Source organism: Spirosoma sp. SC4-14, from assembly GCF_037201965.1.
Lineage (GTDB): Bacteria > Bacteroidota > Bacteroidia > Cytophagales > Spirosomataceae > Spirosoma.
Map to the genome: position 1 here is coordinate 230,686 of NZ_CP147519.1, position 57,671 is coordinate 288,356.

Below are 57,671 nucleotides of genomic sequence, written 5' to 3' on the forward strand. Positions count from 1 at the left end.
AACCAAAATTGACGAATGAGCAAAGCCCATGAATCAGCATGAAAGCATAAAACAGTGAATCATCGTATAAAGGGTAGTTTTGCCGTTTCGTACAAAAACCGTCACTTGGGCGTTCGTTCGCTAGAGCCAGGGCGTGTGAGCGGAAAATCGATCAACGCTTTCCAGTCAAAAACTACCGGCGGCATCGTTCCATCAGAAAAATCATACTCGCCAGCCAAATTGATGTGATGCCAGGTATGGGTGGACGACTTCAGGATCGTTTTTAAGAGTTCGTCTCGCTCGATCGGTTTGCACTGACGAAGCTTCTCCGACAGGTACAACAGATTGTAGAAATTGATTGCGTTCATAATCAGCATGCGGCAACCGCTGGCAATATCCCGCTCTTGCTGGGTTGGCCAGTCAAACGAACCATTGTTGCCCAGCGTGACGGCGAGGCTGAACTTGTTACTGTGTTCGACCTTGCTTAACATGCCTTCAATACTGGCTCGTAGCTGAACATCATCCACTACGCGCAGAATCAGATCTGTTTTGTAAAGCCGTCCCAAGTCACGTAAGGCTTTGTGGAGCGGATGTTGCCGGGCGTATGAGTTGAGCCGTTTTAGTAAGGTGGAAGGCCGCACATACCCCAGTTTTTGCGAACAAATGAAGCGGAGTACATCGTCCCAGTAGGCCACCAGATGCTCGTAATCAATGCGCCAGGAAGGAATGATTTTATACCCCTTGGCCTTGTAGAGACTCACCGCATCCAGACTGTAGAGTTGTTGCCGATGCGGCTGCACAAAACGCGGTCGGAAGTCAATGCCCAGCAGGCCCATCACAGCAAAGTTGATTTCCGAAAAGCCGTGCATATCCGTCGCATGCGCATCGGTTTGAATCACTTGATTATGTAACACTACATCCAGTACGTAGCCCGACTCACGCTCGGCCGCGTTGATAACAACCGTATAGATAAGCTGGCCAGCTTCGTCCAAGCCTGAGTATACGCAAACCCCTTCGCCATTGCCGAAATATTTGTAGGAGGCCGAAGCGCGCAAAGAAGGTACGGATACATCATACTTCTGGCCGTCGCTACCCGTCAAAATGAAGCCTTCTTTTCGGCGGAATAAATCCGTTAAGGGCAGGGCATTGCTGTGACTAACAATACAATCGTTTGCTTCCAGCACCATCTGGGGCGAAAAGTACTGAGTGGCTACTGTTTCCAGCGTATGAACCGAGATGTCTTTGGAGATTAGGGCCATTTTACGGATGCCGATGTTTTCCCCATAGCCAATAATGGCCGCCAGCAGTAAGCGAATGTCGGGCCGGGTGGGTTTCTGACCAAAACCCAGTGTACGTCGTCAAGTAAAAGTGGACAAATAGGGTGAAAAGGGGCAGAGACAATTCAGTAAATTGTTTCACCTAAATCACCTTAGTTATGTCCAATTCAGCCAAAAAATCTCCCCCTAGCCGCTCTAAAACGGCTCCATCAACTTCAGCATCCTCTGAGCGCAAACCAGCCCTATCCATTATTAAAGACATTCAGCGTCAAACTCGACGACAATACACCGCGGAAGAAAAAATCCGCATTGTCTTGGAAGGCCTACAGGGTGAGCAGTCGGTAGCCGAAATCTGCCGACGAGAAGGCCTCAACACCAATATCTATTATCGGTGGAGCAAAGAGTTTTTGGAAGCAGGCAAAAAACGCCTTGCCGGTGATACCACTCGGGAAGCCACCGCCCCCGAAGTGCAATCCATCAAGTCCGAGAATGGTGCTCTCAAACAGTTGGTAGCCGAACTGAGCTTGGAGAATCGGCTGTTAAAAAAAAGCCTCAAAGCAGACGATTAATCCCTATCACCATATGACTCAGTCCGAAAAGATGGAGATTATAACTCTAGTTGAACAGTCCCCGCTTAGCGTGAAAGCTACTTTGCGCGAATTGGGCATCCATCGGTCAACCTTCTACGAATGGTATAAACGCTATTTAAGCAATGGCTTTGATGGGTTGGCTGATCAGCCTTATCGACGTACCAGTGCTTGGAATCAACTTCCTTCCGTTGAGAAAAGCCGGATTGTTGAACTAGCGTTCGAGCGCCCTGACCTCTCGTGCCGGGAATTAGCCTGTCATATCGTTGATAATGAGGGCTGGTTTGTCTCGGAGTCTACAGTCTACCGTATCCTGAAAAGTCAGGGCTTGATCACGACACCCGCTTATCGGTTGATGGAAGCTGCTGACCACTTTTACAATCCAACTACGGCTCCCAATCAACTCTGGCAGACTGACTTTACGTATTTCAAGATCAAGCACTGGGGCTGGTATTATCTCTCGACCGTACTCGATGATTACTCTCGCTATATACTGGCTTGGGAGTTGTGTCCGGGTATGCAAGCGGTCGATGTGGAGCGAACGGTGCAAGCCGCTCTGCGAGCCAGCAGCCTAACTACTGGCCAGCGGCCTCGTATTCTGTCGGACAATGGTTCAGCGTACGTGTCTCGGTATCTGAAGGAGTATTTAAAAGGGGAAGGCATTGATCATGTTCGCAGCGCCCCGTTTCATCCCATGACCCAGGGTAAAATCGAACGCTATCACCGGTCGATGAAAAACGTGCTGCTCTTGGAGCACTATTACAGTCCTGATCAACTGAGTCAGCGCTTAACCGAGTGGGTGGAGTATTATAATCATCAGCGCTACCATGAATCACTAGACAATGTACGGCCAGTGGATGCTTATTGGGGCCACCAAGAGCAGATATTGGCCGAGCGGAAAAAAACTAAGCAACTAACTTTGTCCCAAAGGCGGAAAAGTCATATTTTTCAGCGTGTACAAAGCAGTTAAAACCGTCTCTTCTCTTTTCACCCGCATCTGTCCACTTTTGGCTGACGACGTACAGATTATGGAGGTACTACGGCGCTTACAACTCTAATACCTATCCTTAAAATCAATTGGAGGTTTTCCTGAACGATTTCCAGCGTGACCCGTCCTGAAATCATCCGATTGTGCAAGCACCATTGAATATCAAGGACGAATCAATAAATGGCAGGTATCGTTACTATTGTGCTGGCTTACTAATTGTCAAATTTAATCCGCTCCTTATGACATTAAATAACTTCAGTCATTTAATGTGGTCAGACGAATGAAATTTACAGAATAGGAAATTTTAGACTCATCGCCATTGTGTGGGTACGTGAACCTTGTGTTCGCGGCCGTAACTCAATTCGCGGGGTCAGTACTTAGCCTGCTCAGCAACGGGTACTGTAAACAACTCATCGACTGTCGAACAAAATAAGGTTTGCCACCGTTTGAAGTACTTTGAAGTACGCTGACTCCAAGAAGGGCGTCAGGTTTTTCTCGACGTGCTATTAAATTATATTCAAAGCGGGCCAAGCAAGGTTGAATAGCAGCTGCGCCCCCAGGTCCACAATTTGCAGAAAGTGGGTGGCCACCCTCACCCGCGCTACCAGCATACCGATCGTCCCTGTATCTTCATCGAAGAAGACCTGATCGTAAAAGGCATCGATCAGCCGGTCAAGATCGGCGCGGTTGGTGATATTAGCTATGAAAAAAATGTGTATTTCCTGGAATAACTAAACTGGTATGTGGTATGGTCTAACGCCGTTCCTTTGTGTAGTTACTTCGGTGAAGAGGACGCAGCCGTGGTTGGCGAGTCAAGGGCCTGTTCCTGTTGCGAACGTCCGGAAACGGGGCGGGGCACTTTCTCCGAGGACGATTTCAGAACAGCTTTCACTTCGGCCATATTGACAACCGGCAGAAACTTAGCAAACAGTAAAAACAGGGTAAAAAATAGCCCCATCGTGAACAGAAAGTCGCTGATGTCGAACAGGGTAGGGTGAAACATGGCCCAGCTGGAAGGCAGGTAGTCGCGGTGGAGCGAGGTAACAATAATTACGAATCGCTCGAACCACATACCGATGTTAACCACCACCGCCAGCACAAACGACCAGATGACACTCCGCCGAATTGTACGGGACCAAAACAACTGGGGCGTAATGACATTGCAGGTCATCATCGTGGCGTAGGCCCACCAGTAGGGGCCAGTGGCCCGGTTAAGGAACGCGAACCGTTCAAACTCATTGACCGAATACCAGGCAATGAACAATTCAGTTAAATAAGCTACCCCTACGATGGAGCCGGTAAGCACAATGATTTGGTTCATCGAATCGATGTGCTCTACGGTGATGTAATCTTCCAGTCGAAAGACCACCCGCGTGACCAGCATCAGGTTTTGTACCATCGCGAAGCCCGAAAAAATGGCCCCGGCCACGAAGTAAGGCGGAAAGATGGTGGTATGCCAGCCGGGAATGAGTGAGGTAGCAAAGTCCATACTGACAATTGAATGCACAGACAGCACCAGGGGGGTAGCAACCCCGGCTAAAATCAGGCTCATATATTCGTAACGAGCCCACGTTTTAGCCGAGCCGTTCCAGCCCAGCGCCAGCGCACCATAGATGTAGCGCGAGATGCGATTACGTGCCCGGTCACGGATGGTCGCCAGGTCTGGTACCAGCCCCATGTACCAGAATACCAGGGAGACCGTGAAATAGGTACTGATGGCAAATACGTCCCAGACTAAGGGCGATTTAAAATTGACCCAGAGCGACCCCAACGTGTTAGGAAGCGGTAAGGCCCAATAAGCCAGCCAGGGCCGCCCCATATGCAGCATAATGAACATGGCGGCACAGATGACAGCAAAGATGGTCATCGCTTCAGCGGACCTGTTTACGGATGTACGCCATTTTTGGCGAAACAGCAGCAGCACAGCCGAAATTAAGGTACCGGCGTGTCCGATGCCCACCCACCAGACAAAATTGGTGATGTCCCAGGCCCAGCCAATAGTTTTATTGAGCCCCCATACGCCCAGGCCCTGCCACCAGGTCCAAAATACACAGGCCGTACCATATACTAAAACCGTGAGCGCTAGACCAAACCCGATTTTCCATTCCCGGGTGGGCCAGGCTTCGACCTGACGGCAAATGTCTTCAGTAACATCGGCATACGTTTTGCCTCCCGTCACCAAGGGCGCTCTGACTGATGCGGTAACAGAACCATGCCGGGTAGGAGATTGCGTTTCCATAATGGTGGTTGAGTAGAGGGTAAAATTTGGTATAGTCCCCCTTTATTAGGGGCACCGCAATGATACGTAGCTAGCTTGTTTTACAGATGAAGGCATCTAATAGGATGCATTAAATAATTCTAAAGCCGTGTATTTGGCTATGTAGGATTTGTTGCCAGACAGGTTGTAGATCGATATGCGTATTCTAATTGTTGAGGATGAGATTAAACTGGCACTTTCGCTCAGGCGTGGTCTGGAAGAATGTGGCTTTACGGCTTCGGTGGCGCTAGATGGAACCGCTGCCCAACGGGTGCTGGCGTTGGGCGACGTGACGCTGATGCTGCTCGACATTGGCCTGCCGGATGTGGATGGGCTCACCCTGTGCCGACAGATGCGGAGCCACTACCCCCAGGTTCCCGTTATTATACTGACGGCCCTGGGGTCGTTAGACGATAAGCTGGCCGGCTTCGACGTGGGAGCCTCTGACTATATCGTTAAACCGTTTGAGTTCGGGGAGTTGCTGGCCCGAATTCGGGTGTGGCAAAAGCGTGCTGCATTATCGGGAGGAGACGAGACCCCCAACCTGCTAACCATCGCCGATCTGGTATTGAATGTCGCCGAAAGGCGGGTAAGCCGGGCAGGCCAACTGATTAACCTAGCCCCTCGGGAACTGGCATTGCTAGCCTATTTTTTACGTCATCCGGGTGTGATCATCAGTCGGCAACAAATCGCCGAGCACGTCTGGGACATCCCCGTTGACTCCGGCACCAACCTCATTGATGTGTATATCAATTCGCTGCGTAAAAAAATCGACCGCGATTTCCCCACTAAGTTGATCCATACGCGGAAAGGCATCGGGTATATGCTCAACGTAAGCCAGGAGGCTTGATGCGTCAATGGAAATTCGAACTCGCCTTGCGCTCACGTTTATCGCCTTTGTGCTGCCGGTGTTTCTCCTGCTACTCGGTACCTTTTATGTTTATTTCGACCAGTCTAAACACGACGATTTTCTGATCAAACTCCGCAACCGGGGTATCACGATGGCGCAGCTCCTGATGAAGAAACGCGTCATTCAGGAGCCGCTGCTTCGTCAGATCGATGAAAACACACACACCGCTTATTCGGATCGGCGGGTTGTCATATTTGACAATAAAAACCGACTAATGTACGATAGTGGCGAAATAGACAACCGGACCGAAACCCACTCACCCATCTCCATTAACGCCCATTTGCTGAGCCAGATTGGTCCAGGACGGGAAGTACGCCTGGCCAATGGCCGACGAAGTGGCCTGGGTCTGCTGGTAGAGCAACCAGGGCAGCGGCTCAAGGTAATTAGCTACGCCATTGATGATTATGGCGTGCGTACGATGAATGAGGCCTTGGCTGTTATGGGGTTTACCTTCGGCGTAACGGTGTTGCTAATGGTCGGACTAAGCCGCTTATTTGCCAGCCGAGCGGTCAGCCCCATTGTCGACATGATTCAGCAGATCAATCAGATCACACCTTCGAACGTAGACACCCGCTTGACCACGTCGAGTCATACCGATGAACTGGCGCAACTGGCGCGAACCTTCAATCAGATGCTCGACCGGTTATCCGCCTTTGAATTACAGCGTAGCTTTATTGCTAATGCGTCACATGAATTACGGACTCCCTTGTCGGTACTGACCAACCAAATCGAGGTGGCGCTAATGAAGCCCCGCCCAGCCGCCGAATACGAACAGCTATTGACCTCGCTGCGGGAGGATATCAGCCAGCTCAATACCCTTTCGAATGGGTTACTTGAGCTGGCGCAATTAGAAAATCGGCAAGTGAACGAAGGTGGAGCAGTCGTGGCCCTTGATGACGTATTATACGAAGCCGTAGGGCTGATGATCCGGAAGCAGCCCACTTACCGCATCACGCTGGGCGCATCCACCGCACCAGCGGACCGGCCGGGCGAATCCACGCTGGGCGAATCCACGCCGGGTGTCACATCGGATGAGGCCTTACCCGACGTGACGTTGAATGGGGACCCGTCGTTGTTGAAATCGGCCTTTATCAACTTGATCGATAATGGGTGTAAATTCTCGGCCAGTCATCATGTCCAGCTCACGGTCGTCGTCTGTGATACATCAGTTGAGGTAGTCGTTTCGGATCAGGGCATGGGGATTGCCGCAGACGAACTGGATTATATCTTTCAGCCCTTTTATCGGGCCACGAACGCCCGCGCCATCAAAGGCAGCGGTATCGGCCTTTCGATGACCCGTCGGATCATCCAACTCCACGGTGGCTCTCTGACGGTCAACTCGCAACTGGGGCGAGGAACGGCTTGTACGGTGTCTTTACCTCATCGACAACCCTCGGATAATAAGATTACGTAGCGTGGTGTCGAAGGCGGCAGCGATAGCTGGTTACGATCGGAACGATTTTTAGGATACCCCCCGCTACAAGGCCTACGTTGTTCTATTTTCGATCTTTTCAAACCTATCGGTTCCCCATTGGTACAAAACAAGAAGAACAATCTAAAAGAGGTTAAGCCCTACGTTGCCTATACCCGTTTAGTAAACATTATTAAGCTAGTCTGTATCGTTGTTAAGCGTACGGATCTAATGGAGCCAGATTCAGACTTGCCGACCTAGTCAGTTAATTTGATTTTTCGCTAGTAGTTATGCCCTCACCTGAACCTGACCGGCCTTTACTCGGCTACTAAGTTACGCATGATCTAGTCTAGTATCCAGTTAAAGGGAGCAGGTAGAATAGGGTAGCCTACACTAGATACACGAATAGGCCTGATAGTATCAAGAGTCCGTCCAGATAGGCATAATACCAATAATCAGATATCCAATTCGGAATAGACTGAACGCTTCCAGCTAATAGCAACATGGGCGTACCTATACCCATTATAGATCGAAATGTCATTCCAAGTAGATACAGCATCACCAGTGACACCGTGAAGCAGCCCGCCAGACCATAAAACATATAAAGTGCCCGCTGGTGGGTCATCATCGACACGAGAGTCAGCCATCTCGAATGCCTATCGTCATCTCGATCCCGGTAATCGAACCAAAAGCATAGACAATAAATGAATATAAATCTGTTTAGCGCCCACAGGCTCATCGTAGCTGTCCAGGCAGCAGTAGCCACAAAAAGTGGTAACACCGCCGTCACGTAGGTCCAGACAAAAGCCAGGTAGGCTGTTTTGAGAATAGCAATCTGGCGCAGATATCGAAACGGGCGCTGGTCAATTTTAGGTGCCGTATAGAGAAAGGTAGCTACGATAAGAGGCATTAAATAGCATAGATAGGGTATCAATTGACTCAACAAAGCCAGCAAGAGCACGGAGGAACCAATAAATATCCCTAGTAGGGTAGGCTTATGACGCCTATTCCATTGGTTGCGCTCACGCTGATTTACCGCTGTGGGCGTCAGATACCAGTGCAGGGCATAGCTGCTTAAGGTCCCTAGGAAAATAAAGAGCAGGAAACGAGCAGGAAGTTTGAGGTGAAACAAACGGGCCGTCATCCAACACATCACCACCGCACCTAGGGCTATACAAGTATTACTGAACAGAAAAAACTGAAGAAAGGCAATAGAAAGTTTACGCGCTTGCTTGGGCATTATTTTTTGTTGACGATCAGTGAACATTAAACGGGCGTTTTCACCGCTTCTAGTTACGTTTAGAGGAGCGTATCGATACGTATTAATACCAGGAAACCAGTTTGATCATTCGGTTCCGCTCAACGGACCTGATTTTCAAGATGTCGGCTTCCCTTTCTTAGAATAGGCAAATCGTTTGCTTAGGGACTTTCTGACCGAAATATGTTTTTCTCGGTGCGTATATTCACGCAAACCCGTCTGATAGGCTGAAAACAAATTGGTGTAATCGAGAATACGAATAGTCGACTCGTCGGCCGACACAACCATCAGCATATCGACCTGTTTACGCGTCATTAGATCAATGGCGTCCTTCAACGAACTGGTAGGCGAAATAGACGGATACTGCTTAGCGGCCATCACGACATGCAGTGGAGCGGTTTGATCGGGGTAAGTGATGAGGGCTGACAAACTCACGATGCCACGGAAGTGGTGATCGGTATCCAGTACGACAAACCGCTGGCTTTTGGTGGCGGCTTGCCGAAGGTATTGATAGACCTCAGGCACGGTACTTGTATCGGCTAAGAAAACCTCACTCCGGGTAGCCACTTCCCCGACGGTCCATTGCTCCAACCAATCCGACTCGTACGATTCTGGGGTTTTAGTACCCCGGCGGGCAATCTTCTCGGTCATGATGGTATTTTCCATCAATAAAAATGAGATACTGTATGAACCGGCGCAAGCGGCCAGCAGGGGCAGCAGGCTGTTGGTCTGATGGGTTGTTTCTAAGGCAAAAACAATGGAGGTCAACACCGCCCGGCTGGCCCCGGCAAACAGGGCCGACATACCGACCAGAGCGGCCAGGGGCAGGTTGATCGCAAGGCCAGGAAACACTCCTTCAATGGCATGACCAGCCAGTGCTCCGATGGCTCCACCAATGGTCAATAGCGGAGCCAAGGTACCGCCGGATGTGCCGCTACCCAGGGAGATGGACCACGAGAGGAGTTTAAACAGACACAACGACAGAATAAGCGACAGGGGCATTGTCCCCGACAGAATATCGGTGATGTTCCGGTAGCCTACCCCCAGGGTTTTAGGAGCAACGTAACCAATAAGGCCCACTGCCAGTCCCCCCAGCGCGGGCCACCACATCCAGTGAAGGGGTAGTTTTTCAAAACCATCTTCAATAAAATACACCAGCCTGGTTATAACGACCGATAGTACGCCAATCAGCAGGCCAATTGCACTGTAGGCCAGCAAAGCGGCATTGCTGGCTTCGGGAATGGTTTCGGATAGGGCAAAAACCGGATCGGTGCCAAAAAGCAGATGGTGACCGGCGGCCCCCGTAATACAGGCCAGCGCAACGGGAATGATCGAGCGGGCCGAGAACTCGAACAATAGCAGCTCGATAGCCAGGAAAATAGCGGCTAAGGGTGTACCAAAAATAGTGGCCATCCCGGCCGTAGCCCCAGCAGCCAGCAACGTTTTTCGCTCGCTATCGCTGATGGTAAGAATCTGGCCGATGGTGGAGCCAAGGGCTCCACCCGTCGCAATGATGGGACCTTCAGCACCAAAAGGTCCCCCTGTTCCAATTGAGATGGCCGCTGAGATGGGTTTCAAAAAGGCGATAATGGGTTTAATCCGGCTTTTATTGACCAGAATCTGCTCCATGGCTTCCGGAATGCCGTGACCCCTGATGGCTTTGGAGCCATAAAAAGCCATCAGGCCCACTAGTATTCCGCCCACCGCTGGTAAGGCAATGACCCACAGGCCTAGTGTCGCATTGACCGGACTGCTCTCGGCCAATGACCACCGCCCAAAGAAAGAAAGGTTGGTCACTAAATTGATAAGGCCAACCAGTAGGCGGGCAATCAGCGCTACACCAGCCGCCAGCCCTACGGCCAGCATGGCTATATATAGAATGCGCTTTTTTGAGCTGGTTCGCTTCGGTTTTAGCGGTTCCTCATTAAGAAACTGTCTCAATGATGTAGAAATGGGGATGGGTTCCAGCCTGATAGGGTGGTGATGCATATGGGGAAACGAATAATATGATTTATATCATAGTTAATTCATTATTGTATAAAATGGTTTGCCGATATTTGTGATTTGAATAATACTATAAGTAAACCTATGCTGAAGCTGATAGCACGGAGGCAATACCGGATCGTTCGGTATGTGGTGTATCGTCAGACGCTGATCGAACCCGCCGATCACTTCTGGACATTCGTCGGGACCTTTACGGCCATTGCTTCGTTGGGGTTACTTAACCAGTCGCATCTAATTCAGCAGGACAGTGTGTTTCTGATTGGATCATTCGGAGCCTCCTGCGTGTTGATCTTTGGGGCCACTCAAAGTCCCTTGGCTCAGCCCAGAAACCTAGTTGGGGGGCATTTGCTGGCTTCGGTTATTGGGGTGAGTATCTACAAGCTGCTGCCCGACCAGCTATGGCTGGCAGCAGCACTGGCCGTTTCGCTGTCCATTGTGGGTATGCAAATCACCAGAACCATGCATCCACCGGCGGGTGCGACGGCTCTGATTGCCAACATTGGCTCCGATAAAATAAAAGCGCTGGGCTTTTACTACGTACTGACCCCCGTGTTGACGGGGGTATCGATTTTACTCGTTATGGCACTGATCGTTAATAATATCCCTTCGAACCGGTCTTACCCTAGCCAGCCGATCCGACTGACAAGACGCCTGGGCAGGTGGCATAAGCCCCTAAAATACTTGCGCCACCGGGCAGCTTCCCGAAAACGGGCACGCGCCCAAGTCATTCCATGAAAATTACTAAAACCTCCTGTGATTTAAGCAGTTGCCTACTCTGCAAAAACAGTGTGGCGGGCTGGCTTCCCCTGATCGATGCGAATCGACAGATGCTGTCCTTCAAAAAAAAAGAGGTGATTTTTTCGGAGGGGAGCCTGGTAGCAGGGGTCTATTTCGTCTATAAGGGCACCGTCAAAATCCACAAGGCATGGAGCCCCCAAAAAGAACTGATCCTGAGCTTCGCCCGGAAAGGTGACATGATTGGCTATCGGGCACTGGGCAACGACCAGATTCTGCCTATCACCGCCACCGCGTTAGACGACGTTACCCTATGCTTTGTCGCGTTACCTTTTTTTGAACTTTCCCTCCAGTCCAGTCATCCACTTACCTACGCGCTGATGAGGTTTTACGCCAATGCCTTGCAGGAAGCCGAAAAACGGATGCGTAATCTGGCCCTGATGGACGTAAAAGGCCGGGTGGCCGAAACGCTGCTAATGCTGCACCATAAATTTGGAGCGGACGAAATGGGGCAGATCGCGATGAACCTAACCCGTCAGGTGATGGCGGCCTACGCGGGCACGACCTACGAAACATTTTTTCGTATGCTCAACGAGCTAAAAGCCGAAGGGTTGATTCAGCAGACCGACGAGAGCCTGATTCTGCTGGATGCCGAGAAACTGGCGACCCTGACCCATACCGATCCCTAATCCCGGACGATGCCCGTCGGGCCACAATACGTTATGATGAAAAAACAGGCATTTCATACCTACCAGCTTCAGGAGTATCCCGATAATTCGACGGCGAAGGGTGGGTTTTACATGATCCGGCTCCGGGACCTCATCCGGCAAATCAAAACGATTGACCAGCCCCATGCGCATTCGTTTCACCTGCTGCTGTACCTATGGAAAGGGTCAGGTACGCACACAATTGATGGTCAGACGTACTGCGTTACACCCCCACAACTATACTTCCTGACGCCGGGTCAGGTTCACGGCTGGTCACTAACCGATGATACGGAAGGGTATCTACTTTTCTTCGAGGCAGCTTTTTTCCAGGCTCGCTACCCGAAACGGCTGTTTGATTATACCTTTTTTCGGGCCGACCGAACCACCTCCCTACTAACACTTTCGGCTGATGCCCGTAGGGTACCCACCCTTTTCGACTGGGCCTATCAGGCATTTATCCTTCCCCATACCCAGCACACGGAGGTATTTGCTTCGCTGCTTCATTTGCTGCTCGAACAGGTCAGCGATCTCTACGATCAGGCAAATCCCGCCTGTCAACTAAACAGGAGCAGCCTGGTGAATCGGTTTGTCGAATTGCTCGACACGCAGTTTATTCACCAGAAAACCTGCGCCAGCTACGCCGGGCAGTTAGGCATTAGCCCCAATTATCTCAACCACTGCTGCCGCCAACAGATGGGCAAAACCGCCAGTCAACTCATCTACGACCGCCTACTGGCAGAAATCGGCCGGCTGCTGCTCAATACCGATCTGCCCATTAAAGCAGTTAGTTACGCCGTTGGTTTTTCGGATTCGGCTTATTTCTCCCGGTTCGTTCACAAGCATACGGGGCAAACCCCGCAACAAATCAGGCAGCAAGCCAATAATCGTTGATTTGTCCTGATTGGGGCTGGCTTTGTCTATTGATGGCCCAGGGGGATACTGGTAATTTTGTTCCTATCCAACGCATAATAACGCGCCGACAGGTAAACGCACCGACAGGTACTGGTTGCCAGTGTCGCTGCCCGCCAATTTTCCCAATTGTCATGCATGAAACCGTGATTCCATTTCCCAGTACGCATCCCAACGAGCCGCAATCAGTCTGGTTCCGTTATGTGTTCAGTACCGACCACAAAGTGATTGCCAAACAGTATCTAATTACAGGGATTGTCTGGTCAATCATCGGGGTAGCCCTGTCGGTCATGTTCCGGCTTCAGCTGGGTTTTCCGGGCATGAAACTGAATTTTCTGCGCCCCGTACTAGGCACCTGGATTACTGAATCGGGTAAAATTGATCCTGATTTTTACCTGGCCTTAGTCACGATGCACGGCACGATCATGGTCTTTTTTGTGCTGACAGCAGGACTAAGTGGCACGTTTTCCAACTTCCTGATTCCCCTCCAGATTGGCGCCCGCGATATGGCATCGGGTTTTCTGAATATGCTTTCGTACTGGTTCTTTTTCGTTTCCAGCGTGATCATGTTTTCCTCGCTGTTTATCCAGACGGGCCCTGCTGCTGGGGGCTGGGTCGTTTATCCGCCCCTGAGTGCCCTGCCGCAGGCACACAAAGGCTCCGAACTGGGCATGACACTTTGGCTCATCAGCATGGCCCTGTTCATTGTTTCTCAGCTACTGGGTGGCATCAACTACATCACAACGGTTATCAATCTACGAACCCGTGGCATGTCGTTCAGTAAGCTGCCACTCACCATCTGGGGCTTTTTATTAACGGCGGTATTGGGCCTGATTTCATTCCCCGTACTGTTTGCGGCGGTACTGCTGCTGATTTTCGACCGGAGTTTTGGCACTAGTTTTTACCTGTCCGAAATTTATATCAAGGGAGAAGCGCTGCCCAACGTAGGGGGGAGCCCCATTTTATTTCAGCATTTGTTCTGGTTCCTGGGGCACCCGGAAGTGTACATCGTTATCCTGCCCGCCTTTGGTATTATTTCGGAAGTCATGGCCACGAACGCCCGTAAACCTATTTTTGGTTACCGGGCCATGATTGCCTCCCTGATGGGCATCGCTTTCCTGTCGTTTGTGGTTTGGGCGCACCACATGTTTGTATCGGGGATGAACCCCTTTCTGGGATCAGTTTTCATGTTTTTAACGCTGATTATTGCGGTTCCTTCGGCCGTTAAGTCCTTTAATTATATCACTACTTTATGGCGTGGCAATCTCCATTTTACCCCGGCTATGCTGTTTGCCATTGGGTTCGTTTCCGTATTTATTTCGGGCGGGCTAACGGGTATTATCATGGGGAGTTCGGCTCTGGACATCCAGTTGCACGACACCTACTTTATCGTGGCACACTTTCACTTGGTGATGGGAGCCGCGTCGGCGTTTGGCTTACTGGCTGGTATTTATCACTGGTTTCCGAAGATGTTCGGGCGTATGATGAACGAACGGCTGGGGTATATCCACTTCTGGCTGACCTTCATTGGGGTTTACCTAATCTTTTTCCCGATGCACTACCTGGGCATTGCCGGTTTCCCCCGTCGATATTATTCCTTTACCAGTTACGATTTCATGAAGTCTACCTTCGTTGACATGAATAGTTTCATTACCATAGCGGCTGTTGTGACGTTTACGGCTCAGTGGATTTTTGTCTGGAATTTCTTCTACAGTATGGTCAAAGGCCGCAAAGCCACGCAGAATCCTTGGCGGTCAACTACCCTGGAGTGGACCGCACCTATCCATCCGGGTCATGGCAACTGGCCGGGCGAGATTCCGGCGGTCTATCGCTGGTCGTACGATTACAGCAAGCCGGGAGCCAGAGAAGATTTTATTCCCCAGAACGTGCCCTATTCGCAAACGCCTGAATCCAACCTGCCCCACGAAAACGAGCAGATTGCTTTTGAAAAAGAAATCAATGCCCAAAACCTGAACGACCCGTTTAAGCAACCGACCTAATCTTGTCATTCGTAAACTTGTTTCGGTGATGAAACTCATTTCAGGCCCCACGTTGGTGACGATCCCTCTTGAGAACGTTAAGCTCTATGCCGACTGGTGGATCCCTCAGCAGGCCGATGGACTTATTATTTTTTCAAATGGGAGTAGTTGTAGCCGGTTTAATTTGTGCAACCGGTTGCTGATGCAGCAATTTCATGAGCAGGGACTAGGTACGCTGCTAGTGGATTTATTGACTATTGAAGAAGATGAGGACTACAGTAATCGGTCGAATGTTGACTTACTAGCCACCCGCCTGGTGCAGGTAACCGACTGGTGTCGACGTCACCTGGATTTGCAGGAATTACCAATTGGCTATTTAGGAAATAACACGGCAGCCAGTAGTGCGTTGAAAGCAGCTACTCAACACTCCAATTCAGTACGAACGGTTGTCTCACGCGGGAGTAGACCTGACCGGATTCTAAGCCATCTAGCTAATGTACCGGTCCCTGTTTTACTGGTGGTAAGCCGTTTGGAAGGGTCATTTATTCGTAAAAATCAAAACGCTTACGATGAAAAGTACCTTAACCGAAACGTAACCATTGTTCGATTGGATTCACCTGATATAGCAGAGCGAGCTAGTATTCCTGAACAGGCCAGGCTGATGATTAACTGGTTCCGTACCCATTTATATAGCTGAACATTTAGATGCCCAACTGCCGGACCACAATGCGCGTGTTGGCCAGTTCATCACTAACGGCTACTCCACAGGACAGGCTTCGTATACCGTCGATTTCGACGACGCAGGTGCCGCAACTACCCATGCCACTGCACAAGCCAAACCCGACCACTGGGAGATAAGCTGAAATAAGGCTCATCAGTGAGTGGTATTTATTTCTATGTGTCTGTACCGGCCATTCTTCGCCCCGGTAGACCAGTGTAAATATGATCGTGTTTTTTCCCTGATTCATCAATGTATAGACGGGCATTCGTGTTGCTGGTGAACCGGCTTCCTATTGGTCTAACAAACAACTAACCTAAAATGCTTGAAAACCCTGCTTATTACCGTGTCGATCAGCACAGTAGCCACTAGTTCTTTGTTGGGCCAAAAGGTAACCTATTAATTATCGAGCCATATCCTGGATGTCTCCAAAGGAATGCCCGCCAGTGGGGTTTCGATCAAGCTGGAAAAACGCAATGGCCAAACGAACGCCTGGTTGCTGGTCGACGAAAAAGAAATCAATACCAACGGGCGCATCGCCGATTCCTTGCTGGTCCATACCTCGAATCCCGGTACCTACCAGCTACCCTACCGGGTGGAACCTTACTTTAAAAATAAAGAGGAGAGCTTTTATCCGTTCATCGAGGTGGTGTTTCAGTTGACAGGTACCAGTCATTACCACGTACCCATTACCCTGTCGGCCTACGGCTACTCGACGTATCGGGGCAATTGACTTTTTTACTAAACAGCATAAAAGGCATTGGGCGATTCAAACACCTTCTCAAGCGGCCTTTGGTTGTCACATTATAAAAACAATCAGGATGCTGACGATAAGCGTCATAAGCTATTCCTTTCCTGGAATAGCCTGGTTCAACACAGACACGCTGGCGCAGACAACTGACACATACCTGAGTGCTCAGGCGAGCGACCCGGTAAAGATGGGCTGGATGCAGGGATTTCCGCCCCCAAAGACAAGGGCTCAACGCAGCTGACGGGTCTTTTTCACGTTTCCGGCACTTCGTTACGGCGTGGTTTATATGTGCAAGTTTCTACCCACCGTTAACGTATCGGCAAGTCTGGGCGCGCCGTTCGCCCTGCCGGTTGCGCTCGACCCGGCCATTGACGCGGTAACGTTTCGGCCCCGGAACGCCGACCAGCCTATGAGCTGGGCCGCTTCGCTGAAAAAAAACTATTCCGACGGCATCCTGATTCTGCACCGGGGCCGGGTGTTGTACGGACGGTACTTTGCCACTCTGATCCCCACCAACCAGCAAGCCATGATGTCGCTGACCAAATCGATTACCGGATACCGGCCAGCGGGGCATGTATCCCCAACTTTAAGGTCAGGTACCACAGAACCAACCCCAGTAGTAGATAAAGCCCCTGTATCCGTACGCCCAGCCAATTGAACACACTGGTAATGAAGGTTTTCCTGACGGCCCTTGCCATTGTGGATGACCTCGGTGCGGTTCTGGTCATTGGCTTCTTTTACATCCCAGCTATCGATAGCCATTACCTGCTTAGCGCGGGTGGCCAAGGGCTGACATTAAGTGGTATCCGCTCACTCAGAAGCATAAAACAATGGTCAGGGCCAAGGCCATGTCGGTCGCCATGGGAATACACCAGCCGCCAGCGGTAAGCAAATGCCGGTTGACTAGCCAGAATAGCCTCGCCGGTAGCAGCATGCCTCCCAGCGCAGCCACCAAGAACAACATGGCCTGCCTGATGCCAGCTCGCCTACCAGTACCTCCTGAAACAGCTAATACGCAGTCCCATACCTTGGGGAAATAACGCGCTATGCCAACGTTGCCATTGGCCAGGGCCAACGCTGATACACGGCTAATCAGCAGCAAAATACCACTGGCGGCTTCGAGTCTGAAAAACTCGGCGAAGGGTTGGATTAGGGGCCTGGACAGGTTTTTCAATAGGCGGCTTCGACTCATCATGATTTTAGTGTGCCCGACTGCATGGCCGGATCTGTCGGTATCTCCGGCAGGACAGTCCTGGACCACAGTCAGCTACCTGGCTAAGTTCCTAAAGCACTGGTTGTTGGGTTAATTACCCGTTGCTCCATAGCGCGCATTCATCCCTATTGGAAACGGTGCCAGACCAGGCTCAATCCAATCATCAGTACCAAACCTATTTGTAAGGCCGTCAAGACGTAAATATAATTGGTTTGGGCTCTCGATTCGCCCAGCAGTTCTTCACCGACGCTCAGCTGTAGACTCGCCAGTTCATCAAGCGTTTGGGCCACCTGGCCAAAAGCCGTGCTACCACTACCGGCAAAGAGCGCCTTCCGGGATGCTGGTAAATCAACTAAATTGGTTGTTAGCTCGCCTTCCAGCTGATTATAAACGGTAAGCTGTTGCCGGAGCTGCCTGAGCCGGTCGGCTTCTTTTCTCGTTAATTTGGTTCGTTCAAACTCGGTCAGTAAGGAGTCCGTCCGCCGGTTGAACCGGTCGAGCGTTGAGGCTATCAATTCCGGGTTTGGTTTTTGAGTAGCCAACACGTGTGTTTCCAGCAACAGCCGTTTTCGGTAGACTGTTGCGGTCAGATTGACCAGCATGCCCGTGGGCAGCAGTCGATCTTTGTAGATCGATGAGGATGCCTCCTGTATATCCTGGATACGGCGACGACTTAGGAAAACACTGGTCAAAATCAGTCCCAGCAAAGCAATCACCAGCAGGATGGAGCGTACCGATGAACGAGTATGGGGTAAATGTGTCATACTGTAAGTGGTTTAATCAATGCACTACCCGTTGGTTACACTGAGTCCTTCGGGTGTTAGACTGGTTACAGACCGAAGATCATGTGACAATGAATGATTCCTGTCCAATACTATGCACCGGCCCGCCAGGGACACTGCGTTTTTTATGAATGTAGCAGCATGCTTTTACTTGTTCCCCTACCAAGTTAATTTGTAGAGCTAACTCACTTGCTCCCTGCTTTCGATACCGTCTTCATCTGGATTAGGTCAACCCCAAAAGCGAACGCCATGGCAAAATAGATATACCCTTTGGGGATTTCGACGTGCAGCCCTTCGGCCACTAACGACATGCCGATAATGAGCAGAAAACACAGGGCCAGAATCTTGAACGACGGGTGCCGGGTTATGAATTCACTGATGGGTTTAGCCGCCACCAGCATGATCCCCACCGACACCACGATGGCCGTGTACATCACCCATAGCTGGTTGACCATGCCCACGGCCGTGATGATTGAATCCAATGAAAAAACCAGATCCAGAACCAGGACCTGAATCAACAGGTCGCGGAACGAGTTTTTGGTTGTATCAGGGGCATGGGCATCGTCGCCGAGTTCAGCGTAGTGGTAAATTTCAGCCGTGCTCTTGTAGATCAGAAACAGGCCCCCGCCCAGCAGAATCAGACCTTTCCCGCTCATGTCGATGCTGGCTACGGTAAACAGCGTCGTGTTAAGCTGCATGATCCAGGCCAGCAGGGTCAGCAGTCCCAGTCGCAAAAACATCGCCAGGCCCAGGCCCCAGTACCGGAACCGATTCCGCTGGGCGAGGGGCAGTTTACCGGCCAGAATCGAAATGAATATAACGTTGTCGATGCCCAGAATGGTCTCCAGCGCTATCAGGGTCAATAGGGGAATCAAATGGTTGATACCGTCCATAAGGCGAATGGAAACAGAATTAGATGAGTGGTAGCATTGACCCTAGTCCGGACGTCTATACCGAACCAGGACGAAGGTACGTTTCTGCTCATATTCGTTGCAATTCCCGCCAGAACTGCCGAATAAAGGCCCGTTCTTCCCGCGAGATTCCCTCATGGGCCCGCGCCACCCGCAGCAGAATACGGACAAACCGTTTCTTGGTTTCCTGGCTAATTTCAACCCGCTTGTCGGCCAGTCGGCGCAGGCCAAAGGCGCTGGCTTCCTCGGCGGGTTCACCCACATTATCCCGCAGGAACATCGCGCAGATGGCCAGATCACTGTAGGGACCCTCAGCTAACAGGTCACAGGCTAGCTTCGTCTCATCCTGGTGAAGCTGACCGTCCAGTTTACACAGCGCATAAACGATACTGCCTAATCCCATGGCTACATCCGGTGAATACATATCAGTTAAGTTTATAGGTTGTTGTCAGAACGGGTTTATGGCTGATGAGGATGCTTCTTCAGGCGAACGCCTGAGCGGCCAGGTGATGAAACACGCGCTCGTCCAGGCGGTACCGGTCGTTGAGCGTCAGGCTGCTGCGGGCCGTAAATAAGGCATAATTAACGGCGTTGTAGAGCAGCCAGCAGGAGGGAGGGGAGTTCAACAGGCGCTCCTCCAGCCGCAGGCGCTCACGGGCCTGCTTAATCAATTGAACCGGCACAGGCAGTTCACGAAGAACATGCTCGTGAATACCGGCCATATCCGTCTGCTGAAACTGGTCATATACGGTCGCCGTCAGCGTAACGCCGGTCGTCAGGTGATCGAGAAGCAACTCATGCAATTGCTGCTGAAACAGGGGAATGGTCAGCGCACTTTGATGGAGTTTACGAATATCCGGCGTAGACCGTTGCGGGCGGGCGGGAGCTGACGGCGTTTTGGCGGACGGTGTTTTTTGGGGACCCTTTGCCCAGTGGCCCAGCCAGGTCTGATAGGCAGCCAGATCGGCAAAGGAGTCCGCCCAGCCCAGCAGGCCATTCTGGCAAACGTTCCGGTACACACTGCTGCCCAGGTGGGTCGACGGGTCCAGCAGGGCCGTCAGCGACTGACCCTGAATGCTGAATGGCGTCTTGCCATTATAGCTGTTGGTAATGGTCAGACTCCGCTGCAGTTGCTCGGTTCCGACCGACAGCGATGCGGGCAGAATAATGCTGATGCTGAACTCACCCGTGTTGGTATGTTTAATCAGGAGCTGGTAATCCGGGATCAGCTCGTCGACGACTTCCTGAATGGCCCGGTTAGGAATAATGGTGTAGTCGGCACTCTGAATGCCAAATAAGGTTTTTCGCCCCCCCGCCAGTTGGCCCACAATCAGTTTCTGACGGTCGGTGGCTATAATGTCATAGTCAGGCAACAGATCGCTGAGCAGCAGCGGCTCTACGGGAAAACAAATATCCTCCCAGCTAGTCGATAGTTCCGGTTGTGCACTAATATAGGTCATATATTTGCATTTGTATTTTTACAGTTGTAAATTTACAGCAAGAAAACAAGAAATCAAAATACGAATGTCATGGAAAGGCTCATACGACGAGTTCCCCACGTCAACAAACTGCTGGTCGTCAGTTTACTGGCCGGCCTTGGGGTCGCCATACGTTATACGTACGGGTTATTTAAGCCAGGTCAGAAGGCATCAATACCGCTTAGGCAGCGTAGCGATTACCTGACCGAGTGGCTGGGCATCTAATCAAATTAGACGAACCCAGTCTGGCATTGGCCAACGGACAACTGTCGGTAAGGGGACTAAGCCCTTTTTTGCGCCCGACAACACTATGTTCAGTAAGTACGACTAATCAAGAAAAACTATGCAAACCCATCCAATTGAACCGTTGAAGGGGCAGATGCCCACTTATCGCTGGCTGCCGGTAATTTATCTGCTCTTCTTTGGCGGGGTGTTGCTGATCTGTCTGTGGGCGGAGGTGAACCGGCGGCAACAGCTACCTACCGTGCAGCCTACCTGCTTTGGCGTTGGGCACAACCTGCCCATCCAGTCCGCCCCTAAACGAACTTGGTTCGGGGCTATTAAAAAGCCTGTGTTTAGGCTCCGTGATCACATCCCGGCAGAAAAACTAACCTTGTATGGATAAGCCGCTGTTCCGGCCAGCTATCTATAACCCCTTAACTCGTTAACACTATGTCCTGGTTTGAGTATAGTCAACTGGTGCTAAAAAAAGTAAGCTTTGATAAAGCACTCTTCCGCAAGGAACTCCGCAAGTTACTCCACTATCTGTCGGTTGGGGAACGCATTCAACTGCTGCAATGGTGTCGGCGGCAAAAGCCCTGGCATCAACCTGAAGCCGCGCTTGTGTCGGGGTAAAAACGCGGGCCATACCAGTACCCAGTCGACCCATCGCTGGCCGTGAATAAACTGTAGTGTAATTTTTCTCCCTGAATCCCATGAAATGGTCGTTCGCCCTCCAACAAAAACTCAAAGTGGCCGGGCTGTTGCTGAGCCTGATGCTGGTCATTTTATATACGGCAACCAGCCTGAAAAATGACGTGCAGGACATGGAACAAACGGTGGTCGCCCTCTACGCCGACCGGTTGCAGCCGGCCATCGAATTGGTTCATATCAACGAAAGTATCCACGCCAAACGACTGCTGATCGAACATCAGTTCGTCAATGGAGTGCCTGTTTCACCCGCGGCACTAGCTGGGCAACTGGGGCACTATAACCAGCGAATAAACGAGCGGATCAGGCAATACAAAAAAACAAAACTGACGGCCAGCGAGACACGCTGGCTGAATGCATTCCACAAGAAATTCAAGCAGGGGCAAGACCTGGAGAAGTCTATACAGGCCTTGCTAATTGTCGAACAGCCGTCCCAAGCCCGTCAGGTTTTTTATGGCCCAGGGGCACTGGTCTTCAAACACAGTGTTCAGGCACTCCATGAACTGGCTCAGATCCAAGCCGAGACAGGCCAACAATCGGTGAAGGACGCACATCGGATGGCCGCAGGCGGATCGCTGAACGTGACCCTGTTAACAGCCCTTTCACTCCTGGTGGGTCTGGTGATTCTGGGCCTAATTCACAACGCGCGGTTAGTAGGCCAGTCCGCCCCGCCGTTTCATCTCAACTAAGGAATTGCTTTTTAGTGGCTTTGGGGCTGAGCAAAGCATCTCTAGAGGAGCATATTAACCGTATTTACCATCAAAAACCAACGAATGATGACAAATAGAATCATTAGTAAGCTGGACTATCAGCGCCTGAAAAAACGGATCGAGCAAGCTAAAATCAATGCCCGGGTATCCCCTACGCAGCTCATGAAACTGGTGCGGGGTGTGGACGGCGCAACCCTATTGGACCCGGTGAAGATACCCTCGGATGTGGTCACCATGAATTCGGTAGTAAGTCTGGAATATATAGATATGGATAAGCATCTGGATATTTGCTTAGTGTACCCCGAAGAGGCGGATGGCGCACACAACCGAATTTCCATTTTTGCCCCCTTGGCCACGGCCCTGCTGGGCTGTCAGCGGGGAACGGTGGCCAATCTGACTACCCCATTTGGTTCCATAAACATTCGAATCAACCAGATTCTCTATCAGCCCGAAGCCGCTGGTGACTTCTCACGCTAATCATCAGCCCGATTAAGGTAGCCATTCATTCGTTTTAGTACGCCCGATTTTTGGAAAACAGCCCGGTATGGTTCAAGCAAGCTATGTGATTTTAAACGAAGTAGATGAAGAGACTAGCCTGGAACAAATCGGTAATCTGATTGGGGACATCCGGTTACAGGCTGATTTGACCCAGCAGGAGCTGGCTCAAAAGCTAGGCGTGGGCGTTTCTACCGTGCATAAATACGAAACAAACGGTCAGAAAATACCCCTGCACACACTCGCTAAAATTGCCCACCTATGCCAAGTCGATTTAATTGTAGGCTTTCAGACAAAGCCCTAGTGAGAGTTCATCTGCCCCCTTTTCTCATGATGGTGTCGGTTAACGCTCAGGCTACGACCTGTAGCCTGAGAAATTTGGTGGGCTTTTGTGTGGTGCCACCGGGATCAATCCCTACCGGATGAATCAAAAAGGTTCCATTCATCCACCGATGGTCAAATTAGTCAGCTCTGTGCTAGGTAAAAATACCGACTTTACGTTCCACATGGTTTACGAAGTAGGACAGCGGGTTAATCACTCAGGAAGCGATTATAAGCCAAATTTATGCGAATTGATACCTACTCAAAAGCTTGACAAGTCGCCTAAAGGGCAGTATACACGCTTTTCTTGAGAAAAGTGTGTCGTGAATCGACGGTGGATGCAGCCTATATTGGCTCGATGAATAGCCCCCGAGAAGGGTAGGTTTTACGAAGAAGACATACAGTCATTGGGTTTATCAATAAAGGGAGAGAATCGATATGAAAACTATTTTGTTAGCCACCAATTTGCGGGAGCAAACTACGGCAGTATTCGATTGGGCACGCCTGTTTGCTCACCAGTATTCTTCATCGTTCCTCTTATTGCATGTACAACAGACTCCGATAAACGTGATGAGCCAGTCGTCGGATTCGGACCCCGTAGACCTAAACACATCGATGGATGTGGTGGTCGAAGCGGCCTATCCAGCCAAACTCCGCCAACTAGCTACCCAATTTGGGCGGGAAGGCATTGGCTGCCGGGTTCTTTTGCGGCAGGGTAATGCAACCGAGGTCATACTGGCCACGGCCCAACAACAAGCCGTTGACTTGATCCTGATGGGGCATGATCCCCTGGCTAGTATCTATCAGCAATTGTTGACGGGCAGTGTCGCCCTCAGCATTGCCCGGCGGTCACGGTGTCCAGTCCTGATCGCACCCACTGATGATCTGGAGATGGTATCAGGACGGGTTTATCCGCGAACGATTGTCTACACCACATCGTTGGCGTTTGATCAGCCGAAGCCCTTCATTCAGGTTGTTGAGATGGCCCATCGGTTTGAGTCCAGGCTACGTCTACTTCATATACAGACGGATAATCAATCCAATAAAACCAGTGCCGATAAACGAATCGCTCATTTTCAGCAGCTTATGGGTGATAACCCAGTTGAAGTGGATCGGGTTAATGCCCCGACCGTAGTTAGCGGAATCGACTGGTATCTTTCCACAAATCCGGCCGATTTACTGGTGATGACCACCCATGAACGCGATTTTATATCGGGACTGCTGAACCCTAGTCTGACAGGCCGAATGATTAGTCGATCGACAATCCCTATCCTGGTTTATCACCTAAAAGCTGACGCTTAATGCGTTCCCTCAAAACAAACTCGTTAGCCATTTCCTTGACAGCTGTTGCTGATCGCCAGGCTGCCGATTAAACGTTCCTTTGGTTTTCGATGACTTGCCGGAAAAAGAGTTAAACGTCCTTTTACTTCCTGAGAGATTTTAATCCCCAGCAGGGTTACTTTTCAAGTAGAACATCCAAATGACTTTCCCGTACTGGCTTTTTTTTCTAGTATTCCTGATAGGCGTTGGGACGGTAGCGAAACGAATTGCACACTCATCGCTGACCGAATGGCTACTCATTGCCTTTATACTCTTCGTTGGATGCATCATCCCAACCGGTTTTAGTTTATCAGCATGGGATCTTACCGCTAACACCATCAGTTGGATAGTCGGAACATCTGTCGGACTAGCCATACACTTTCTTTTTTGGACAATTCTTTTACCAAAAGGGGAGACTTACTCATTGAGAACCCTACTTTCCAGTCGATTCACGCTAGTTTATCAATGGAGTCAAAACTTACCTATTTACCTGAAGTCTATTCTTAACTCAAGTTGCGAGATAATGTAACCCTGCCAGTCTGGGGTGCGTTTTAGAGTCTCTGAGGTTCTAAAATTACTATCCCCATGACTGACAAAGCCATAGCAATCTACTGCTTTTTGGATGACTTCTTTCAAAAAAGCGGCTATAAAACCGACCCCCATTGCAAAGTCAATGACGCCCAAATCGCAACCACAGCGCTAATGGCTGCTCTATTCTTCTATGGCAATCATGCTTCGGCTATGAAATACATGCACGAACATCAAGGCTTTAGCCCTCTCCATAAGTCGAATTTCAATCGTCGACTCCATAGCTTGCAGGCACGCTTAATAGCCGTCTTCCGAGCGGTCGGAGCTACCCTTAAAGAACTTAACACGACTAGCCGCTACATTATTGATTCGTTTCCCGTAGCCGTATGCCGAAATTGTCGTATTGGTGCCTGTAGGCTACTGACTAACAAGGTGTCTTAACCTGATATAGGTTGTCAATTTTGGGTGAAAATTGACAACCTATATCAGGTTAAGACATAGTGCATCCACCTAAAATCACCCGATTGCATATGCACCATTGAAAATCAAGAAAAACTTGGAATAGGTAGCTTACTCTTGTTTCGGTTGTTTAAGGTTGAGGGATATAATCTTACGGTGTTGTTTGCCCCAGGTAATCATGTCTATAACCAATCCCTCTAATGATGAACTGTAGGGAGTAAGTTGATAGGTGATGTATACCGGAATACTGTCTTTGACGGATCTTTCTACCAGTTTATTCATTTCCAGTTCTTTCAATTCCTTTGAAAGCATACGGCTGGTTATATCTGGAATCGCTCTTAAAATGTCACTATACCGATTGGCACCATTAAAGATAGCGGCAATGATCGGTAGCTTCCATTTACCGCTGAGCACATATAAAGTGTCCTGAAGAAACCTAATGTCAAAATCACACTTTTCAGCGATCGAATTATTCATAGACGCGTCTTTTGTTTGTATACTTTAGTATAGTACATACAAAAGTATACTGATTCTCGAATAGCTTTGCCGATCAATATGCTTTACTGCTGCCTCTGTGCAGAACATTCAATAATTTGACCTATGTACGCTATTATTTATCGGCACTATGGGCCACCTGAGGTGATGGAACTGGCAGATATAGCAAAGCCGACTATTCGGCCTGACGAAGTTCTGGTTGCCGTGAAGGCCGCAGGGCTCAACCAGATGGACCTGAAGCTGGCGGCCGGGCAGTTTAAACTATTAACCGGCAGTAAATTTCCCAAGCAAACCGGGGCTGATTTTTCGGGTGAAATTGTGGAAGTTGGTGAAAAAGTAAATCAGTTTAAGATTGGTGATGAGGTATTTGCCTACATCGTCAGTATGAAAGGACTCAGTGGAACCGTTGCCGAATACTTCGCGGTCAAAGCAGCGGCAGTTGCCCGAAAGCCAGCTTCGATTCAGCATGAAGTGGCCGCTGCATTGCCCTGTGTTTACCAAACGGCCTTGCAGGGTCTGCGCAATCAGGGAAACCTGAAAGCGGGTGGTCATGTACTGATTTATGGGGCTTCAGGCGGTGTTGGGTCGGCTGCTATTCAACTGGCTAAACATATGAAGGCTCATGTTACTACGGTAAGCAGTTCAAAAAATAAAGAATACTGCCTGAAGCAGGGAGCCGATAGTGCGTTCGCCTATGATGAAGGTAATGTATGGGATCGGCTACCCACCGATTTTGATATTATCTTCCAGGTCTATGAAACAAAGGATTCCCTGTTCAAAACAGCTAGCAAACATCTGAAAGTCGGTGGGATATTTTTAGTTTCCCCAACTGTAAAACACATCCTGGCTAATCTGTTCGCGATTTTGCGCGGCACCTACAAAGTAGTAACGGTCAACGGGAATGCCGAGGACTTAACGTTACTAGGGCAGTTAGCCAGCCAAAAGCTGATTCAGCCGGATATTAAGGTTTTTGGCCTTCACGACTATAAGAAGGCCTTTCAACTGATGGCAGGTTTTAAAGGTAAGGGGAAAACAGTCATAAGAGTGAACGAATAGGTAACCTGTTCACAAAACCGTTTCAGCGTAATTCGGGTGTATTCAATGGGATTTTTGAAGAGGCCCCACCGCTGACTTTCAAGCGGGGCTTTGCTAAATACTGCCCGTTCACGGCACTGAAACGAATACCTTCACTACCAGGACTGTATTCGTGTTCGATACTTAGGCCTTTGCGCTCGTACTTTGTGTTCCGAACCATGTTGCTTCGGTAATGGACATAGGTCCGGTATTCATCATGAACTATAGATGCCAGCATAACTTTTCGGAAGGCCTCGAACGAGGGATATTCATCCGACGAGGCTACTTCACAAATAAACCCATTGCCTTTGTTCTGCAAATCCCGCCGGGCAAGGTCGATGGCTGGCCCCCGGTAATTGTAAAAAGACAGAATTGTGTATCCCTCTTTTTCCTCGACCGTAACAGGAGGCTGTCCCCCCATCGTCTCACCAATCAGAGGAATATAAGCCATATATACGTTTCCGTCTTTCACGAATACGGGTTCGGCGCGGGATGACACGCCGGTTTTTTGAGCCAATTTCTCATCACCAATCCAGACTTCATCTAACGGGTTCGGGCCAGTCATCCAGTCCGAATGAGGAATGAAAACACAGGTTCGTAAACTGGTCAGACCTTTGTTTAGGAACGGTTTGGGTTTGTAGATGACCATCACCGTGTTCTTTTCCTGAATGGCCATCCGGCGCCCCATTTCATCGAATACAACCCCATAATCGCCGTATCCGTGCGAAGGTGTTTTTAACGTAAACTGGTCATTTACCACGAGCCGGGAAAAAACCGTGGCCGTGTTTCGCTGGGGCTGACCGACGGTTTTTCGGGGATACACCAGCAGAAAATTCTCCGTTTGCGCCCCCGAATGGAAGGGTATGAGCGACGAACTAAGTGCGTATTTCGGGGTCATATAGGTTTCGATACGGGTTTGCCAGGAGCCATATTCGGTAACGCCATCATCTTCATTAGCGGTGCGGGTTTGCATCGTCAGACCATGCATTGCCAAGTCCAGTTCGTCAGATCCGGGACTGCCATCGGCTGTGGCGATGAACGAATAGAGATACTTCCGGTTGACCAGCTCATCGACAAGGTACTGCGGGCAGTGGTACGTAATACCGTAGCAAGCCGCATTTCGACATTTTATCCACTCTTCTGAGGAGCCGAAGTAGTCGTCGAGATACTGAAACGGGACCAGTTGCGGAATAACACTTTCGAGCATACTATAGGTCAGACCGGCCCCCCGCATATCCCAGGCATAAGCGCGGGAGTAAGGGGCCGCCATCTTATGGGCAGGGAGGTAATAATGCCCCAATACATCGAACCAGAAGCGTTCTTCGACCTGAAGAGCCAGCGTTTTCAGCTTCGCATTGGCGGTGAATTCAGCCAGCATGGCCATGGGTTCGATTTGCAGAAAACAATAGGCCTGCGAACTGTATTCCGAGTTGACACCACTTCGTTCAAGCTGTGCTTTGAAACGCAACAGCCGCTCATACGCCTTTTGGATGTATTCTTTTTTGCCCGAAATCTCCCCATATAGCGCACAACCAGCAGTTGCCATCGCCGGGAAGTTATCGTTCGTACCCACAAAATCCCAGCTTGGTTTCAGGTACTCGGGGGCAATCCGGTCGAGGATGAGCCGGATATTCTGACGACTTTTTTCAGTCAGCAAGGCTTTGTAACGAAGCAGAATAAAGGTAGCGCGGTGCCATTCGAGATCATTGGCATTGCTTAAATACGCATTCGCCTGACTAATGGCTTTGGTATCTCCCGATGCGAGCAGGGCGTGACTCAGGGCCAATGGTTCCAGCGATCGGTTAGGCTTCAGATCGGGGTCGCCCTGCCACTGCCCATCGACCGAGAAATGGGTTAATCTGGAACGAATAAATGCCGCCAGTTGCCTGTTGGTTCGCGCTTTGTCCGACTTTGCCATAGGCGGATGCGCAGGGCAGGTGCCCAGGGCAAAATGGTACAGGACCAACACAACTATAGACCAATAAGCAGGAGAGAACTTCATGATTGAACGTTGTTGCGTGGGTTTACCGGCTCAGCGAAATCACGTTGCCAGCCCGTTGTAGAGTCAGGCGGGTACGGCCGTCGGGGCCTTTGGTACAGGTATACTTATCGACCTGCCCGTTCCAACTTACAGTTAGCCTGGTTTTATCTGTATTCCAGCTCGTTTGGGGTAAGTCAGCTTCCGTCCGAAAAGGAAATAATAATACCTTAAAATCCGGTGCTTTACAGGTCGTGGAAACCCGCAGTCGGGGGTTGGTGACAACAGTCCGGCTTTGGCCCGCCAGTTGATAATTGGCTGCGAAATCTTCCAGCACTGCGTTGACCGATTTATCGGTGGTGATGGCATCGACGAAGCGGACCAGCAGCTTTCGATCTCCGTTTTTCTCGCCCAGAATAATTGACGTCTGGCCGTTTTCCGTTTGCTGGCTGACGAGCGTTACGTCCGTGGGAACCTGCATGAGCCAGGAATAGATGTGTGGCTGGTTGTCTTTCTGGATATCATCCATGATCAGGGCGTAATCATGGAGTCCACGAACCAGACCAGCCGTTCGGAAAGCGCGTTGTACGGGATTGTGCGGCAACCGAACCACCCACGAATCTTCGTCCCACTGGCGCGGGTTTCCATCGAGATAATCCTTATAAAAACCAACGACTGCTGGCGAGGGGTCATACTCAACCAGATTCTTGTAGGGAGCCATTTTGCGGACGTTATTTTTCGCCCAGACGTATGATTTATTGTCGAGCCGGGTGTCGGTCGAGTCCCACATACCGATTTCCTTTTCCCATCGCCAGTCGAACGCATATTTGGCATCGCAGGCCGAAAAGGTCGCTTCGGGAGTGTCTATCATGCCCAGCCATTTACCGGGCGGGTTGAAATAGCCCTGCCCAAGGCTGTCGATGATGACACAGCTATGGTCTTCGGTATTATGGGGGCGGCTGGTTTCCCAGGCCCAGGTACGGCCTAGCCCTGATAATACAAAACGGCCATGATCGGCATGGTCGTGCGAGGCCATGACAATATCGGGGTGGCACTCAAAATTCAGGTAAAGCGCATCGGGTGTCCAGTTGCTGCGGGTCATCATGACGCCACGGTTTTCGTCGGCATAGGTTTTCGGTAGATTAAACGTTTTACCCGCCTGATAATCGACCAGTTTGCCGTCAGTATTTTTGTCTGGATCTGCCGGACAGAGCAGGAGCACATCCATAAAGTAATCGTGCCGAAAATTGTTCTGACTTACTTCCGGTATGTTCTGATACACGAAATCCAGCTTTTTGTCGTTAGGGAAGAAATACTTCACCACCATCGTCGCTTCGGTTGCCGGAGCGAAATTTGCCAGATCGCCATCGCTGTACCATGTTTTGCCATAGGGTTGCAGCGCATTGAGCATCCAGGCATCGAACTGCTGCCGGAAATTGGCGTGTGTGAACAGGTTATCGCCCCGATTCGCCATCGCCAGCATGGTTTTCGTGGTGTGCGTAAACCCGCCGGTATGGTAGCCCACCGCTTCGTGTGCCATGCCGCTGGGGTTGATTGAATAGGTAATGAAATCGCGCACAACCTCTACCGACCGCTTGTAGATTCGCGGGTCATAGCCGTCTTCGCCTTCAATGGCCAGGGAGTAGAGGGGAAAATACATCGAAATGCCCATATAGTTCCAGTTTCGCCAGTGGGCAGGCAGTTCCATGCCAAGCGTTGTGCGGCCTTTGGTAATCTTCGACAGAACCTTACGGACCTGGCGGGCATCGTCGGTCGAGAGAAAATTATAGGCCCAGTCATAGGCATAGGCCAGATGCGGGTGTTCTCCCACGACGTTCCGAACGGAGCGCCACCAGCTGCTGCCATAGCGTGTTTCAGCTTCCTGGTCAATTTTAGGTTCGAGGTACCGGCTGTAGCTGGCAATGACACGGCCCAGTGCTTTGCCTTCGGTCCCGTTATTGTCGATCAGGCAGACAAACGCCTTGAGCATCAGGCTGGTGGTGAATGCATCGCGGTGGTGCCAGGTAGTAGCGGGTAGTTTCTTCGGATTGAGTGAGCCTGCATTCCCCGGCACAATCCGGTCTTTATTGGATTCGTCCCGGTAGAAGGTTCGGAACGTGTTAATATCGCCTTTTTCGAGGGCCACAAACAGGGTGTTTTCCCAAGTGCCCGGTTTGTCGATGCCAGCCGCCAGTTGCTCCCGCACATAACCCAGCATCTGCCGGCCGGCATCGCTCCCGGCCAGTTGTTTTTTGATACGTGGAATATCCTGCGGAGCAAAGAAAATACGCGGATGAATACCCGGAGCCGGTACATGATAGAGCCGCTCACGGGCGAAACCCGTGGTGTCGTAGGTGATTTTGACCGGCGGAGAGGGTTTCCGGCGGGGTAGTTTGCCGTTCAGAATCTGCTCGGCGGTATATTCAGTGTCGTAGGTCAGTTTCCGGATGGGCGTTTGTGCCATAACGGAAGTTGTCAGGGTGAGCAGGCAAAAAAAGAGTTGTTTCATGGTCAGTTTGGCTGGCAGGTAGACCCGCTGTGATCTATCCGATCCAGTGGTATACCGGGTAGGTGGTTATAGTTGGTCGATTTTTTCTGTATCGGTACGGAAGGGCACGGCGGGCAGCCCGTCCCTGTTATAAAAGTCAATGTTGGCCGGGCTTGCTTCAAATGCATACCTGACCGCAACGGGGTGATCTATTTTTCCCGAATACACAATCACCCGGTCTCCTTTCAACCGGGCTGTGGCCCGATAAAACACCTTATCAGCTCCGGCGATTACGAACCCGCTGAGGGTGTCCGATCCATTTTTGTTCATCAGCCCCCGGCCAACGTTGGTGAAATCCAGAATAACCTTGTCACCCTGAATGGTCATCGACTTAAACGCTGGTCCCTGAGTCAGCAGTTTTGGTTCGCCGTACAGCCAGTTTCGGGCAACCAGGGCTAACCGGTGCCCCACATCCCGTTTGTTGGTTGGGTGAATATCAACAGGATTACCGATGTCGATGGTGGTGATGCAGGCTACTCTGGGCAGCAGGGCCGCCACTTTCGTCTGTTGTTCGCGTACGATGGCCCAGGCACCCGGCCGTGGTTGATCCGGCTTACCGTAGTTAGGTAGCTGAATAACCAGAAAAGGCGCGTTTTTCTGATCGAATGATGCCCGCCAGGAGGTGATCAACCCCGACAGCATCCGGTCATAGTCCCAACACTGAAGCGGGCTGGCATTCTGCTCTCCCTGATACCACAAAAATCCGGCGACCCCATACCTAAACAGTGGGGCAACCATAGCATTGTAGGCCAGGGTAGGGTATTTGCGCTCAATGTCTAACGGCTCAGTATGGCCCAGGGCGTTGGATGGGGTCATTTCTGTTCCCTGCCGGTAGAGCCAGGGGCCTTCAATGGTGAGAGTATCTGTTGGCGTGGTGAATTTCGGCAGGTAAATACCCGTAAAACCGACCTGACCCGATTCGCTGTAACAGCCAATAACGAGTTCGTTCCTGCCAGCGTGCAGCACCCCTTTCGGTATGTCATAGTTGCGCTGGTAACCACCAATCAGCGTAAAACCTACCTGCCGACCATTTATAAAGGTGACTTCGGTTTCGCGCAACCGGTCGGTTTGCAGGGCAATCGGCCCTTTGTCAAGCAATTTAGCTGGTATGTCAACCTCTTTTTTTAGCCACAATACCCCCTTTTTAACCGGAATCTGCTGACTTTGAAACGTTGCCGGTACCTGAACAGGCTGCCAGTCGCTACCCGCAAAGAAGGAATCCTGCACCAGATTGTGTTCGGATGTCAGGTGACCCATTGTTTGCCAGAACCCAAGCTCGTAGGTCTGGTTGATCTGCTGTCTGCGCTTTTTTTCATCGGCCAGGTATGTCGGATGAAGTGTATCGACCTGGGCTTTGGCGGTTGGGAACGACTGAATATCGGGCGCACCCATCCAGGCCAGAATATCGGACCCTCCCCAGGTACTGACAATGATACCGATGGGTACGTTTGTTTTCTGATTGATTTCTTTGGCAAAAAAATAAGCCACTGCCGAGAACTCACCGGCGGTTTGTGGTGAGCAGACCACCCATTGGCCGCCGGTCAGGTCTTTCAGCGGTTGTTCGGCTCCCTTTTTCGGAACGTCGAATTGCCTGATCTGTGGGAAATCGGCAGCGGGAATTTCTGTTTTGGCATTGGCCGCCGAACGCAGCCTGAATTCCATGTTGGATTGACCACCGCAAAACCAAACATCACCTACGTACACATCGTCGAGTTGAACCAGCGCTGTCTTTCCGGTAACCCTGACCACATACGGCCCACCAGCCGACATGGCGGGTAGGGTAACTGCCCACGAACTGTCGGCCTGGGTGCTTGCCACTACGCTGTGGCCGTTGACGGCGACTGTGACCGGTTCGCCTGGACGAGCCCACCCCCAAACCTTTAGGGGCCGCTCACGCTGGAGTACCATGTGGCTTGCAAAGACCCTTGCCAGCCGCAGTTGTGCCCGGCAGGTTGCTGACCTCCCCAGGCAGGTGAGCAGCAGACATACAAAAAGTGTTTTTTTCATCGGGTCTATTTTGTAAATGTGACGATCTTCGATTCGCCGGGCTTCAGGGTGACTTTACGGCTGCCATACAGGGCATTTTCGCCGAGCATACCGATTGTTTTACCGCCTTCTTCCAGTACCGAAACCTCCGCCTGCACCGGCGTGGGGTTTGTGAGTTGGAGTGTTAGCTGCTTCTTCGTATCGGCTTTTGTGAGTACCTGAACATTGTCGAATGCCACGAAATAGCTTTTGTCGGGCTGCACATACAGCCCCGGAATTTCGATGGTCGTGAGCATCAGTGAGGTTTCGGCCCAGGTTGTCATGGGGAAAACTTCGCCGATGCGGTCGAGGCCTTCCCAGTCGGTCAGGTTCACGCGCTCGTTCATAAAACCGGGTGGCTGTTGGCCCAGAAGCCGGGTGGGGTGCGAGAGGTATTGCGGCATGTTATGGGCAATGTCGCGCAGGAGCGTGGTGTAGAGGGTGTCGCCGGTGTAGCGGTAGAGTTTCAGCAGGCCGAGCCCCGAAAAGGTACACATGGCTGGTGCCCCGTGTTTGTTCTGGGTGTTGGCATAGACCGCGCCCGCCGAGCGAATGCCCATCTTGCCAAATAACGAAGTCGTGGGAAAGTTGAAGTCGTAGGAAACCACCCAGGAGGCAAACTGCCGGGCCGCCCGCTGACCTGCATCGAGCCACCGTTTATCGCCCGTTGCTTCGTAGAGCGTAACGTATGATTCGACCAGTGAATACGCTGATTCGGAGTCGAAATTTTGCAGGGCATCGCCCGGGCCACCACAGGCGATGCCTTTCCGGGTGAAATTTTCGTCGTAATAATCAGCCGCCTGTCTGGCTACGTCGAGGTAGTGTGGTTGCTGGTAGTACTGTGCTGCCAACGCGAGAGCCGCCGGAATGATGGCTCCGCTCGATGATCCGCCCACCCGAATCTCGCCCGTTTGCGAATCGACAAACTGCCCGAACTGGTGGTTTTTGACCCACAGTTTCACCAATGCCTCACAAACGGTCCGGTTGCCTTCTTTCCAGGCGGCTTTGACCTGAATGCCCATCTTTTCCATGAGCATAAACTGCTTGATGATGTAATAGACGGCATCGCCACTCTTCCGAATCAGGTGCCAGTTGCCGGTATGCGGTTTTCGGATGTCGCCCCCATACCAGACGGTGCCGTCTTTGCCCATGTCCCAGTAAAACCCCGACGGACTAATGCCGTTGGGAAACAGCCAGTCGAAGTTGCGCAGGACGTGCTGCCGAGTTTGCGCGTTCCCGGCAAACAGCAGGGGATACGTACTGATCATGCCACCAGTCCAGCCGATTTGCCAGTCCTGCAGAAAATTTTCGCGCAGCCCGACTGCGTAATAGCCAGACGAGGGGACGAAGTTTTTTTCATTGAATTTCTGTTCCAGCGTACGCATACATTCAGCATAGGTGAGCGTGTTGTTCAGCCGGGTAGGTTCCGACAAATCCGACCGGATAGTCGTTAGTTTATCGAACACGGTCTGAATGTCTGGCGCATCGAACCCATAGAGCCGAAACGTTATGCTGACTTCATCGCCTTTGTCGAAATCCTTTGGCTGGTCCCAGGTGGCATGGCGGGCATCGCAGTTCATGTAGTTATACAACTCCCGTACAATGGGGGAGGTGATGGAGATCGTTGCCTTCTGCCGGTCGCGGCTTTCGGCAATGTTGATCCCATAATCGCCGAGGCTATTACCCTGTTGGGTCAGCATCCAGAGGCCTTTTTGGGCTGAGTCGGAGCGGAACCCTACCGCAGGCGTAGACAAACTACCGCTGCGCTCCTGAATACGCGAGAACCCACCAGATTCGCTCAATTTGGGTACGTCGGTCAGGATGATCGGCTTATCGGGGCCAATGTCCTGAACCTCATACAGCTTGGGCGAGTACCGGAGCCGTCGCCAGGCATATCGGTTGCCGTTGTAGGCGGCAGCGGGCAACAACACATAATTTTTTTCCGACCAGCCCGACACGTCGACATCGACCGAAACACTGGCCTGCCTGAGTTGACCGCCCGTGCATCGAAACGTAACAGTCAGGTCGGCTGCGCCGGGTTTGCCGCTCAACCAGTTCATTCGGGTTGAAATCTGCCAGTCAGCATCCAGCAGACGAGCCGCTTGTTTGTCGGCCGTCAGTGCAACGCGGGTTTGGTTCGTCAACAGGTTGTATTGCTGGTTATCATACTGGCTTATACGGCCGTAGATGGCTACTTTTTGCTGGTTTAGCCAGCGAATAACCTCGTTATTCACCTGAGCTTTCGCCCCAGTGAATAGGAATAGAAATACTACAGGAATGACGGTTTTCAGTTGAGCGACTGGCATCTATTTCTGGTTTTGACCAAACCTGACTAAAGCTGTCTGGAAAGGTCTGTTAGCTATCCGTGTGGTTTTTCTGTTGCAGATACGAAAGCAATCGTTTTATCATCCGGGGCGCACCCATAAAAAGCGGGCTTCGCTGGTGAAAATCCGTCGGTACAATGTCAAGTATGGATTGAGTACCGTCCGAAATTTTGCAACCGGCCTGCTCGGCAATGAATGCGAGCGGGTAGCATTCGTAGAGCAAACGGAGTTTGCCGTCGGGATTTTTACGCGTGGCCGGGTAGAGATAAATGCCGCCTTGCAGCAGGTTCCGGTGAAAATCAGCCACCAGCGAACCAATGTAGCGGGCGCTATATTGCCGCTGCCGACAGTCGGCCACATACTGCTGAATGGGCGGGGCATACTCGTTCAGATTACCTTCATTGCAGGAATAAATCACGCCATCTTCAGGGCTTTTGATGTCGGGGTGAGACAGAATAAACTCGCCCAGGGAGTAGTCATACGTAAATCCATTGACCCCGCTGCCAGTGGTGTATACCAGAATGGTGGATGAGCCATACAGAATGTAGCCTGCGGCAACCTGCTCCTGCCCTCCCTGAAGAAAATCCTCTCTGGCAGCCAGGGTGCCTATGGGCGTCACACGCCGGTAGATGGAGAAAATAGTGCCGATCGATACGTTGACATCAATGTTGGAGGAACCATCCAGCGGGTCAATCGCGACGACGTATTTTCCTTGGTTATTGCCCGTGTAGATGATTTCTTCCTCTTCTTCCGAGATCAGTGCACAGGCTTCTCCGCCGTTTTTGAGGGCGCGTGTAAAGCGAATATTGGCGATTACATCCAATTTCTGCTGACTTTCGCCCTGCACATTCTGTAGGCCCATGTTGCCCGTCAGGTCAATTAATCCGGCGCGGTTCACTTCGCGGTGAATGATTTTACTGGCCAGGGCAATGTCGCGCAGCAATTGGGATAGCTCGCCGGTGGCATAGGCGAAAGCTGTTTGGCGGGTCATGATATACCGGTCGAGCGTTACGCCAACAGGTAAGGCCAGAGTGTGATGATTCGTTGTATCCATGATTGCCTACAGGTCGTTTATGGATGGCTTTATCGCTTTTGCTGCATCAGCAATGAAGAGGCCACGCAGCGAGTCGAAGAAAATATCGTGGGGTTGATCGAGTCTGAAAACCACCTGTCCATTTTTCCGCAATTCGGTCAGGCCGGTAGCCGCCAGTTTTTGCAAGCCACCCGATTTGGTGGCCAGAATAGCCGCCAGGCCCCGGTACGTTCCCTGATATGTATCGCCCTGAAACGTTGCCGAGAACGTTGCGTCACTGCCCGATGTGAGGGAGGCATAATCCGTGAATGTGTAAGAGCCATCTTCGTTCAGCGCACCATTTGGTAAGCCGTTTTTACTGATTCCCAGTTGAGCAATCGCATCGACCGAGAAGTGGTTAACGATGGCTTTGTCGGCAATTTTTTTCCAGCGGGCTGTCAGGTCATTACCGTCGAAGTCATGGGTTGCCGGACCTTCTGTCATGAGCTTACCCCCTTTTTCGATGTATTTTTCCAGAAACTGGAGTGTGCTTTTTTTGGCATATTCCGGGTATAACAACACGACGGCATCGAAGGTGTGTCCCTGCAGAACCGGCTTGCCATCGGCCCCGATTTGTAGGCGACCGTCGGCAATTATATCGGTCGGCACCAGTGCGTTTCGGTAGCCTGCGTTCCAGAGCTGTTTGGCTTTTTCTTCGATACCCAACTTGCCGTTGATGTCCATCAGGTTGCGCTGACTGGCATCAGGATACCAGTTCGACAGGGCCTCCATGCCGAAAACAACGAGCAACCGCACCTGCGGAAACGACGGATTGAACCGGTTGAGTAGTCGGGCCGCATTTTCGACCGGATTGATTTTGGTAAGGGCTACCGGTTTTTCGACGCTGACGCCCCAGTTCTGCACATCGTTGATAGCGTGATAATGCGTTCGGATGCCATACCGTAGATCCGTGAGGGCTTTTTCGGCAATGTTGTCGACGCTTTTGTCATAATACATGTTGTAGAGCACGTTTTCCGGGTAGCTCATGCCAATACCCAGTTGCGTTGGTGTTGGCGAATGCTCATCCGTGTGGCCGTAATCCCGTTTGACATTCCACCAGTTCAGGCCGGTTTGCCAGATTTCGTCGCCATCGAGCGAGTTATGGTGCGTGTCGTGCAGGCCGATAAACGTGTTCTTTCCGAAAATGGCTTTCCCCTGGTTGTAGATGGTTCGCTCCACACCCATCGTGCCGGCACGCATGGTCGCCATGTATGCATTGATGGCTTTCATCCGAACATCAGGCTTGCCGGTGGGGGCGTAGCGCATATCGAAGAGCGTGCGTTCGAGGTCATGGCCGTAGGTTCTTTTGAAGGCAGCGGCCATCGCCAGTGAATAAGGCCGCTCCCGGAAAACGTCGCCGTTTTTAAGCTCCCAGGTGGTCGATACCCGCAGGTTGGTGTATTCGTCCAGGCCAACGCCATCAAAAGGAATGTCGGCATAGGCCTTCAGAATGGCTGTCAGATCGGCAATGGCCTGTGTTCTGTGATTGCTGGTATAGTTGTAGTAGTGTTGGGACAGGATGTAGGCCGTATAGCCCTGCAAGGCCTTATCCCCGTGGATCACAACAGAAACCGTTTCCTTGGATTCGGTGGGCGTACATTGGCGGGTTATGTCTGTCAGCGTTGCAGGATCATAGAAGCCGTCGGCTGTTTTTTTGAAAGCATACACGCGAAATAACTCACTCCTGAGCAACTGTTTTTTGTCGCGAACGTGTTTAGCCGTGGTCGTGTACGTGCCCCCGCCGGTGGCATCCAGAACAACTTCCCCTTCCTGCATGATCCGTTCGGTGTTTTCGAGGGCTACCGTTCTCCGTTTGTCCCACAGTTGCAGGCCAATTTGCAGGCCCTTATTATGGGCATAGGCAACCACATCCTGAAAGATGGGGTGCATGGCCGGGGCATCGTAAAAATTGACACCGTTGCGGGCTGTCAGAAAAATGAGGGTGTATTTGCTGAACTGGCTGAGGCTATCAATCTTCTCCCGATACCGCTTTGGTTCAAGCATGTCTTTGGAAAAGAACCAGTAGGCTACTTCCGGATGCGTGACGTTCTGGAATGATGATACGTAGGTAATAGCCGGTTTTTTCGGTGGCCGAAACGCCCCGAGACCAGGTATCAGCAAGGCTAGAAAAAGAACGTAATGTTTCATAAACGAGCAGGTTGTCGGTTCGGCCAGGTAAGCCCGGCTAAACTTATGGGTGTATCAGGTACGTTTGCAGGGGGCACGATTTCAACTGGCGTATCCCTTTGGCTACGCAGGCCGCGTTCAGCTTTGCCCCCGGTTCGAGTGTATGTGTATTATCTTTTAAGCCGAAATACTGAGCTTTGACTTTTTCTTCACCCTGCTCCTCGTAGGCATCGGCAATAAGGCCGTTCAGATCAATGAAATACGCCCCGGTGCGGGTGGCTACTTCGGCGGCCCACTTTCCATAGTCGGTTGTATTGCGGACTACTTTCCCGTCTTTCCAGATATTTCGCGGAGTGGGCGAACACACAATCGGAATGGCTCCCTTGCTTTTAACCTCGGCGATAAGCTTAGTCATGTACCAGCCGTAGGTGTGTACGACTTCGTCCTGTTTGGTAACGGGATTAAAAATGGCCTGGGTTTCGTCGCCAATGCCCTTTATGGAGCCACGGGCACGGGCTGTGTCGAGCACCGGACTGGCATCGTTGTGGCCGAACTGTAACAACACATAATCGCCGGGCTTAAGCGAGGCCATTACACCGTCGGGACCATTCCAGAGGCCATTTTTCAGCAGGTCTTTGTTCCACACACCATTGGTCAGGTAGGTACGGCTACTGGTGCCGCCTACCGCCCGATTCTCGATCATGATTCGGGCGGGATCGAACCACTCGCCGAGGTATTTACCCCAGCCCCAGAGTCCATTGTTGCCTGACCCATGCGCAACTGTCGAATCGCCGACGAGGTAGAGTGTTGGTTTTTCGAGTACCCTGATCCAGGCCGACAGGATCAATAGCAGCGTGGTGCCGAGCAGGAAAAAACGGATTTTCATAGTCATAGAGTTAATTACGATGCCTGAGAATTCAATTATTGAGCACGCGTGAGGGTAACCACCTGATTCGGCCTGGTCTCAATGTCATATTGTATCGTTTCGGGCAGGGGCTGGCTGTTGAGAGCAGCTTTTTCCGAGATAATGGGTTTGGCTACGGTATCGACCTGATAGAATGGGTTTGGATTGTCTCCCTGAGCCGTTTTTAACCGGACAGATGGGTCAGGTTTTAACGCCTGCGAAACCCGAATCCGACAGGTGCCCCCCAGCTTCGAGCGGATTTCGACCCGGCTTACTTTGCCGTCTTTCCAGTCAAGATTGACAAGCTCAAAACCACCCCGTGCGCGTAATCCTGAAACGTGGCCCGTTGACCAGGCATCGGGCAGGGCAGGCAGCAGCGTCAGCGTACCGTCGTGGCTTTGCATGAGCATTTCGGCAATACCGGCTGTGCAACCAAAATTACCGTCGATCTGAAAAGGGGGGTGGGCATCGAACAGATTCGGATAGGTGCCGCCCCCTTTCCTTTGTTTGCCCTCGGTATAAACGGGCGACAACTGATCGGTGATGAGTTTGTAGGCGTGCTGCCCATCCAGAAACCGGGCCCAGAAGTTCACTTTCCAGCCCATGCTCCAGCCCGTCGATACGTCACCGCGCTGGACCAGGGTTGTGCGGGCGGCCGTGAAGAGTTCGGGCGTTCTGTAGGGTGAAATCTGCCGGGCCGGGTACAGGCCAAACAGGTGCGACACATGCCGGTGGGTATCGGTAGGGTCGTCGAGATCCTGCATCCACTCCTGCAGCTGACCATACTGACCAATTTGCATAGGGGGTAGCCGGTTGCGGGTCGTTTGTAGCCTCGTTATCAGTTCTTTATCAACGTTCAGTGCCTGAGCCGCCCGGATGGTATTGGAAAACAGATCGAACAGCAATTGATTATCCATCGTCACGCCAGCCGCTATCGACGCTTTGATCCCTTTCGGATGGTTCTCGGGCGACATGGATGGCGATACAACCAGCCACTTGTGCGTAGGTTCTTCGATCAGGAAGTCAAGATAAAATTGAGCCGCTCCCTTCAGAGCCGGATAAACGGATTGCAGATACGATTTGTCGACACTATACAGGTATTTTTCCCAGAGATGTTGCGAAAGCCAGGCACCGCCCATGGGCCACATGCCCGAGTAAATACCGTCGACTGGCCCCGTAATCCGCCAGATGTCGGTGTTATGGTGAGCCAGCCACCCCCCCGAGCCATACATCACTTTAGCCGTTTCCTGCCCCGTCACCGACAGCTCTTTTATGAGTTGAATGAGCGGCTCGTGCATTTCCGGCAGGTTTGTCACCTCGGCAGGCCAGTAATTCATTTCGGTGTTGATGTTGATCGTGTATTTGCTATCCCAGGAGGGGTTCATGCGATCGTTCCAGATACCCTGTAAATTAGCCGGTTGCCCACCTGGCTGCGATGATGAGATGAGCAGATAGCGACCAAACTGAAAATACAGCGTAACCAGCTGTGGGTCTTTTCCGGTGGCAAAATTGGCCAGTCGAACGTCGGTAGGCTGGGTAGCGGCCTCCGTTGTGCCGAGGTCGAGGGCAACCCGGTTGAAATAGCGTTGGTAAACGGCGGTATGTTTCTCCCGAAGGGCATCAACCGATTGACCGGCAACGGCTTGTAGATTAGCCCTGACACGCTGGTCCGGGGCAGCACTGATGTCGTGGTAGTTGACGAAATTGGTCGCTATCGACACGTAGAGCGTAGCGGCATTGGCCCCCGAAATCGTGATGGCGTTGGTCGTGGTCGTTACCTTGCCGCCTTCATTTTTGAGGACAACCACACTTTCAAAATTTACTTTCCCCGGCACCTTCTCATGGGTGCTGGTCGTACCCGTCAGTATCAGTTCGCTGGCCTGCGTTTTGGTTTCTGAGGGCTGGTGCTGGCTCGTTTGCGAAGCGGTGAACGAAACCTGACCGGGTTTATTGGCCGTGATTCGGATGACAAGCACATTGGCCGCCAGCGAGGCAAACGCTTCGCGGGTAAAGGTTACACCATCAACCGTATAGGTTGTTTTCGTGATCGCTTTATGGAGGTCCAGTTCCCGGTAGTAATTGCTGACCGCAGCCGAATCGTGGCCGGGGAAGGTCAGATTGAGCTGTCCGACGGGCTGAAATTTCATGCCATAGTTTTTCTTCGACTGGATTGTTTGGGCTGCCACCCGGCTGGCCGAGTCGTTTTGGCCCTCAAAAATGAGTTGCCTGATCTGAGGCAACGCAGCCAGTGCGTCGGGATTGTCGTTGCGGTTGGGACTACCACTCCAGACCGTTCCCTCGTTAAGCTGAAAAATCTCTTTTTCAGGATTTCCGTACACCATGGCGGCTACATGACCATTGCCAATGGGCAGGGCGGCTTCCCAGACTTTACCGGCGGGTTTGTTATACCAGAGCTTCAGATCAGTAGCTTTCTGTGCAAAGGCTGGAGCAAGCAACCCAACGAACCCAATAATCAGTAATCGTTTCATTGTTGACATCGTACAGTATGATTATTCACCACTACTATTTTTGTTATTTCGTGATACTATTCTGCACTGCTTGCTCCTCTTTCTTTTGGGATTCCAGCTCAGACAAGGTCCAGGCCTGACTGCGCCCTGCGTGGCTGGTTCTGAGTTTTCTGATTTCGTCGGGTTTGACAGCGGGCGAGAGTCGGGAACTGCCGCCAAATTCGTATCGGATGTAGCTGAGAACAGAAGCGATCCATTCGTCGCTGTTTTCGGCCATTGACGGCATCACGCTGGGGTAGTCTTTCCCATCGACCGGCCCCGACAGGCCGTGTAGCAGAATGCGGATTGCCATGTTCTTGTTGTCGAACTGCAACCGTTTTGAGGCCATCAAAGGCGGGGCTGGCATGGTACCCCCTCCCACAGACAGTCCTTTTCCCTCGGGACCGTGGCAACTGGAACACAGCGATTTAAAGGTCATCGCGCCGTCTAAAATCAACGCCCGGTCTGCGGCTGCCAGCACACCTAACCGACGGCCAAACTTTCGAACATCTTCATTTTTGTCGAGAGCGGCTTTGGTGGCTGCCATCATCTCATTCGTTGCGTTATCGGCTATTATTTCGTTGAGCAGCGGAGCCGCTCTGCTGGATTTGCTGGCATAGACCGACAGCAACAACTGAACCCGTACATCGAAGCTCTCGTCAGCTTTGAGCATGCCTATTTGAGTAATCATCAGCTCGTCGTTGCGCTTCACATAGGGTTCACTAAGCCAGACTGCCGTTTTTCTGACCTGCGCGTTTTTATCGCGTAATGCCTGACCGATCAGGTCTTTGTCGATGGCACCAAGGCCTTCCAGGGTCCAGAGTGCGTGAATCCGGGCCAAATGTGCGTCTGTCGATTCGGGACTTTGCCGGGCAATAGCGAGTTGTTTTAGGGCGGGCACCACCGATTGATCTCCTCTGGCGATAAGCTGTTTTTGGGCATTATCGCGCCACCAGCCGTTCGGGTGCCCTAAATAAGCAATCAGCTGAGCACTGCTCTCATCCAGCATCTTCGGCCTGGCCGGCCGCTGGTAGCCTTCGTGTACAACCCGGTAAATCCGCCCGTGGCCCGTGTTTGCAGCCAGGCCCAAACTGTCGATCCGGTTGCGCAGGAAGCTTCCTTTTTTTGTCCAGTTGGCTTCCTGAATAATACCCCGGTGCATATCAACGATGTAGAGGTTACCATCCGGGCCGGTGTAGGTGTTAACGGGCCGGAAGTTCATATCAGAAGATGCCAAAAATTCCTCCTGCTGATAGGCGTTCTTCAGCGAAGTTTTTCCCGCGATGGTTGTCACCTTTGCCCGCCGGATAATTCGGGCAACCGGCTCGGCTACAAAGTAATCGCCGATTAAATCCGCTGGCAGATTATTTCCCCGGAAGATGGACTGGCCGGTACTGGCCGTGAAATGATTTAGGGTAACATTGGGCCGGAGCCGTTTGAAACCACCCTGCACGTCGGGGGTAGCTATGATTGGCCACACTTCCTGAAAGTCGGCCGTAAACTGATCATCAAAATTGAGATTACCGTAAACTGGGTTTATCTGAAAACTCAACACCGGATTTTCGCCCCCGGCGCTGGAGAAAAATAACCGGCCGTAATTATCGTGGGTCAATCCCCATTGCCCGCTCGACCCGCTGACGAGGGTATCAACCTGCATGGTGCCGTTTGTATACCGGAAGCGAACAGGGTCGTATGTCAGGTACATCCAGTTGTCGAGGTTCCAGTCCAGCCCGCTCCGCTGATGTTCCATGTTGTTGGTGTTCCTGTAGGTAGGATTGTCGTAGAGCAGCTTCTTTTTGTCGGCTTTTCCATCTCCATCGGTATCCGTGTAGCTATAAATGGCAATGGTATTGGTTTCATTAACCAGTAGTTCATGATTCACACACTGGATCATACGAGGCAACAGAAGCTTGTCGATGAAGACGCTGCTTTTGTCCATTTTTCCATCGTTGTCGGTATCTTCAAGGAGCGAAATCCGGCTAACGGGTTCCTGCTCACCGCTCCCGTCGGCATCCTGCATGTAGGTCAGCATTTCGGCTACGTACAGCCTGGCGTTACCATCCCAAGCAAGGGCAACCGGTTCTTTGATCATCGGTTCGCTGGCCACCAGTTCGAGGTGATACCCCTGGGGAAGATGCATGGTCTTCATGCTCGCTTCAGGCGATAGATAGGCACCGGTCGGATTGGGGTTGAAAACGGGTTTTACAAACGGCGCTGGCCCTGCCACCCGCTTTGGGGTAGTACAGGTTAACATCAACAGAGCAACAATGGGGAGATTAACTAAGGAGCGCATCATTTTTTATGTTGTTTGTTTATATCCACATGTAAAAATCAGATAGGATAATGTATCCAGTTCGGCTATCTACTTTCTCCAACCACGTTTCCCGCCTGCCTGACGCGGATGTGCGAGCGGTGACTCGTATCGGCATCGAACACCAGCGTGTTGGTCTGGTCTTTCCAGGTGATTGTTGCGCTATTGTTTTGGTAGCTGATAACGGGTAGTTCGTCGCCAAACCGAAATGGGATCAACAGAATTCGGTAGCGAACTTCTGTGCCGTATCGATTGATTGTTAGTCTGTTATAGCGTTGTGGGCCTTTTCCTTCATCGGGTCCGTCGGTTGCGGTTTCCACCACCGGACCAGCTTCTTTTTCTCCGCCGGAGAGGTCAACGACGAGTAAAAGTGGATCTCCTTTTTTCGGATCAAGGGCCGGACCCGCACTGGGTTTGGCCCACGAGTCAGCCAGCGTTTGGTCATAGGCCAGCACGGTGGTTCGGTCTGGCCGGTTTTTATAGCTGGCCTCCCAGACCCCCCTGGCAAGCATGGCGGTCCACTGATACCGGTGCAACTGTCCGTCTTTTTTGGCATCATCGACCACCACGGCATAGGGATGCAGCCCTTTAACCAAACCCGTTGAGCGATACACATAGTCTACCGGATTCCAGGGTGCCCGCAGGGTTGGTATCCAGTTGGAAAAATTAGACGTGGGCCACCAGGGCCGCATTTTATACTGACTTGTTCCTTTGAAGATGTTGATAATGCTCGTATCTGGCTCCAGTTCCCAGCCACGGGCCTGAAAGGCAGGGTCGATGGCAGAGAATCCTTTCCCCCAGTCCTGTACCTGCGTGCACCACTGCCAGGAGTAGGCATAACTTTGATCGGCGGTGGCAAAGGCTGCATCGGGGCTGATACGGGCTCCCAGGTATTTGCCGGCTGCTGGTGGGCCATCCGCTTCGGCTTTTCCGTCGATCAGGATTTCGTTGTGGTATTTCCCCGAATATGTTTTCGGAAACGGTGATTCAGTAATCCAGTTCACACCCAGCCCCGACATATAAAACATACCAATGTCGGCATGGTGATGCCCCGATCCGATGTAGTGATTCGGGCGAACGTGCAGACACAGCCAACTGGCGTTTTCGGTTCGGTCGCTGGCGGTCGAGAATACCCCGTGAACCGCATCATTCCAGTCGAGGGGCAGGTTCAGATCGGCACGGGTGGTTGGCTTCCAGTCAACAATATAGGGGAAGCCCACGCCAAAGCCTGGGTAGGTTGGGCCCGGCAGCCGAACGCCTTTGATGCTGGCTTCCAGTTGATCATGATAGCGGGCTAAATCAAAGCTGGCCAGATCGAGGTTGGGCAACTGCGCCTGAATCAAATAGTCGGCCGCCCGGTCATTCGGGTAGAACGCTTTCAGTTCGGTGACGGTTTGCAAGGCTAATGGGCTGCCACCCCAGGTGCCACTACTGACCGTTTCCCGTCTATCGGGTGAGGTGGTGTATACTTGTGCGGTGAGCATTTTCCGAAGATGTGGGTGTCCCCAGAGGTTATCGCCCCGGCGAGCCTGCATAATCATGGCCAGAATCTGGAATTGCATGCCACCGCCACTTTTTCCATTGCTTTCAAACATCTGCCCGTTTTTGTCGATGCCCCATTCCAGAAAATCGCGGGCTAATTCGCAACCCGACGCATAGGCTTCGGGGTCGAAACCGTCGAGTCCTTCGATGGTGGCAATGGCCAGATGGTGAGTCAGGTGCCAGGTCAGGTGGTTCATGTCGCGCCAGGCCCGTCGCGGCCCGTCGCCCCCGCCCGTTCTGCGACCATAGGTTGCTTTGGCAATCAGTTGCTGCATGGTATGCAACTGCTTCGTTGTCATGTATTTACCAGCAAAATCGAGCGAAAAGGCCAGATCCATATGGGGTACAACCGAGTGCATACCCCGCCAGTGTGTTTCCGAATTATTGGCATAATCGGGGCTGGTGCCAAACTCGCTGTCGGAGGTCAGCAGGTGTGCGTCTACTTTTTTGTCGATCAACTGGTAATACGTACTGATCGCACTGGCGACCTTTTTGCCCAGTGTAGCATTATCCGTCAGCAGGCAATACAAGGCCATCGTGGTCAGGCAATTGGTTACGTAATTGATGTGTGAGGTGGTAATGCCCGGCTTGTGATCTTTGGTCAATGATTCAACGGCGTAGACCCCGCTACCCTTGTTTACCTCTGCCTGCTCCGACAACTCGCCGGAAGCCAGTTGATCGAAGACCCTGCCGTCGCTGGTTGATGGGTTCCACCAGGTTTTGCGAAACAGGACTTCGATTTCTGTCATCGACTTCTGCGCCGACTTGTTTTCCCGAATGTGCTGTTGCAGCATCGGAACATCGTCGGGACTGAACAACAGCCGGGGATACACGCCCGGTGGGGGCACTGCCGACCCCAGCAGTTTCTGATTAAAGCCCGTCAGGTCATACTCGCTACGGGGCGTTTCGGGCCACTCGGCTTCGGGACCGTCAAGAATCTTTAGCTGGTCGGGGGTAAACCGGGCATGGGCCGTCACCGGGCCTTGTGCGGTCAGCATCGGAATGGAGCGGGTGGCAATAGCAGGGTCCATCAGCTTTTCGGGCGTGTCGAACAATGTCACGATACAATCGTCGAGGGTTGAATTCTGCCCCTCCCGGTAGGTAATTGGTTTGTCGCTGATGAGCAGTAACCCCCGTTTTGTCTGATAAACCTGTTTGCCAAAGTGTTTCGCCAACGCGTTGGCCGATACATAGGTGGTCTGCTTCACCACTCGTTTTTCGACCGATTCAGGCAGTGTAATTGCCGGTCTGTATATGTCATACACCCAGCGGCTGGCCAGCATTTCCAACCCGGCCGGTACTGGTTTTGGATGGATTGCGTTCGGCAGTGCTGACGCTATACTAATGACTGATCCAAAGGTTTCGGGCACAAAGAGGTTACCATTTTGGATAAATGCTTCGGCCCGCAGTAGGTCTATGGTATCTAACCGAACTTTGTAGCCATTGACATACGCATAGCGACTACCCGCAAAAAGGGCCGTTGTGCCCCTGATTGCTTCCAGTGCTCTGGGCTTTCCCGACCGGGTGTAAGGCAGGCCCTCGTTTTGGGGAGGAGCGGGCCAAACGGTCGTTTGCGGTGCCTGACCATAGCTCAGTGTAACTGTCAGGCAGGCAGTTACGAGAAAAGCGAGTTGTTGAGTAAACAAAAACTGTGACATGAGCGCAACGTTTAAGTAAGCCCCGGTCAACTACCGAACCGGGGCTGCGATTACTTCTTAAGTAGCCGACAGTAACGTACCTGCTGATCCGTTTGGACCTTCAGTAGATAGATTCCGGTTGCCAGGTGACCAACCGTAAAAGGAGTGCCGAACTGCGTATGCTCTTGGTGAACGATTCGGCCAGTTGTCCCATAAATTGTCACATCGATGGGGCCAGCCGATTCGCCCGCACGGATGGTTACCTGGTTTTCGACGGGGTTCGGATATGCGCCTATGACCAGTTCGGTACTCTCCTGAGCCGCCCGCCGGGCACCCGATGCAGGCTCGGTTCCGTATAGCAACTGCAGGCTGCCATCGCTGGCTTTTTTGTACAGGGTGATATGGTCATTGTCGGCCATAGGAGCTGCCACTTTATACGAATAGTCGTTTGTTTCGTCGAAGTTCGACCAGTCATTTTTGGCTATTCGGTATTGAATGTTGCCGGTGTTACTTTGTGGATATAGACTGCCCAGCGTAGAATCGAACTTCATCTCGAAATAGGTGTCTGTTCCGGTCATCAGCGTCGGTGTTTTGACGAATCGGCCACTTACTTTTCCACTGCCCAGCTCGGCATAATCTATCCAGTAATTAAGCGGCTGGGTACCGTCGGCCGTAAACCAGTAGCGAACCGTTAGGTCTTTATAGGCAATCGGCGTGTTGCCCGTGTTGGCGATTTTGAGGTACGTACTGATCGTATTGGTACCGGTATTGCTGTTCCTGTTCTCCGACTGGGCTTTCACCTGCAAAACCTGCGGAACCAGTGGCGGTTCTGTTCCCCATATCAATTGCGGTGCTCCGCCAGCCGTTGTTCTGTAAATGGTGATTTTATCCGTAAGGGCGTAACCAGCGTTAGCGGCATACGAATAATCATCGCTTTCGTCGAAATTGGTCCAGTTCTGCTTCGAGATGCGCGTCTGGATTTCGCCGGAGTTGCTGCCAGCCGCCAGATTACCAGCCGATGGAAGAAACGAATACTCAACGTAGCCCGTAGCACCCGCGCGGGGCTGGTCTAACCATACGTAAGCCATCTTTACATTGTCGTTACCCAGTTGTGCATAGTCGAGCCAGGTGTTGATCGGTGCATAATTCTCCGCTGTAAACCAGTACCGAATCGTCACCTCACTGTATGGAACCGGCGCATTGCCCACGTTGGTCAGTTGCAGTCGTGGGCTAATCTGGTTGTTGGTAAGTTGTCCGTTGTCGCCGTCTTTGTACTGAATTTTCAGCGTGACCGGCAGGCTCACGGTCAGCGTAAACCGGGTATCGCCCGTCAGTCCGTTGGGGTCCGTTGCTGTGAGCGTTATGGTCGAGGTTCCGGGGGCGGTTGGGGTTCCGCTAAGTATACCGTTGGCAAAGGACAAGCCGTCGGGTAAATCCGCTGCTGCAACCGTCAATCGACCCGGCGTTTCGACATCCGTGAACGCGGGTGTGGTCAGGCTAAAGCTCTGTCCCACCGTCGCGGTCTGGCTGGCGATGGTGGCTGAGGCAATGGGTGTCGTATTCGTCGGAATGCCGGATAGCGTCTGGTCGAAATTCTGCCAGCCATTACCCAGATCGGCCTCATCATTGGAAGATACGGTCAGAATTTGTTCGTTAGCAGCCAGCGACACCGCCGTTGTACTCAGCACCTGCGCCAATTGCGTCGGTGCATCGGCCCGCGAAAAATGAACTTCGTTTGTGTTTCCGGCTACCAATCCCGCACTGATATCGACCGTGGCATCAGTCGGGCCATTGTTCCGGAACGACGAAAAGGATTTGCCGTTTAGCTTGACCACCAGGCCTTTGACCGAGCCATCCGTTATCCGGCTTACAACCGCATCGCCCACCGCATCAGCATTCCGAATTTCGATGATGAAGTATTTTTTTGTCGAGCCGGGATAGGTATACAGGTTCGTTCCGTCGGATAGATTGTAGCGAAAGATAATTTCTTCGGCCTGCTGCACATCATCCCGCAGCACCCCGGCAATACCGGTCGTTACGGTCGAAAAATCATGCTCGTGGATAATGGCTTTCAATGTGCCGTAGGTGTAACGTTTCCCCGCTTCATCGACAACCAGATTTTTGGGATTGAGCAGCCCCGTCCGGCCATAGGTGAACCGAACCCGACCGTCGATTTCCAGCGCCTGCGCGTCGGTATTGTTGGTTGGATAGGTTTCGACCAGCCCAATCATCCGGTCGGGTAGGGTTATCCATTGCTGGTATGACGACCAGGGTACTTTGCGCCCCGTTGGCCCGGAGGTCTGGTATTGCAGGTCAGACGTAGACGAAACCGACGAAGCCGTTTTGGCCACGCATACCTTTGGTTTGATGTTGGTTGCCATGTATGCCCAATCCTGCCACTGCGTACCTGTGTTAGTCCGCACGTGAACTTTGGAATGCACCGCCATCAGGGCCGCATTCATTTCGTCGTGATTGGCCGAGCGACCTGTTTGGGTGGTCATCGCACCCACGAACGTTTGCAGGCCGGGTTCGGGATCACCGGCGGGCGACACACTACGGGCCGTGATACCATACGAATACCGCCCATACCGGCCCCGTGGCCCCTGAATATTCCGGTCGTACACTACATAATTATCGGGTAGTGGTTTGCCGGTCAGGTTCGCTTTGTAAAACGAGGCATAGAGTGGGCTGGCCGTGTAGCCGTAAATGGCTTTTAGCTGATCAAATTTGGTTTTCAGATAAGGGTTTTCGGTCACGTACAGTAATGGTTCGCCCGAAGCACCCAGGGCACCATTCCACTGGGTTTTCCAGGCTGGCGCGGTATAAAACTCCTGTACATCCTGTGCTTCGATACTCAGCACTTCGTAGTTGGCCCCCCGGCTCAGGCCATCCCAGGCGGGTTGATAGTCCGATACGGCCCAGAGTTTAGCCAGCGAATTGTAGGTGGCTCCGTGGTAGTTGGCTACTTCGTTCTGTGTCCGGATATAGCTGAATGCTCCATCAGGATACTGGCCTGTGCCACTTGCCTGATTGGTAACCGAGTTGATGATGGTTTTGGCGAAATTGATCCAGTCCGGATTGTTCAGGAATAAGCCCGCGTGCATTAACGTCTCAGCATACGAAATATCGCGGTTGGTGTAAGTGCCCTGGTTAAAGGCGGGTTCAATCGCCCGGTAGTTCGTTCCGGCCTGATAAGCGGCATCCTTCAATCGCTGGTCGAGCGTCGGCGGAATATAACCTGAGAACGAAAGATCAGCCATGCGCCAGCCGTAGGTGATTGGGCCAGTAGCAAACCAGTCGTTCATGCCATTGTCGGTACTACCCGGAATCTCACCAACTTCGCCCCCGCCATTGAGTTTATAATCATCGGACGTGGCATAGACGATTTGCAGAAACCGTCGGAACAATTCACCATTGTACTGGTAATCGCTCAGGGGCGACACTAAAAGCCAATGTAGTTGTTCCAGCGTTACGCCGAGCGTTCGGCAGGTAGCAAAGCTACTTCCCGGAAATACAAACACCCCCGGTTTGGATTTGGGGTATACCACCGGGGCTTGCGACAGATACCCAGACGCCCAGTTACTCAGGCTCTGAATAAACGGGTTGTTCGTTGTTACCTGAATTGCCGGATTAAAGCCGATGGCCTTGTCGGGGACGACAGGAGCCGCTGGCGAGCTGTTCTGTAACTGCACGATCTCACTGGCTAGCGCAGTGGCTTCGTCGGCAAAGCCCGAATCGGCGGCCATTTGCTGACGTTCCTGCGCAACCTGAATAGCGATGTCTTTCAGGCCCGCCAGATCACCCCGCGTTGTATAGGGTTTGAAGACCACATCGTCGATCCAGAAGACTTTCGGAAACGGGCCTGTCGGCAGCGCGGTGGTCGTGTTGGTATTGGGCCGTATCGAAATCCGCATATTCGTGCGTTCGGCATCTGTCCAGCCTGTCAGGTCAACGACCATTTTATACTGCTTCCAGCCGGTCGTTGACCGGAAAAGGGTTGCAAACGGGGGGGCTCCGTTGGTCGTTGTACTCTGCGTCGATTTCAGCACGTCTACCGTAAAGAGGTAGTTGGCGGCATCGGCTTTCATGAAAAACGACAGCTCGTATCGGTCTGCGACGATAGTAGGAGTGGCAGGGAACACCTGAAACAGCTTGATGTCATTCCGGTTCGTCTGTTTGGCAATGTTGATATAAAGCGAATTACTGCCTGAGTTTTTTGTGGTGTTGTCAATTTGGGCTGTACCGCCTGAACAACCGCCGGTACAGGAGCCCGTTACGAACGTCAGCTGCCATTTGCCTGCCTGAACGGCACCGAGTGTACCGGCGGTGGTTGTCGTAAAACTAGCAGCACCAACCGGATACGACTCGAAGCCGCCATTAGTAACAAAATTGGTTTGCGCCACTGCGGGCCTGAGCAGACAAAGGAGTATGAGTAAAGGTAAGTGTCTCATTTTGAAGAGTTAGGAAATGGGCTGCTTTGAGTTTTACAGCTTCTGTGACTAGGAAGAGAAGTACAGGGGGCTAGCGTTAGGGCGTAACGGTAATCTGTACCTGCCTGACTACGTCCTTTCGATCATTCACGTTGCTGTTTTGGGCTATGAACGTAACGGTGTACGTGCCCGCCGTTTTGAAGGCATAGCTGTAGGTGTACAGGGCATTATTTGCCGTATTTTTAATGACAACTCCAACATCTGGCTTCACTGTCTTTGGGTTTACCTTGCTGGTAATCAGCCAGTCGTCGTTATCATCTACGCCAACGGTTGTGCCGGGGTCGAAGGTAATGGGGTAGGACGACCGGATGACTTTGCCACTGGTGTTACTGACACTCGTGGCGGCCGACACATTGGCCGTTCCCACATCCCAGGCTGTTGCCTGATTTTTGATGCTGAGCTGCACCCAGCCCGTATTGGCAAAGGTCGACAGGAGTGGCGTTTGCGTCCCGTCTGCTACCTTATTCGTTAGCGTCAGGTTCTGAATCTGCCATTTGCGCTGCGGATTAGCGATATCTTTTTTACCCAGAAACCGGAACGCAATCGCTACTGAGTCCGCTGTGTTGAAACTCGTCAGATCAATGGAGTCGGAAGTTGTATACGAGGTGCTTAGTGCTTTGGGCCATTTCGTGTTTCGGGCGGTTATGTCGGTCCAGGTAGCACTGGCGATTCCATTGGCATCGTAGCTTTTCAGATTAGTCGACACCAGCAGCCGCAACGAATCCTGGCTGGCCAGAACGCCCTGTTGCATGGCCGACTGAAACACGAGTTTGTCTACCCCCGCCAGTGACGTACGACTTCGATTCTCATAGCGTTTACCAATTTCGCCGGAGTAGAAAACAAGCTGGTCAGGGTTGCCGCCTGTAAATGTAAATGGAACTGTTTCGCCTGCTTTGACCGTCGTTTTGGTCGTGCTCACGTCAAATGACGGTGCATCGACATCCGTTTGCCGACAGGCGGTAAGCGAGGCAAGCAGGAGCGCCATACTGCTTAGGGAAATATTGTATTTATTCATGGTTGTGTCGGGGTTTACCAGCCGGGGTTTTGCGTCAGCGCGTTGTCTAACGAAATCTCATTGGCTGGAATCGGGAAAAGGAGGTGTTTGGGATAAGCAGTTACAAAATTGGTAGCTGCGAGCGAGGCCGAGGTCACATAATTACTGGGGGCTGTACTGGAAACCGTCGCAATGAGATTCTGCATGACGTTCTGCATGACGCCCCACCGGATCAGGTCGTTCCGGCGCTGTCCTTCAAAACACAGCTCCCGCGACCGTTCATCCATGATGTCCTGCATGGTAATGGCCGTTGCATCCACCGGTGAGCCGGAAACCAGCGGATTGAGTCCATACGCCCGGCGTCGTACCTGGTTGTAATAGTCGACTCCCTTAGCGCCCCCGTTAACCTTCAAATCAGCTTCAGCGGCCATCAGTAACACATCGGCATAACGGATGATGGGGAAATTGCTGGAGGTGTTGTTTTGAAGTCGGACTGGCGGCAGATTCAGTTCATATTCGCGACGCCACTTGCCAACGGGGCGGTCATACAGACTGGGGTAGCCAGTGCCCGGTGTCGCCAGGGTAATGGCGGTCAGTTTCCCACCCGTCACCACGGCTGTCGCAACGGCTCCACTGCCCGCCGTGGCCGAGAAACTGACAGTTGGAGCCGTCGAATAGCCTGAACCGCCGTTTTCAACGGTAATGGACGTAATCGCTCCCGTTGGCGAAACATTGGCAATGGCTGCTGCGCCTGTGCCTCCTCCGCCCGTAATATTTACCGATAAAATGGGGTATCGGGTTGTCGTGGCGTCTTTGTAAATGTAAGGCGCAATGGCCCAGTCGCGCCGTAAGTCGCCGGGGCCGTACAGTTTATACAGCGAAGCCTGCGCCCGATACGTTCCCGGCGAAAAACCAATAGGGGCCGATGCAGACGCATCCGGGCAGGTTACGCCCATGATGGCCCCCAGCGTTTGCGTTACCAGAAAACCGCTGCTGGCATAGGTGCCCGTCGCATTGGATTTCGACAGAAAAGCGGCATCCCAGATTCCTTCCGACGTGTTTTTGTCATTGACATTGTTCTGCATATTGTTGATGAACAAACGGGCGTAGGCGGGCGTACCGGCAGACTGCGGCAGTGGGGTCGAATTCAGCGAATGCAGGTTCGAACTGATAACTTTCTGTGCCCAGAACAGTGCATCTTTATACTTCGACACATCCTTTAGGGGTTCACCCGCCATGGTCAGGCAAACGCGGGCCAGTATCGCTTCAACCGCCGTTTGGGTTACGATGGTAGGCGTCTGGGCCTGCGGCATTGTCTGAACCAGCGAATCGGCTTTCGTCATATCGCGTAGAATCAAAGCATATACATCTTTGGCGGGTGTACGGGGCAGATTAAAGTTAGTGCCCATGTCGGTGGTGAGGGTGGTTTTCAGCGGTACATCGCCGAAGTTGCTCACGAGCAGGTAGAAGTAGTAGGCCCGAAGAAACAAAGCCTGCCCCCGGATATTGGCCCGTTTGGTTTCGTCCATCGTCACCTTGTTTATCCCATCCAGCAACACATTAGCCCGCTCGATGCCGATGTATAGCTGTTTCCAGAACGTATTCACGTTCGCTTCCGAATTGCTGATGCTGTAGAGTTCGGTCAGGATTGTGCTGGCATTCGTACCGTTCCGAAAGCTTTCGTCGGCACCGGCCTGTAGGTAGCCCCACAGTCCCTGCGCATACAACTGATCCATTTCCAGGACATTATACACACCCGCCAACTGATTGCTGAGTTGTGCTTCGGTTGTAAACGTAGTGGGCTCAAAACCAATGGGGTCCAGGCTTACATCCTTTTGGCAGGCTATCGTCAGGCTAAGAAGAACACCGGCCAGAAAAAGCCGTAAATAGTTAGTTTTCATATCAATTGGATGGTCAGGAGTTAGAAAGTGACCGATACCCCGGCGGTGAGTGTAAAGGCACGTGGGTAAGGCGTGTAATCGTAGCCTGCTGCCAGTACCGAATACCCACTGCTGGGCTGGATATAGCTGTAGCCGCTGCCACTGTTGCTATTGGTCGAGAAGTTATTACCCGGAGGGGCACCCGCCGGATTGGCCGTGCGGTAGGTCGATACTTCAGGGTCCAGCCCCGAATACTTCGTCCAGGTCAGGATGTTCTGCGCCGACACATTGAATCGAACATTATTTGCTTTGATCTTACGAGCCTGTGCGGTTGGTAAGGTGTAGCCAAAGGCAATGGTTTTCAGCCGAAGAAATGAGCCATCTTCAATCACGCGGGACGATGGACGCGGATTGCTACTGCCTGCATCGCCTTTCAAATTGTAGCGGGCGCGCGGGATGTCGTTGGTTGGGTTCGTGGGCGTCCAGCGATCCGCGTAGGTTGCAAACTGATTGCCGTTCAGGAAGTACCCGCCCGTCGATTCAAAAACGATTCTGTTGGCGTTCAGAATCTGGTTGCCGTAACTCCACTGGAAAAATACATTCAACGAGAAGTTTTTATAGGTGAAATTGTTGGTAAAACCACCCGTATGAATCGGGGCGGGGTTGCCCAGAGTCGTCTGGTCGCTGGCATCGACTACGCCATCACCGTTGATGTCCTGGTATTTCGGATCGCCGGGCTGTACGTTGGGGGAGTAGGTCGGAATACCGTTTTTCAGGACATAGGTTCCATTGGCTAGCTGGTTGAAATCAGCGAACTGATACACGCCCCCCCATTTGTAGCCGTAGAACTGCGTCAGAGGTCCCCCCACTTTCGAAATCCAGGCCGAAGCCGACCCGGCCAGTCCCCAGGCCGTTTGCCGGGAGTCGAGACCGTTATAAAAACTCAGAATCTTACTCCGGTTAAAGCTGATATTGAAACTGGATGTCCAGGTGAAGTTTTTACTTTCTATGTTGACCGTATTGAGCGAAAATTCAAAACCTTGATTGCGCAGGTTTCCGGCATTCTGATACTGGGCGTTGGCCCCGTTGCTATAACCTGCCAGCGAGGGCAGGGTTACGCCGAGCAGGAAGTTGGTCGTTTTCTTGGTATAATAGTCCGCTTCGATGCTAATTCGGTCGCCGAACAGACCCAGGTTGAGACCCAGATCCAGCTCATGGGTGGTTTCCCAGGTGATGTTGTCATTCCCGTAAAAGAAAGGCACAACCCCGCCTGTATACGTATTATTGGTTGGGTAACCCTGATTATTGCTCAGGTTGCCAAACTGCGAGAGGTAACTGAAATCACCTACTTTATTGTTGCCGACCGTGCCATAGCTAATCCGGAATTTACCCTCGCTCAGCTTGGGGAGCAGTTTCTTCATGAACGGTTCCTCCACAAAGCGCCAGGCAACGGCGGCTGATGGAAAATACCCCCATTGTTTGCCTGGCGTAAATTTGGACGAACCATCCGAGCGGGCTGAAAGGGTAATGAGGTACTTGTCTTTATAGGCATAGTTGATCCGGCTTAGAAAGGAATACAACTGCCACTGTGACCCGCCGACTAGGGGCGTGTTTGCCGTACCCGTCACCATACTCAACAAACCCAGGTATTCCTGCGCCTGCGGAATGTTGATGGATTTAAAGGCATTCGTACTCGATTTGGCAAACTGATACGTAAAGCCAGCCAACGCATCGAACGAGTGTACCTTATTGACGATTCGATTATAACTCAGGATATTTTCGTTCAGGTAACTGCTGTTTATGGTATTGCCGATGAAGCCGTTTATGCCACTGGCATTGGGAATGGCTCCCGCACTGTTTTTGAAAATATTCCCCTGCTGCGTCTGGGAATTATAGAATGCTTCTGATTTTGGACTAGTCGACGTATAGCCTCCCGACAACCGCAGTTTGAAGTTATCGAGGAATGAATATTCGACAAATGCATTGAGCATGGCCGTATTCGTAATACTTTTCCGGTATTCGTTCTGGGCCTGAATGAGTGGGTTAATCAGGTTGTCGCCGAGCGAGGCTGCTCCGTTTCCACTGTAAAAATCCTGGAGCGCAACGCTGTCGATTAGGGCACTGACCAGATTCTGATTGCCTACCC

General features: G+C 51.8%; 49 protein-coding genes (2 of these 49 only partly in view). 22 read left to right on the top strand and 27 right to left on the bottom strand.

Annotation, left to right across the window (positions count from 1 at the left end; translation table 11 throughout):
* On the top strand, window positions 1-32 hold the end of the coding sequence (locus WBJ53_RS33040) for a toprim domain-containing protein (RefSeq protein WP_338877313.1). It extends 1,609 nt beyond the left edge of the window; only the last 32 of its 1,641 coding nucleotides appear in the window; the start codon falls outside the window, past its left edge; it ends in the stop codon at window positions 30-32.
* A 69-nt stretch (window positions 33-101) separates the two neighbouring features.
* On the opposite strand, the gene WBJ53_RS33045 is transcribed toward WBJ53_RS33040, so the two are convergent.
* Complete coding sequence (locus WBJ53_RS33045; protein ID WP_338877531.1) at window positions 102-1,328, bottom strand: Tn3 family transposase; 1,227 nt, start codon at window positions 1,326-1,328, stop codon at window positions 102-104.
* A gap of 176 nt (window positions 1,329-1,504) precedes the next feature.
* Here WBJ53_RS33045 and WBJ53_RS33050 point away from each other — a divergent pair.
* Together WBJ53_RS33050 and WBJ53_RS33055 are read left to right on the top strand one after the other, a co-directional pair.
* Window positions 1,505-2,813, top strand: a protein-coding gene (locus WBJ53_RS33050) for an IS3 family transposase (RefSeq protein ID WP_338877532.1) whose coding sequence is annotated in 2 segments (ribosomal slippage) — window positions 1,505-1,809 and window positions 1,808-2,813 — 1,311 coding nt in all. Because the reading frame shifts where the segments join, the coding sequence is not laid out codon by codon here.
* A 587-nt stretch (window positions 2,814-3,400) separates the two neighbouring features.
* Entirely contained in the window at window positions 3,401-3,562 is a 162-nt protein-coding gene (locus WBJ53_RS33055) for a hypothetical protein (RefSeq protein ID WP_338877314.1), read from the top strand.
* Window positions 3,563-3,606: 44 nt separating this feature from the next.
* Here the strand turns inward: WBJ53_RS33055 and nrfD are convergent, their stop codons facing one another.
* A complete protein-coding gene (nrfD, locus tag WBJ53_RS33060; RefSeq protein ID WP_338877315.1) occupies window positions 3,607-5,070 on the bottom strand; it encodes an NrfD/PsrC family molybdoenzyme membrane anchor subunit in 1,464 nt (487 codons plus the stop codon).
* A 175-nt stretch (window positions 5,071-5,245) separates the two neighbouring features.
* Here nrfD and WBJ53_RS33065 point away from each other — a divergent pair, with 175 nt between their 5' ends.
* Together WBJ53_RS33065 and WBJ53_RS33070 are read left to right on the top strand one after the other, a co-directional pair.
* Window positions 5,246-5,938 (top strand): response regulator transcription factor, encoded by a 693-nt coding sequence (locus tag WBJ53_RS33065; protein WP_338877316.1) that lies wholly within the window; start codon window positions 5,246-5,248, stop codon window positions 5,936-5,938.
* A 7-nt stretch (window positions 5,939-5,945) separates the two neighbouring features.
* Window positions 5,946-7,412 (top strand): HAMP domain-containing sensor histidine kinase, encoded by a 1,467-nt coding sequence (locus WBJ53_RS33070; protein ID WP_338877317.1) that lies wholly within the window; start codon window positions 5,946-5,948, stop codon window positions 7,410-7,412.
* A gap of 385 nt (window positions 7,413-7,797) precedes the next feature.
* On the opposite strand, the gene WBJ53_RS33075 is transcribed toward WBJ53_RS33070, so the two are convergent.
* Both WBJ53_RS33075 and WBJ53_RS33080 read right to left on the bottom strand, forming a co-directional pair.
* On the bottom strand, window positions 7,798-8,649 hold the full coding sequence (locus tag WBJ53_RS33075; protein WP_338877318.1) for a hypothetical protein: 852 nt from the start codon (window positions 8,647-8,649) through the stop codon (window positions 7,798-7,800).
* A 135-nt stretch (window positions 8,650-8,784) separates the two neighbouring features.
* Window positions 8,785-10,608, bottom strand: a complete 1,824-nt coding sequence (locus tag WBJ53_RS33080; RefSeq protein WP_338877319.1) for a chloride channel protein — start codon at window positions 10,606-10,608, stop codon at window positions 8,785-8,787.
* A gap of 147 nt (window positions 10,609-10,755) precedes the next feature.
* Between WBJ53_RS33080 and WBJ53_RS33085 the strand changes: the two genes are divergently transcribed.
* The 5 genes from WBJ53_RS33085 (at window position 10,756) to WBJ53_RS33105 (ending at window position 15,698) form a co-directional block, all read left to right on the top strand.
* The gene (locus tag WBJ53_RS33085; protein ID WP_293683669.1) at window positions 10,756-11,406 is read left to right on the top strand and encodes an HPP family protein; all 651 of its coding nucleotides are present in this window, start codon (window positions 10,756-10,758) and stop codon (window positions 11,404-11,406) included.
* Window positions 11,403-12,095 carry a Crp/Fnr family transcriptional regulator gene (locus WBJ53_RS33090; RefSeq protein ID WP_293683668.1) on the top strand — a complete coding sequence of 231 codons (693 nt, stop codon included), beginning with the start codon at window positions 11,403-11,405 and terminating at the stop codon, window positions 12,093-12,095. The genes WBJ53_RS33085 and WBJ53_RS33090 overlap by 4 nt, the downstream gene beginning before the upstream one ends.
* Window positions 12,096-12,128: 33 nt before the next feature.
* Window positions 12,129-13,004: an AraC family transcriptional regulator gene (locus WBJ53_RS33095; RefSeq protein ID WP_293683667.1), complete on the top strand. Its 876-nt coding sequence runs from the start codon at window positions 12,129-12,131 to the stop codon at window positions 13,002-13,004.
* A gap of 152 nt (window positions 13,005-13,156) precedes the next feature.
* Entirely contained in the window at window positions 13,157-15,022 is a 1,866-nt protein-coding gene (locus WBJ53_RS33100; protein ID WP_338877320.1) for a cbb3-type cytochrome c oxidase subunit I, read from the top strand.
* A 28-nt stretch (window positions 15,023-15,050) separates the two neighbouring features.
* Entirely contained in the window at window positions 15,051-15,698 is a 648-nt protein-coding gene (locus WBJ53_RS33105; RefSeq protein ID WP_293870443.1) for a hypothetical protein, read from the top strand.
* A gap of 4 nt (window positions 15,699-15,702) precedes the next feature.
* Here WBJ53_RS33105 and WBJ53_RS33110 read toward each other — a convergent pair whose 3' ends face one another.
* Complete coding sequence (locus WBJ53_RS33110) at window positions 15,703-15,987, bottom strand: hypothetical protein (RefSeq protein ID WP_338877321.1); 285 nt, start codon at window positions 15,985-15,987, stop codon at window positions 15,703-15,705.
* Window positions 15,988-16,134: 147 nt separating this feature from the next.
* Here WBJ53_RS33110 and uraH point away from each other — a divergent pair, with 147 nt between their 5' ends.
* Complete coding sequence (uraH, locus tag WBJ53_RS33115) at window positions 16,135-16,452, top strand: hydroxyisourate hydrolase (protein ID WP_338877533.1); 318 nt, start codon at window positions 16,135-16,137, stop codon at window positions 16,450-16,452.
* Window positions 16,453-16,540: 88 nt separating this feature from the next.
* Window positions 16,541-16,711: a hypothetical protein gene (locus tag WBJ53_RS33120; protein ID WP_338877322.1), complete on the top strand. Its 171-nt coding sequence runs from the start codon at window positions 16,541-16,543 to the stop codon at window positions 16,709-16,711.
* A 57-nt stretch (window positions 16,712-16,768) separates the two neighbouring features.
* On the opposite strand, the gene WBJ53_RS33125 is transcribed toward WBJ53_RS33120, so the two are convergent.
* The gene (locus WBJ53_RS33125; RefSeq protein ID WP_338877323.1) at window positions 16,769-17,044 is read right to left on the bottom strand and encodes a hypothetical protein; all 276 of its coding nucleotides are present in this window, start codon (window positions 17,042-17,044) and stop codon (window positions 16,769-16,771) included.
* Window positions 17,019-17,198 carry a Na+/H+ antiporter NhaA gene (locus WBJ53_RS33130; protein ID WP_338877324.1) on the bottom strand — a complete coding sequence of 60 codons (180 nt, stop codon included), beginning with the start codon at window positions 17,196-17,198 and terminating at the stop codon, window positions 17,019-17,021. The genes WBJ53_RS33125 and WBJ53_RS33130 overlap by 26 nt, the downstream gene beginning before the upstream one ends.
* Between WBJ53_RS33130 and WBJ53_RS33135 the strand changes: the two genes are divergently transcribed.
* Window positions 17,140-17,358 carry a Na+/H+ antiporter NhaA gene (locus tag WBJ53_RS33135; RefSeq protein WP_338877326.1) on the top strand — a complete coding sequence of 73 codons (219 nt, stop codon included), beginning with the start codon at window positions 17,140-17,142 and terminating at the stop codon, window positions 17,356-17,358. The two genes, WBJ53_RS33130 and WBJ53_RS33135, sit on opposite strands and share 59 nt — an antisense overlap.
* Here the strand turns inward: WBJ53_RS33135 and WBJ53_RS33140 are convergent.
* From WBJ53_RS33140 to WBJ53_RS33160, 5 genes are all read right to left on the bottom strand, one after another.
* Entirely contained in the window at window positions 17,285-17,665 is a 381-nt protein-coding gene (locus tag WBJ53_RS33140) for a Na+/H+ antiporter NhaA (RefSeq protein WP_338877327.1), read from the bottom strand. The genes WBJ53_RS33135 and WBJ53_RS33140 overlap by 74 nt on opposite strands.
* Before the next feature lie 143 nt (window positions 17,666-17,808).
* A complete protein-coding gene (locus WBJ53_RS33145; protein ID WP_293683660.1) occupies window positions 17,809-18,447 on the bottom strand; it encodes an MCP four helix bundle domain-containing protein in 639 nt (212 codons plus the stop codon).
* 203 nt (window positions 18,448-18,650) lie between these two features.
* Window positions 18,651-19,358: a TerC family protein gene (locus WBJ53_RS33150; protein WP_293683659.1), complete on the bottom strand. Its 708-nt coding sequence runs from the start codon at window positions 19,356-19,358 to the stop codon at window positions 18,651-18,653.
* An 88-nt stretch (window positions 19,359-19,446) separates the two neighbouring features.
* Window positions 19,447-19,800 carry a TerB family tellurite resistance protein gene (locus tag WBJ53_RS33155; RefSeq protein ID WP_293683658.1) on the bottom strand — a complete coding sequence of 118 codons (354 nt, stop codon included), beginning with the start codon at window positions 19,798-19,800 and terminating at the stop codon, window positions 19,447-19,449.
* Window positions 19,801-19,858: 58 nt separating this feature from the next.
* On the bottom strand, window positions 19,859-20,836 hold the full coding sequence (locus tag WBJ53_RS33160) for a hypothetical protein (protein WP_293683657.1): 978 nt from the start codon (window positions 20,834-20,836) through the stop codon (window positions 19,859-19,861).
* A gap of 69 nt (window positions 20,837-20,905) precedes the next feature.
* Here WBJ53_RS33160 and WBJ53_RS33165 point away from each other — a divergent pair, with 69 nt between their 5' ends.
* From WBJ53_RS33165 to WBJ53_RS33200, 8 genes are all read left to right on the top strand, one after another.
* Window positions 20,906-21,079 carry a hypothetical protein gene (locus WBJ53_RS33165; RefSeq protein ID WP_338877328.1) on the top strand — a complete coding sequence of 58 codons (174 nt, stop codon included), beginning with the start codon at window positions 20,906-20,908 and terminating at the stop codon, window positions 21,077-21,079.
* A 118-nt stretch (window positions 21,080-21,197) separates the two neighbouring features.
* Window positions 21,198-21,479: a hypothetical protein gene (locus WBJ53_RS33170; RefSeq protein ID WP_293683655.1), complete on the top strand. Its 282-nt coding sequence runs from the start codon at window positions 21,198-21,200 to the stop codon at window positions 21,477-21,479.
* 47 nt (window positions 21,480-21,526) lie between these two features.
* Window positions 21,527-21,709: a hypothetical protein gene (locus tag WBJ53_RS33175; RefSeq protein WP_338877329.1), complete on the top strand. Its 183-nt coding sequence runs from the start codon at window positions 21,527-21,529 to the stop codon at window positions 21,707-21,709.
* Between the two features lie 80 nt (window positions 21,710-21,789).
* On the top strand, window positions 21,790-22,473 hold the full coding sequence (locus WBJ53_RS33180; RefSeq protein WP_338877330.1) for an MCP four helix bundle domain-containing protein: 684 nt from the start codon (window positions 21,790-21,792) through the stop codon (window positions 22,471-22,473).
* 84 nt (window positions 22,474-22,557) lie between these two features.
* Window positions 22,558-22,971, top strand: a complete 414-nt coding sequence (locus tag WBJ53_RS33185) for a GreA/GreB family elongation factor (RefSeq protein WP_338877331.1) — start codon at window positions 22,558-22,560, stop codon at window positions 22,969-22,971.
* A gap of 67 nt (window positions 22,972-23,038) precedes the next feature.
* A complete protein-coding gene (locus WBJ53_RS33190) occupies window positions 23,039-23,293 on the top strand; it encodes a helix-turn-helix transcriptional regulator (RefSeq protein WP_293683652.1) in 255 nt (84 codons plus the stop codon).
* Between the two features lie 455 nt (window positions 23,294-23,748).
* Window positions 23,749-24,612: a universal stress protein gene (locus tag WBJ53_RS33195; protein WP_338877332.1), complete on the top strand. Its 864-nt coding sequence runs from the start codon at window positions 23,749-23,751 to the stop codon at window positions 24,610-24,612.
* 603 nt (window positions 24,613-25,215) lie between these two features.
* A complete protein-coding gene (locus WBJ53_RS33200) occupies window positions 25,216-25,599 on the top strand; it encodes a hypothetical protein (protein ID WP_338877333.1) in 384 nt (127 codons plus the stop codon).
* A gap of 129 nt (window positions 25,600-25,728) precedes the next feature.
* Here WBJ53_RS33200 and WBJ53_RS33205 read toward each other — a convergent pair whose 3' ends face one another.
* Window positions 25,729-26,094, bottom strand: a complete 366-nt coding sequence (locus WBJ53_RS33205; RefSeq protein ID WP_338877334.1) for a helix-turn-helix domain-containing protein — start codon at window positions 26,092-26,094, stop codon at window positions 25,729-25,731.
* 123 nt (window positions 26,095-26,217) lie between these two features.
* Between WBJ53_RS33205 and WBJ53_RS33210 the strand changes: the two genes are divergently transcribed.
* Window positions 26,218-27,168 carry an NAD(P)-dependent alcohol dehydrogenase gene (locus tag WBJ53_RS33210; RefSeq protein ID WP_338877335.1) on the top strand — a complete coding sequence of 317 codons (951 nt, stop codon included), beginning with the start codon at window positions 26,218-26,220 and terminating at the stop codon, window positions 27,166-27,168.
* 22 nt (window positions 27,169-27,190) lie between these two features.
* On the opposite strand, the gene WBJ53_RS33215 is transcribed toward WBJ53_RS33210, so the two are convergent.
* From WBJ53_RS33215 to WBJ53_RS33280, 14 genes are all read right to left on the bottom strand, one after another.
* Entirely contained in the window at window positions 27,191-29,188 is a 1,998-nt protein-coding gene (locus WBJ53_RS33215; RefSeq protein WP_338877336.1) for a hypothetical protein, read from the bottom strand.
* Window positions 29,189-29,210: 22 nt separating this feature from the next.
* Window positions 29,211-31,673 (bottom strand): hypothetical protein, encoded by a 2,463-nt coding sequence (locus tag WBJ53_RS33220; RefSeq protein ID WP_338877337.1) that lies wholly within the window; start codon window positions 31,671-31,673, stop codon window positions 29,211-29,213.
* Between the two features lie 66 nt (window positions 31,674-31,739).
* Window positions 31,740-33,719, bottom strand: coding sequence for a sialate O-acetylesterase (locus tag WBJ53_RS33225; protein WP_338877338.1), 1,980 nt, complete (start codon window positions 33,717-33,719; stop codon window positions 31,740-31,742).
* 5 nt (window positions 33,720-33,724) lie between these two features.
* Window positions 33,725-36,043, bottom strand: coding sequence for a beta-L-arabinofuranosidase domain-containing protein (locus WBJ53_RS33230; RefSeq protein ID WP_338877339.1), 2,319 nt, complete (start codon window positions 36,041-36,043; stop codon window positions 33,725-33,727).
* A 49-nt stretch (window positions 36,044-36,092) separates the two neighbouring features.
* Window positions 36,093-37,115 carry a class 1 fructose-bisphosphatase gene (gene fbp, locus WBJ53_RS33235; protein WP_338877340.1) on the bottom strand — a complete coding sequence of 341 codons (1,023 nt, stop codon included), beginning with the start codon at window positions 37,113-37,115 and terminating at the stop codon, window positions 36,093-36,095.
* 6 nt (window positions 37,116-37,121) lie between these two features.
* On the bottom strand, window positions 37,122-39,281 hold the full coding sequence (locus tag WBJ53_RS33240; RefSeq protein ID WP_338877341.1) for a hypothetical protein: 2,160 nt from the start codon (window positions 39,279-39,281) through the stop codon (window positions 37,122-37,124).
* Between the two features lie 43 nt (window positions 39,282-39,324).
* Entirely contained in the window at window positions 39,325-40,146 is an 822-nt protein-coding gene (locus WBJ53_RS33245) for a rhamnogalacturonan acetylesterase (protein ID WP_338877342.1), read from the bottom strand.
* A gap of 35 nt (window positions 40,147-40,181) precedes the next feature.
* Window positions 40,182-42,653, bottom strand: coding sequence for a glycoside hydrolase family 95 protein (locus tag WBJ53_RS33250; RefSeq protein ID WP_338877343.1), 2,472 nt, complete (start codon window positions 42,651-42,653; stop codon window positions 40,182-40,184).
* Between the two features lie 43 nt (window positions 42,654-42,696).
* Window positions 42,697-44,967, bottom strand: a complete 2,271-nt coding sequence (locus WBJ53_RS33255; RefSeq protein ID WP_338877344.1) for a c-type cytochrome — start codon at window positions 44,965-44,967, stop codon at window positions 42,697-42,699.
* A 62-nt stretch (window positions 44,968-45,029) separates the two neighbouring features.
* Entirely contained in the window at window positions 45,030-48,182 is a 3,153-nt protein-coding gene (locus WBJ53_RS33260; protein ID WP_338877345.1) for a hypothetical protein, read from the bottom strand.
* 50 nt (window positions 48,183-48,232) lie between these two features.
* Complete coding sequence (locus WBJ53_RS33265) at window positions 48,233-52,612, bottom strand: cellulose binding domain-containing protein (RefSeq protein WP_338877346.1); 4,380 nt, start codon at window positions 52,610-52,612, stop codon at window positions 48,233-48,235.
* A 76-nt stretch (window positions 52,613-52,688) separates the two neighbouring features.
* Window positions 52,689-53,666 carry a DUF5017 domain-containing protein gene (locus WBJ53_RS33270; RefSeq protein ID WP_338877347.1) on the bottom strand — a complete coding sequence of 326 codons (978 nt, stop codon included), beginning with the start codon at window positions 53,664-53,666 and terminating at the stop codon, window positions 52,689-52,691.
* Between the two features lie 14 nt (window positions 53,667-53,680).
* On the bottom strand, window positions 53,681-55,546 hold the full coding sequence (locus WBJ53_RS33275) for a RagB/SusD family nutrient uptake outer membrane protein (protein ID WP_338877348.1): 1,866 nt from the start codon (window positions 55,544-55,546) through the stop codon (window positions 53,681-53,683).
* 20 nt (window positions 55,547-55,566) lie between these two features.
* Window positions 55,567-57,671, bottom strand: partial view of a TonB-dependent receptor gene (locus WBJ53_RS33280; protein ID WP_338877349.1) — the 3' portion only. It continues 1,237 nt past the right edge of the window; 2,105 of the gene's 3,342 nt are visible here — the last part of the coding sequence; the start codon falls outside the window, past its right edge; it ends in the stop codon at window positions 55,567-55,569.

What these genes read in the sequence shown, in the direction of transcription:
- nrfD (WP_338877315.1), bottom strand. Translation starts at nt 5,070, where the DNA reads ATGGAAACGCAATCTCCTACCCGGCATGGTTCTGTTACCGCATCAGTC.
- WBJ53_RS33065 (WP_338877316.1), top strand. Translation starts at nt 5,246, where the DNA reads ATGCGTATTCTAATTGTTGAGGATGAGATTAAACTGGCACTTTCGCTC.
- WBJ53_RS33070 (WP_338877317.1), top strand. Translation starts at nt 5,946, where the DNA reads ATGGAAATTCGAACTCGCCTTGCGCTCACGTTTATCGCCTTTGTGCTG.
- WBJ53_RS33075 (WP_338877318.1), bottom strand. Translation starts at nt 8,649, where the DNA reads ATGCCCAAGCAAGCGCGTAAACTTTCTATTGCCTTTCTTCAGTTTTTT.
- WBJ53_RS33085 (WP_293683669.1), top strand. Translation starts at nt 10,756, where the DNA reads ATGCTGAAGCTGATAGCACGGAGGCAATACCGGATCGTTCGGTATGTG.
- WBJ53_RS33090 (WP_293683668.1), top strand. Translation starts at nt 11,403, where the DNA reads ATGAAAATTACTAAAACCTCCTGTGATTTAAGCAGTTGCCTACTCTGC.
- WBJ53_RS33095 (WP_293683667.1), top strand. Translation starts at nt 12,129, where the DNA reads ATGATGAAAAAACAGGCATTTCATACCTACCAGCTTCAGGAGTATCCC.
- WBJ53_RS33100 (WP_338877320.1), top strand. Translation starts at nt 13,157, where the DNA reads ATGCATGAAACCGTGATTCCATTTCCCAGTACGCATCCCAACGAGCCG.
- WBJ53_RS33105 (WP_293870443.1), top strand. Translation starts at nt 15,051, where the DNA reads ATGAAACTCATTTCAGGCCCCACGTTGGTGACGATCCCTCTTGAGAAC.
- WBJ53_RS33110 (WP_338877321.1), bottom strand. Translation starts at nt 15,987, where the DNA reads ATGCCCGTCTATACATTGATGAATCAGGGAAAAAACACGATCATATTT.
- WBJ53_RS33120 (WP_338877322.1), top strand. Translation starts at nt 16,541, where the DNA reads ATGCTGACGATAAGCGTCATAAGCTATTCCTTTCCTGGAATAGCCTGG.
- WBJ53_RS33125 (WP_338877323.1), bottom strand. Translation starts at nt 17,044, where the DNA reads ATGCCCCGCTGGCCGGTATCCGGTAATCGATTTGGTCAGCGACATCAT.
- WBJ53_RS33135 (WP_338877326.1), top strand. Translation starts at nt 17,140, where the DNA reads ATGAAGGTTTTCCTGACGGCCCTTGCCATTGTGGATGACCTCGGTGCG.
- WBJ53_RS33130 (WP_338877324.1), bottom strand. Translation starts at nt 17,198, where the DNA reads ATGACCAGAACCGCACCGAGGTCATCCACAATGGCAAGGGCCGTCAGG.
- WBJ53_RS33140 (WP_338877327.1), bottom strand. Translation starts at nt 17,665, where the DNA reads ATGATGAGTCGAAGCCGCCTATTGAAAAACCTGTCCAGGCCCCTAATC.
- WBJ53_RS33145 (WP_293683660.1), bottom strand. Translation starts at nt 18,447, where the DNA reads ATGACACATTTACCCCATACTCGTTCATCGGTACGCTCCATCCTGCTG.
- WBJ53_RS33150 (WP_293683659.1), bottom strand. Translation starts at nt 19,358, where the DNA reads ATGGACGGTATCAACCATTTGATTCCCCTATTGACCCTGATAGCGCTG.
- WBJ53_RS33155 (WP_293683658.1), bottom strand. Translation starts at nt 19,800, where the DNA reads ATGTATTCACCGGATGTAGCCATGGGATTAGGCAGTATCGTTTATGCG.
- WBJ53_RS33160 (WP_293683657.1), bottom strand. Translation starts at nt 20,836, where the DNA reads ATGACCTATATTAGTGCACAACCGGAACTATCGACTAGCTGGGAGGAT.
- WBJ53_RS33165 (WP_338877328.1), top strand. Translation starts at nt 20,906, where the DNA reads ATGGAAAGGCTCATACGACGAGTTCCCCACGTCAACAAACTGCTGGTC.
- WBJ53_RS33170 (WP_293683655.1), top strand. Translation starts at nt 21,198, where the DNA reads ATGCAAACCCATCCAATTGAACCGTTGAAGGGGCAGATGCCCACTTAT.
- WBJ53_RS33175 (WP_338877329.1), top strand. Translation starts at nt 21,527, where the DNA reads ATGTCCTGGTTTGAGTATAGTCAACTGGTGCTAAAAAAAGTAAGCTTT.
- WBJ53_RS33180 (WP_338877330.1), top strand. Translation starts at nt 21,790, where the DNA reads ATGAAATGGTCGTTCGCCCTCCAACAAAAACTCAAAGTGGCCGGGCTG.
- WBJ53_RS33185 (WP_338877331.1), top strand. Translation starts at nt 22,558, where the DNA reads ATGATGACAAATAGAATCATTAGTAAGCTGGACTATCAGCGCCTGAAA.
- WBJ53_RS33190 (WP_293683652.1), top strand. Translation starts at nt 23,039, where the DNA reads ATGGTTCAAGCAAGCTATGTGATTTTAAACGAAGTAGATGAAGAGACT.
- WBJ53_RS33195 (WP_338877332.1), top strand. Translation starts at nt 23,749, where the DNA reads ATGAAAACTATTTTGTTAGCCACCAATTTGCGGGAGCAAACTACGGCA.
- WBJ53_RS33200 (WP_338877333.1), top strand. Translation starts at nt 25,216, where the DNA reads ATGACTGACAAAGCCATAGCAATCTACTGCTTTTTGGATGACTTCTTT.
- WBJ53_RS33205 (WP_338877334.1), bottom strand. Translation starts at nt 26,094, where the DNA reads ATGAATAATTCGATCGCTGAAAAGTGTGATTTTGACATTAGGTTTCTT.
- WBJ53_RS33210 (WP_338877335.1), top strand. Translation starts at nt 26,218, where the DNA reads ATGTACGCTATTATTTATCGGCACTATGGGCCACCTGAGGTGATGGAA.
- WBJ53_RS33215 (WP_338877336.1), bottom strand. Translation starts at nt 29,188, where the DNA reads ATGAAGTTCTCTCCTGCTTATTGGTCTATAGTTGTGTTGGTCCTGTAC.
- WBJ53_RS33220 (WP_338877337.1), bottom strand. Translation starts at nt 31,673, where the DNA reads ATGAAACAACTCTTTTTTTGCCTGCTCACCCTGACAACTTCCGTTATG.
- WBJ53_RS33225 (WP_338877338.1), bottom strand. Translation starts at nt 33,719, where the DNA reads ATGAAAAAAACACTTTTTGTATGTCTGCTGCTCACCTGCCTGGGGAGG.
- WBJ53_RS33230 (WP_338877339.1), bottom strand. Translation starts at nt 36,043, where the DNA reads ATGCCAGTCGCTCAACTGAAAACCGTCATTCCTGTAGTATTTCTATTC.
- fbp (WP_338877340.1), bottom strand. Translation starts at nt 37,115, where the DNA reads ATGGATACAACGAATCATCACACTCTGGCCTTACCTGTTGGCGTAACG.
- WBJ53_RS33240 (WP_338877341.1), bottom strand. Translation starts at nt 39,281, where the DNA reads ATGAAACATTACGTTCTTTTTCTAGCCTTGCTGATACCTGGTCTCGGG.
- WBJ53_RS33245 (WP_338877342.1), bottom strand. Translation starts at nt 40,146, where the DNA reads ATGAAAATCCGTTTTTTCCTGCTCGGCACCACGCTGCTATTGATCCTG.
- WBJ53_RS33250 (WP_338877343.1), bottom strand. Translation starts at nt 42,653, where the DNA reads ATGAAACGATTACTGATTATTGGGTTCGTTGGGTTGCTTGCTCCAGCC.
- WBJ53_RS33255 (WP_338877344.1), bottom strand. Translation starts at nt 44,967, where the DNA reads ATGATGCGCTCCTTAGTTAATCTCCCCATTGTTGCTCTGTTGATGTTA.
- WBJ53_RS33260 (WP_338877345.1), bottom strand. Translation starts at nt 48,182, where the DNA reads ATGTCACAGTTTTTGTTTACTCAACAACTCGCTTTTCTCGTAACTGCC.
- WBJ53_RS33265 (WP_338877346.1), bottom strand. Translation starts at nt 52,612, where the DNA reads ATGAGACACTTACCTTTACTCATACTCCTTTGTCTGCTCAGGCCCGCA.
- WBJ53_RS33270 (WP_338877347.1), bottom strand. Translation starts at nt 53,666, where the DNA reads ATGAATAAATACAATATTTCCCTAAGCAGTATGGCGCTCCTGCTTGCC.
- WBJ53_RS33275 (WP_338877348.1), bottom strand. Translation starts at nt 55,546, where the DNA reads ATGAAAACTAACTATTTACGGCTTTTTCTGGCCGGTGTTCTTCTTAGC.